Source organism: Streptococcus cameli (genome assembly GCF_053207365.1).
This window is the reverse complement of the sequence record NZ_JBRUIM010000001.1, coordinates 57,672-114,529: the sequence shown is the minus strand read 5'-3', so window position 1 is coordinate 114,529 and position 56,858 is coordinate 57,672. Positions and strand designations below refer to the sequence as shown.

At 41.5% G+C, this 56,858-nt stretch carries 62 protein-coding genes and 4 pseudogenes (1 of these 66 only partly in view); 16 read left to right on the top strand and 50 right to left on the bottom strand.

Annotation, left to right across the window (positions count from 1 at the left end; translation table 11 throughout):
- Positions 1-39: 39 nt before the first annotated feature.
- Together ACVR1I_RS00600 and brnQ are read right to left on the bottom strand one after the other, a co-directional pair.
- Positions 40-1,203 (bottom strand): SIS domain-containing protein, encoded by a 1,164-nt coding sequence (locus tag ACVR1I_RS00600; RefSeq protein WP_447442112.1) that lies wholly within the window; start codon positions 1,201-1,203, stop codon positions 40-42.
- Between the two features lie 143 nt (positions 1,204-1,346).
- Positions 1,347-2,675, bottom strand: a complete 1,329-nt coding sequence (brnQ, locus tag ACVR1I_RS00595) for a branched-chain amino acid transport system II carrier protein (RefSeq protein WP_447442111.1) — start codon at positions 2,673-2,675, stop codon at positions 1,347-1,349.
- A gap of 471 nt (positions 2,676-3,146) precedes the next feature.
- Between brnQ and ACVR1I_RS00590 the strand changes: the two genes are divergently transcribed.
- The 3 genes from ACVR1I_RS00590 (at position 3,147) to ACVR1I_RS00580 (ending at position 5,105) form a co-directional block, all read left to right on the top strand.
- On the top strand, positions 3,147-3,446 hold the full coding sequence (locus tag ACVR1I_RS00590) for a YbaB/EbfC family nucleoid-associated protein (protein WP_447442110.1): 300 nt from the start codon (positions 3,147-3,149) through the stop codon (positions 3,444-3,446).
- A gap of 104 nt (positions 3,447-3,550) precedes the next feature.
- Positions 3,551-4,336, top strand: coding sequence for an L-threonylcarbamoyladenylate synthase (locus tag ACVR1I_RS00585; protein WP_447442109.1), 786 nt, complete (start codon positions 3,551-3,553; stop codon positions 4,334-4,336).
- Positions 4,337-4,373: 37 nt separating this feature from the next.
- The gene (locus ACVR1I_RS00580) at positions 4,374-5,105 is read left to right on the top strand and encodes an alpha/beta fold hydrolase (protein ID WP_447442108.1); all 732 of its coding nucleotides are present in this window, start codon (positions 4,374-4,376) and stop codon (positions 5,103-5,105) included.
- Positions 5,106-5,154: 49 nt separating this feature from the next.
- Here ACVR1I_RS00580 and ACVR1I_RS00575 read toward each other — a convergent pair whose 3' ends face one another.
- Entirely contained in the window at positions 5,155-5,649 is a 495-nt protein-coding gene (locus ACVR1I_RS00575) for a DUF536 domain-containing protein (protein WP_447442987.1), read from the bottom strand.
- A 100-nt stretch (positions 5,650-5,749) separates the two neighbouring features.
- Here ACVR1I_RS00575 and aao point away from each other — a divergent pair, with 100 nt between their 5' ends.
- A complete protein-coding gene (gene aao / locus ACVR1I_RS00570; RefSeq protein WP_447442107.1) occupies positions 5,750-6,925 on the top strand; it encodes an aminoacetone oxidase in 1,176 nt (391 codons plus the stop codon).
- Between the two features lie 84 nt (positions 6,926-7,009).
- Entirely contained in the window at positions 7,010-7,570 is a 561-nt protein-coding gene (locus ACVR1I_RS00565) for a GNAT family N-acetyltransferase (RefSeq protein WP_447442106.1), read from the top strand.
- Here the strand turns inward: ACVR1I_RS00565 and ACVR1I_RS00560 are convergent.
- From ACVR1I_RS00560 to ACVR1I_RS00545, 4 genes and pseudogenes are all read right to left on the bottom strand, one after another.
- Positions 7,539-8,288, bottom strand: a complete 750-nt coding sequence (locus tag ACVR1I_RS00560) for an ABC transporter permease (RefSeq protein ID WP_447442105.1) — start codon at positions 8,286-8,288, stop codon at positions 7,539-7,541. The genes ACVR1I_RS00565 and ACVR1I_RS00560 overlap by 32 nt on opposite strands.
- The gene (locus ACVR1I_RS00555; protein WP_447442986.1) at positions 8,285-8,572 is read right to left on the bottom strand and encodes an AAA family ATPase; all 288 of its coding nucleotides are present in this window, start codon (positions 8,570-8,572) and stop codon (positions 8,285-8,287) included. Before ACVR1I_RS00555 ends, ACVR1I_RS00560 begins: the two co-directional genes overlap by 4 nt.
- A 12-nt stretch (positions 8,573-8,584) precedes the next feature.
- Positions 8,585-9,009: pseudogene (locus ACVR1I_RS00550) on the bottom strand (ATP-binding cassette domain-containing protein); the annotation flags it as partial.
- Positions 9,006-9,230 (bottom strand): AbrB/MazE/SpoVT family DNA-binding domain-containing protein, encoded by a 225-nt coding sequence (locus tag ACVR1I_RS00545; protein ID WP_307121572.1) that lies wholly within the window; start codon positions 9,228-9,230, stop codon positions 9,006-9,008. The pseudogene ACVR1I_RS00550 and the gene ACVR1I_RS00545, both read right to left, overlap by 4 nt.
- A gap of 94 nt (positions 9,231-9,324) precedes the next feature.
- Between ACVR1I_RS00545 and ACVR1I_RS00540 the strand changes: the two are divergent.
- The 8 genes and pseudogenes from ACVR1I_RS00540 to ACVR1I_RS00505 all read left to right on the top strand — a co-directional run.
- Positions 9,325-9,564: pseudogene (locus tag ACVR1I_RS00540) on the top strand (type IV secretory system conjugative DNA transfer family protein); the annotation flags it as partial.
- A gap of 54 nt (positions 9,565-9,618) precedes the next feature.
- Positions 9,619-10,503 (top strand): annotated as a pseudogene (locus ACVR1I_RS00535) (recombinase family protein); the annotation flags it as partial.
- 104 nt (positions 10,504-10,607) lie between these two features.
- The gene (locus ACVR1I_RS00530) at positions 10,608-11,141 is read left to right on the top strand and encodes a DUF7010 family protein (protein ID WP_447442104.1); all 534 of its coding nucleotides are present in this window, start codon (positions 10,608-10,610) and stop codon (positions 11,139-11,141) included.
- A gap of 50 nt (positions 11,142-11,191) precedes the next feature.
- Positions 11,192-11,533 carry a hypothetical protein gene (locus tag ACVR1I_RS00525; protein ID WP_447442103.1) on the top strand — a complete coding sequence of 114 codons (342 nt, stop codon included), beginning with the start codon at positions 11,192-11,194 and terminating at the stop codon, positions 11,531-11,533.
- The gene (locus ACVR1I_RS00520) at positions 11,493-11,657 is read left to right on the top strand and encodes a transposon-encoded TnpW family protein (RefSeq protein WP_018165299.1); all 165 of its coding nucleotides are present in this window, start codon (positions 11,493-11,495) and stop codon (positions 11,655-11,657) included. Before ACVR1I_RS00525 ends, ACVR1I_RS00520 begins: the two co-directional genes overlap by 41 nt.
- 43 nt (positions 11,658-11,700) lie before the next feature.
- Positions 11,701-11,937 (top strand): annotated as a pseudogene (locus ACVR1I_RS00515) (GNAT family N-acetyltransferase); the annotation flags it as partial.
- An 81-nt stretch (positions 11,938-12,018) separates the two neighbouring features.
- Positions 12,019-12,717 (top strand): ABC transporter ATP-binding protein, encoded by a 699-nt coding sequence (locus ACVR1I_RS00510; protein WP_447442102.1) that lies wholly within the window; start codon positions 12,019-12,021, stop codon positions 12,715-12,717.
- Between the two features lie 10 nt (positions 12,718-12,727).
- Entirely contained in the window at positions 12,728-14,338 is a 1,611-nt protein-coding gene (locus tag ACVR1I_RS00505) for a hypothetical protein (RefSeq protein ID WP_447442101.1), read from the top strand.
- A 43-nt stretch (positions 14,339-14,381) separates the two neighbouring features.
- On the opposite strand, the gene ACVR1I_RS00500 is transcribed toward ACVR1I_RS00505, so the two are convergent.
- The 12 genes from ACVR1I_RS00500 to tsaB all read right to left on the bottom strand — a co-directional run bounded on the left by ACVR1I_RS00500 (position 14,382) and on the right by tsaB (position 24,106).
- Positions 14,382-16,046, bottom strand: a complete 1,665-nt coding sequence (locus ACVR1I_RS00500) for an ATP-binding protein (protein ID WP_447442100.1) — start codon at positions 16,044-16,046, stop codon at positions 14,382-14,384.
- On the bottom strand, positions 16,039-16,716 hold the full coding sequence (locus ACVR1I_RS00495) for a winged helix-turn-helix domain-containing protein (RefSeq protein ID WP_447442099.1): 678 nt from the start codon (positions 16,714-16,716) through the stop codon (positions 16,039-16,041). Before ACVR1I_RS00495 ends, ACVR1I_RS00500 begins: the two co-directional genes overlap by 8 nt.
- A complete protein-coding gene (gene phoU, locus ACVR1I_RS00490) occupies positions 16,713-17,366 on the bottom strand; it encodes a phosphate signaling complex protein PhoU (protein WP_447442098.1) in 654 nt (217 codons plus the stop codon). Before phoU ends, ACVR1I_RS00495 begins: the two co-directional genes overlap by 4 nt.
- Positions 17,366-18,115 (bottom strand): phosphate ABC transporter ATP-binding protein PstB, encoded by a 750-nt coding sequence (gene pstB / locus ACVR1I_RS00485; protein WP_447442097.1) that lies wholly within the window; start codon positions 18,113-18,115, stop codon positions 17,366-17,368. The genes phoU and pstB overlap by 1 nt, the downstream gene beginning before the upstream one ends.
- Positions 18,108-18,986, bottom strand: coding sequence for a phosphate ABC transporter permease PstA (gene pstA, locus ACVR1I_RS00480; RefSeq protein ID WP_447442096.1), 879 nt, complete (start codon positions 18,984-18,986; stop codon positions 18,108-18,110). Before pstA ends, pstB begins: the two co-directional genes overlap by 8 nt.
- A 1-nt stretch (position 18,987) precedes the next feature.
- On the bottom strand, positions 18,988-19,833 hold the full coding sequence (gene pstC / locus ACVR1I_RS00475) for a phosphate ABC transporter permease subunit PstC (protein ID WP_447442095.1): 846 nt from the start codon (positions 19,831-19,833) through the stop codon (positions 18,988-18,990).
- 10 nt (positions 19,834-19,843) lie between these two features.
- Positions 19,844-20,722: a substrate-binding domain-containing protein gene (locus ACVR1I_RS00470; RefSeq protein WP_447442094.1), complete on the bottom strand. Its 879-nt coding sequence runs from the start codon at positions 20,720-20,722 to the stop codon at positions 19,844-19,846.
- Between the two features lie 178 nt (positions 20,723-20,900).
- On the bottom strand, positions 20,901-21,227 hold the full coding sequence (locus ACVR1I_RS00465) for a branched-chain amino acid transport AzlD family protein (protein WP_447442093.1): 327 nt from the start codon (positions 21,225-21,227) through the stop codon (positions 20,901-20,903).
- The gene (locus tag ACVR1I_RS00460) at positions 21,217-21,915 is read right to left on the bottom strand and encodes an AzlC family ABC transporter permease (protein ID WP_447442092.1); all 699 of its coding nucleotides are present in this window, start codon (positions 21,913-21,915) and stop codon (positions 21,217-21,219) included. Before ACVR1I_RS00460 ends, ACVR1I_RS00465 begins: the two co-directional genes overlap by 11 nt.
- A 97-nt stretch (positions 21,916-22,012) precedes the next feature.
- A complete protein-coding gene (gene tsaD, locus ACVR1I_RS00455; protein WP_447442091.1) occupies positions 22,013-23,023 on the bottom strand; it encodes a tRNA (adenosine(37)-N6)-threonylcarbamoyltransferase complex transferase subunit TsaD in 1,011 nt (336 codons plus the stop codon).
- Complete coding sequence (gene rimI, locus ACVR1I_RS00450) at positions 23,020-23,418, bottom strand: ribosomal protein S18-alanine N-acetyltransferase (RefSeq protein WP_447442090.1); 399 nt, start codon at positions 23,416-23,418, stop codon at positions 23,020-23,022. Before rimI ends, tsaD begins: the two co-directional genes overlap by 4 nt.
- Before the next feature lies 1 nt (position 23,419).
- Positions 23,420-24,106 carry a tRNA (adenosine(37)-N6)-threonylcarbamoyltransferase complex dimerization subunit type 1 TsaB gene (tsaB, locus tag ACVR1I_RS00445; RefSeq protein ID WP_447442089.1) on the bottom strand — a complete coding sequence of 229 codons (687 nt, stop codon included), beginning with the start codon at positions 24,104-24,106 and terminating at the stop codon, positions 23,420-23,422.
- Between the two features lie 296 nt (positions 24,107-24,402).
- On the opposite strand from tsaB, the gene rpoY reads away from it, so the two are divergent.
- Together rpoY and rnjA are read left to right on the top strand one after the other, a co-directional pair.
- A complete protein-coding gene (rpoY, locus tag ACVR1I_RS00440) occupies positions 24,403-24,633 on the top strand; it encodes a DNA-directed RNA polymerase subunit epsilon (protein WP_447442088.1) in 231 nt (76 codons plus the stop codon).
- 3 nt (positions 24,634-24,636) lie between these two features.
- Complete coding sequence (gene rnjA, locus ACVR1I_RS00435; protein WP_447442087.1) at positions 24,637-26,319, top strand: ribonuclease J1; 1,683 nt, start codon at positions 24,637-24,639, stop codon at positions 26,317-26,319.
- 32 nt (positions 26,320-26,351) lie between these two features.
- Here the strand turns inward: rnjA and ACVR1I_RS00430 are convergent, their stop codons facing one another.
- The 17 genes from ACVR1I_RS00430 to ACVR1I_RS00350 form a co-directional block, all read right to left on the bottom strand.
- Complete coding sequence (locus ACVR1I_RS00430) at positions 26,352-26,876, bottom strand: CHAP domain-containing protein (RefSeq protein WP_447442086.1); 525 nt, start codon at positions 26,874-26,876, stop codon at positions 26,352-26,354.
- A gap of 140 nt (positions 26,877-27,016) precedes the next feature.
- The gene (gene glnA, locus ACVR1I_RS00425; protein ID WP_447442085.1) at positions 27,017-28,360 is read right to left on the bottom strand and encodes a type I glutamate--ammonia ligase; all 1,344 of its coding nucleotides are present in this window, start codon (positions 28,358-28,360) and stop codon (positions 27,017-27,019) included.
- Positions 28,361-28,394: 34 nt separating this feature from the next.
- Positions 28,395-28,757, bottom strand: a complete 363-nt coding sequence (locus tag ACVR1I_RS00420) for a MerR family transcriptional regulator (RefSeq protein ID WP_447442084.1) — start codon at positions 28,755-28,757, stop codon at positions 28,395-28,397.
- An 86-nt stretch (positions 28,758-28,843) separates the two neighbouring features.
- On the bottom strand, positions 28,844-29,353 hold the full coding sequence (locus ACVR1I_RS00415; RefSeq protein ID WP_447442083.1) for an FUSC family protein: 510 nt from the start codon (positions 29,351-29,353) through the stop codon (positions 28,844-28,846).
- A 131-nt stretch (positions 29,354-29,484) separates the two neighbouring features.
- Positions 29,485-31,035 (bottom strand): glycosyltransferase-like membrane protein, encoded by a 1,551-nt coding sequence (locus ACVR1I_RS00410; RefSeq protein ID WP_447442082.1) that lies wholly within the window; start codon positions 31,033-31,035, stop codon positions 29,485-29,487.
- A 157-nt stretch (positions 31,036-31,192) separates the two neighbouring features.
- Positions 31,193-33,163: a transketolase gene (tkt, locus tag ACVR1I_RS00405; protein ID WP_447442081.1), complete on the bottom strand. Its 1,971-nt coding sequence runs from the start codon at positions 33,161-33,163 to the stop codon at positions 31,193-31,195.
- A gap of 133 nt (positions 33,164-33,296) precedes the next feature.
- Entirely contained in the window at positions 33,297-34,388 is a 1,092-nt protein-coding gene (gene ulaG / locus ACVR1I_RS00400; protein ID WP_447442080.1) for an L-ascorbate 6-phosphate lactonase, read from the bottom strand.
- A gap of 130 nt (positions 34,389-34,518) precedes the next feature.
- Complete coding sequence (locus tag ACVR1I_RS00395; protein WP_447442079.1) at positions 34,519-36,168, bottom strand: BglG family transcription antiterminator; 1,650 nt, start codon at positions 36,166-36,168, stop codon at positions 34,519-34,521.
- 138 nt (positions 36,169-36,306) lie between these two features.
- A complete protein-coding gene (locus ACVR1I_RS00390; RefSeq protein ID WP_447442078.1) occupies positions 36,307-37,023 on the bottom strand; it encodes an L-ribulose-5-phosphate 4-epimerase in 717 nt (238 codons plus the stop codon).
- A complete protein-coding gene (locus ACVR1I_RS00385) occupies positions 37,023-37,886 on the bottom strand; it encodes an L-ribulose-5-phosphate 3-epimerase (protein ID WP_447442077.1) in 864 nt (287 codons plus the stop codon). Before ACVR1I_RS00385 ends, ACVR1I_RS00390 begins: the two co-directional genes overlap by 1 nt.
- Positions 37,887-37,888: 2 nt before the next feature.
- Positions 37,889-38,554 (bottom strand): 3-keto-L-gulonate-6-phosphate decarboxylase UlaD, encoded by a 666-nt coding sequence (locus ACVR1I_RS00380; RefSeq protein ID WP_447442076.1) that lies wholly within the window; start codon positions 38,552-38,554, stop codon positions 37,889-37,891.
- A 35-nt stretch (positions 38,555-38,589) separates the two neighbouring features.
- Positions 38,590-39,075 (bottom strand): PTS sugar transporter subunit IIA, encoded by a 486-nt coding sequence (locus tag ACVR1I_RS00375; protein ID WP_447442075.1) that lies wholly within the window; start codon positions 39,073-39,075, stop codon positions 38,590-38,592.
- Between the two features lie 61 nt (positions 39,076-39,136).
- Entirely contained in the window at positions 39,137-39,418 is a 282-nt protein-coding gene (locus ACVR1I_RS00370; protein WP_447442074.1) for a PTS sugar transporter subunit IIB, read from the bottom strand.
- Positions 39,419-39,452: 34 nt separating this feature from the next.
- Positions 39,453-40,883, bottom strand: a complete 1,431-nt coding sequence (locus ACVR1I_RS00365; protein ID WP_447442073.1) for a PTS sugar transporter subunit IIC — start codon at positions 40,881-40,883, stop codon at positions 39,453-39,455.
- Between the two features lie 221 nt (positions 40,884-41,104).
- Positions 41,105-41,626, bottom strand: coding sequence for a YjbQ family protein (locus ACVR1I_RS00360; protein ID WP_447442072.1), 522 nt, complete (start codon positions 41,624-41,626; stop codon positions 41,105-41,107).
- An 11-nt stretch (positions 41,627-41,637) separates the two neighbouring features.
- Positions 41,638-42,330 carry a triose-phosphate isomerase gene (locus ACVR1I_RS00355; RefSeq protein WP_447442985.1) on the bottom strand — a complete coding sequence of 231 codons (693 nt, stop codon included), beginning with the start codon at positions 42,328-42,330 and terminating at the stop codon, positions 41,638-41,640.
- Positions 42,331-42,351: 21 nt separating this feature from the next.
- Positions 42,352-43,191 (bottom strand): class II fructose-bisphosphate aldolase, encoded by an 840-nt coding sequence (locus ACVR1I_RS00350; RefSeq protein ID WP_447442071.1) that lies wholly within the window; start codon positions 43,189-43,191, stop codon positions 42,352-42,354.
- Between the two features lie 144 nt (positions 43,192-43,335).
- Here ACVR1I_RS00350 and ACVR1I_RS00345 point away from each other — a divergent pair, with 144 nt between their 5' ends.
- On the top strand, positions 43,336-44,277 hold the full coding sequence (locus tag ACVR1I_RS00345) for a sugar-binding transcriptional regulator (protein ID WP_447442070.1): 942 nt from the start codon (positions 43,336-43,338) through the stop codon (positions 44,275-44,277).
- A 149-nt stretch (positions 44,278-44,426) separates the two neighbouring features.
- Here ACVR1I_RS00345 and ACVR1I_RS00340 read toward each other — a convergent pair whose 3' ends face one another.
- The 14 genes from ACVR1I_RS00340 to ACVR1I_RS00275 all read right to left on the bottom strand — a co-directional run.
- Positions 44,427-45,074, bottom strand: a complete 648-nt coding sequence (locus ACVR1I_RS00340; RefSeq protein WP_447442069.1) for a VanZ family protein — start codon at positions 45,072-45,074, stop codon at positions 44,427-44,429.
- 503 nt (positions 45,075-45,577) lie between these two features.
- Positions 45,578-46,588, bottom strand: coding sequence for a PTS glucitol/sorbitol transporter subunit IIB (srlE, locus tag ACVR1I_RS00335; RefSeq protein ID WP_447442068.1), 1,011 nt, complete (start codon positions 46,586-46,588; stop codon positions 45,578-45,580).
- A gap of 27 nt (positions 46,589-46,615) precedes the next feature.
- Positions 46,616-47,134 carry a PTS glucitol/sorbitol transporter subunit IIC gene (gene srlA / locus ACVR1I_RS00330; RefSeq protein ID WP_447442067.1) on the bottom strand — a complete coding sequence of 173 codons (519 nt, stop codon included), beginning with the start codon at positions 47,132-47,134 and terminating at the stop codon, positions 46,616-46,618.
- Positions 47,135-47,207: 73 nt separating this feature from the next.
- Complete coding sequence (locus ACVR1I_RS00325; RefSeq protein WP_447442066.1) at positions 47,208-48,170, bottom strand: sugar-binding transcriptional regulator; 963 nt, start codon at positions 48,168-48,170, stop codon at positions 47,208-47,210.
- A 57-nt stretch (positions 48,171-48,227) separates the two neighbouring features.
- A complete protein-coding gene (locus ACVR1I_RS00320; protein WP_447442065.1) occupies positions 48,228-48,593 on the bottom strand; it encodes a PTS glucitol/sorbitol transporter subunit IIA in 366 nt (121 codons plus the stop codon).
- A 12-nt stretch (positions 48,594-48,605) separates the two neighbouring features.
- The gene (locus ACVR1I_RS00315) at positions 48,606-48,977 is read right to left on the bottom strand and encodes a transcriptional regulator GutM (protein ID WP_447442064.1); all 372 of its coding nucleotides are present in this window, start codon (positions 48,975-48,977) and stop codon (positions 48,606-48,608) included.
- Between the two features lie 74 nt (positions 48,978-49,051).
- The gene (locus ACVR1I_RS00310) at positions 49,052-50,299 is read right to left on the bottom strand and encodes an NAD(P)H-dependent oxidoreductase (protein ID WP_447442063.1); all 1,248 of its coding nucleotides are present in this window, start codon (positions 50,297-50,299) and stop codon (positions 49,052-49,054) included.
- 211 nt (positions 50,300-50,510) lie between these two features.
- Positions 50,511-50,876 (bottom strand): PTS glucitol/sorbitol transporter subunit IIA, encoded by a 366-nt coding sequence (locus ACVR1I_RS00305; RefSeq protein WP_447442062.1) that lies wholly within the window; start codon positions 50,874-50,876, stop codon positions 50,511-50,513.
- Positions 50,877-50,915: 39 nt separating this feature from the next.
- Positions 50,916-51,908, bottom strand: coding sequence for a PTS glucitol/sorbitol transporter subunit IIB (srlE, locus tag ACVR1I_RS00300; RefSeq protein WP_447442061.1), 993 nt, complete (start codon positions 51,906-51,908; stop codon positions 50,916-50,918).
- 18 nt (positions 51,909-51,926) lie between these two features.
- Entirely contained in the window at positions 51,927-52,475 is a 549-nt protein-coding gene (gene srlA, locus ACVR1I_RS00295) for a PTS glucitol/sorbitol transporter subunit IIC (protein ID WP_447442060.1), read from the bottom strand.
- A gap of 36 nt (positions 52,476-52,511) precedes the next feature.
- Positions 52,512-52,991 (bottom strand): transcriptional regulator GutM, encoded by a 480-nt coding sequence (locus tag ACVR1I_RS00290; protein ID WP_447442059.1) that lies wholly within the window; start codon positions 52,989-52,991, stop codon positions 52,512-52,514.
- The gene (locus ACVR1I_RS00285; protein ID WP_447442058.1) at positions 52,992-54,857 is read right to left on the bottom strand and encodes a BglG family transcription antiterminator; all 1,866 of its coding nucleotides are present in this window, start codon (positions 54,855-54,857) and stop codon (positions 52,992-52,994) included.
- Positions 54,858-54,880: 23 nt separating this feature from the next.
- On the bottom strand, positions 54,881-55,681 hold the full coding sequence (locus tag ACVR1I_RS00280; protein ID WP_447442057.1) for an SDR family oxidoreductase: 801 nt from the start codon (positions 55,679-55,681) through the stop codon (positions 54,881-54,883).
- Between the two features lie 196 nt (positions 55,682-55,877).
- Positions 55,878-56,858, bottom strand: the 3' portion of a protein-coding gene (locus ACVR1I_RS00275) for a glucose-6-phosphate isomerase (RefSeq protein WP_447442056.1). 369 nt of this gene lie beyond the right edge of the window; only the last 981 of its 1,350 coding nucleotides appear in the window; the start codon falls outside the window, past its right edge; its stop codon occupies positions 55,878-55,880.

Below are 56,858 nucleotides of genomic sequence, written 5' to 3'. Positions count from 1 at the left end.
TTTGAGTAGGCTGGTTTTGATGTAAGAAGAGTCCTATTTTTATAAGGGATAGATGGTCACACCTTGGACAACACGGTTGACTGTTCCCGTTGGAGATGGTGTGTCTGGCAAGTTTTTGCATTTGAGCGCTGTCATGATGGCAAAGGTTTGCCCAAAGAGAATATACGGGAAGGTCAAGAAAACATCTGGTAAGTCTTTGCCACCTTCTGCCAAAACAAAAGTTGGTGCTTGGGTGTTCTCAATTTCTGTTGCACTGAGTGCCACAATGCGACGAGCAATGCCATCATTGTGTACTTCATTGAGCAAGTCAACATCATACTGTTTGGTGTAGGCATCGTTTGATGTGAATTCCACAACAATGGTGTCCTCGTTGATCAAGGATTTTGGCCCATGGCGGAAGCCAACTGGTGTTTCATACATGGTTGCAATTTGACCAGCTGTCAATTCTAAAATCTTGAGCTGGGCTTCGTGTGCCAAGCCATAGAAACCACCTGCTCCGAGATAAATCACCCGTTCAAAGTCCAAATCCACCAATTCTTGCACGTAGTCTTCTCGATCCAAAACATCTTGGCCAAGACGCACAATGGTTTCTACATGGCGTTTTTTATCTTCTTCTGAAAGTGTTGAAAAGACAAGGACAGCCGTTAAGGACATACAAGTGTAGCTACCAGTCATGGCAAAACCTTTGTCGTTTGACCCTGCTGGTTGCAAGAGAAGAAGATTGGTCTCATCATTTTCTGCTGCGACAGCCAATTTTCCTTCTGGTGCACAAGTAATGGTTACTTGGTACAAGTTGTTCACCAATTTTTTAGCATTTTCAACAGCTGCCAAGCTCTCAGGTGAGTTTCCACTACGGGCAAAGGATACCAAAATCGTTGGGATATCAGCCTGCAAATAGTCATGCGGACGCGCAACTAACTCAATAGTACCAACGGTTGAAAAACGAATTTTGTTCAAATCATTGACCTGATTCAAATGGTTGGCAATGCTTTGCCCCACAAAATCGGACGTTCCCGCTCCTGCAAAAATAACCTGAACTTGCTCATGTTTGTCCTGAATGTTGGCTAAAAATGCTTTTATTTCTTCGCGCTTTGCCACATACAAATCATAAGCTTCCTGCCATAGACCGGGTTGTTGGTAAATTTCTGGAGCTGTTATCGCCGCGCCCAATTTAGTGAGCTCTTCTTTTGGTAGATGGTACATCTGTTCCTCCTTGTCAAACTGGTTATAACCAGTTTTTTCTTTTATTATACCGCTTTCCATTTTAGAAGTCAACAGAAAATAGGTTAATATATTAAAGCTATAGACACAAAAAAGTCCCTCTATACTAAATAGAGGGAATCTGTTTAATTTGTTTTCTTTGAAAAGAGAATGCCAAGTACCAGACCTAGGAGTGCTGGCAAAATCCAGTCCATACCAATAGCTGAAAATGGCAAAATTTCTCGAGCAAAGGATACAAATTGCGCAATGGCTGGTGTTTTTGCCCAAGGCGAGTTCGCTAAACCATCCACAACAGCTGGAATCAGGGTCAAATAAAGGGTCCAGCGGTAAATCGTCACATTGCCCTTCACCCATTTTTCCAATAGCGCTAAAATAACAAGGGCAATCGCAAGAGGGTAGACAAACATCAAGACAGGAATGGAATAGCTAATGATATTGGTTAAGCCAACATTGGCAAAAATCATCGGGAAAATCGTTGAAATAGCCAAGAATGTTTGATATGAAACAGATGGGAACATCTCTGTGAAGGTTTCTGAAAAAGCTGTCAAGAGTCCAACGGTTGTCTTCAAACAGCCAAAGAAAACAATCAAGGCCAACAATCCAAAACCTACTGTTCCTAGATAATGGTTGGCAATCTGAGCAAGTGCAATGCCCCCATTTTCAGATAATGCAAAGTGACTGAGACTGGTCACACCAGCATAAGCCAAAAGTGCATAAATGACACCCATCAAGACCATACTGATAGAACCGGCTTTAATCATATCCGTCGCAGTTTGTCCAGGTTCTTTTACCCCAAGATTTTTTAAAGCAGTAATGACCACAATCGCAAAGGCAAGAGATGCTAACACATCAAGTGTATTGTAGCCCTCCAAAACACCTGTTGCAAAAGCATTTGACTGATAGGCTGTCTGAACGGTTGCACCAGTAGTCCCCCCCATCGGGCTTACCACAACTAAAGCGAGTAAGATGCCCAATACCAAGAGGAAAACTGGGTTTAAAAATTTACCAACATAATCTAGAATCTTAGTGGACTTACGAGACATCAACCAAGCTAGAGTAAAGAAAAATACAGAATAGAGTACTAAGGCCAGTTTGTTATCTGCTCCAACAAAAGGCGTCAAACCAATTTCAAAGGAGGTACTAGCCAAGCGCGGAATGGCAAAGAAGGGACCAATCACTAGGTACAAAAGAACTGTGAAAAAGAGGCCAAACCGATGCCCTACTCGTGAGGACAACTCATAGACACTCTTACTACGGGTAAAGGCCATCCCAACAATAGCTAGAAAAGGCAAACCAATCGCAGATACTAAAAAACCAAGGACAGCAAACCAAACATTTTCACCGGCTTTTTGTCCCATATTAACAGGGAAAATTAAGTTCCCAGCTCCAAACATCATCCCAAATAGCATAGAGCTGATATAAAGGTAATCTTTTTTCGTTAGTGTTTTTTTCATCATTTATCTCCTTTTTATTGTTGAACACTCACTATTTTATTTTCGCAGCAAATCCCTACTTTCCTATCTAGAAAAAAACACCTGTTCCCTATCAGAACAGGTGCCTGGATGAGTTCCCATTCTGTGATCAGACACGAATAGGACTTTATACAAATCTGTATAAGCCCTTATCTCTGAATGACCACAATTTCCACATATTGATATGCTCGCATGAAACTCAACCTTTTTTCCACTGATTTTCAATAAGTATAACGTAAAATAGCGTTTATAGCAATCGCTTTGTTTAACTTTCTAGTAACTTTCTTATTTTCCAAAAAAGCAAAAAATGGTACAATAAAAGAGGTTGTTCTTTTCAGTAACAAAACCATGCGCCTTTGCTTGTGAAAATTTTTAACAATCAGGCAAAATAAGGCAACGAAAATTTAACAAGAGGGTCTAACCCCTTGGTACGAAAGGAATCTAGAAAATCTTATGATGAATATGCAAAATATGATGCGCCAAGCCCAAAAACTGCAAAAACAAATGGAAAAAAGTCAAAAAGAATTAGCCGCAACATCCTTTACCGGCGTTTCAGCCCAAGACTTGGTGACGGTCACCTTTACCGGAGACAAGAAATTGACAGCTATTGATTTCAAACCTGAAGTGGTCGATGCAGATGATCTTGAAACCCTGCAAGACATGACCATTCAAGCTGTCAACGACGCCCTTGAAAAAATCGACGCAGAGACACAAAAATCACTCGGTGCCTTTGCTGGAAAATTGCCATTTTAACGAAAACGCCCTTGGCGTTTTTCTTTTTTCTTTCAACAAGGGTTGTTTTTTCTAAAAATTCTGATATAATCGAATTATCTGAAAATTCTACCAAGGAGACCCTTATGACAAAACACATTCAATGGACGGGTGAACTTTCCCAAGAAGGTTATAACATTATTAAAGGCGAGGGCGGCGTGATTGTCTGCCCAACCAAGGTTGGCTACATCATTATGACGGCTGATAAAAAAGGATTGGAACGTAAATTCGATGCCAAAGAACGCAAGCGCAACAAACCAGGCGTTGTCCTCTGTGGCAGCATGGAAGAATTGCGGGAATTGGCTCAAATGACACCGGAAATCGATGCCTTTTACCAAAAACACTGGGACGAAGATATCTTGTTGGGTTGCATTCTACCATGGAAACCAGAAGCCTTTGACAAACTAAAAGCCTATGGCGATGGTCGGGAAGAGTTGATGACAGATGTTCGTGGGACTTCATGTTTTGTCATCAAGTTTGGTGTGGCTGGTGAGCAAATTGCCAAGGAAATGTGGGAAAAAGAAGGCCGCATGGTTTACGCTTCTTCTGCCAACCCATCTGGCAAAGGCAACCGCGGAAGGGTCGAAGGAATTGGTGAACGCATCGAATCTAAGGTTGACTTGGTGATCGAAGCTGACGATTATGTGGCTTCTATCCAACCAGACAAAACCATCGAAACCCGCTACGAGCAAGGGGTTATGGTCTCAATGGTCGATGCTGATGGGAAACTCATTCCAGAACAAGGAACAGACAGCCGCTCTATCGAACCCTGCCCTGTTGTCATCCGCAAGGGCTTAGACATTGACAAGATCATGATGCACCTCTCAGACCATTTTAATTCTTGGAACTACCGCCAAGGAGAATACTATTAAAAAGACGCCAACAGGCGTTTTTTGCTATAATGAAGATATGATACCAACTTATTTTATCGGTGGTTTGGGAAGTAATCCCTACCACGCTATGGACTTAATCGAAAATCTCCCCTTTCCAGTAACGGTCCTGGACCTACCTGGACACGGCCAGGCATACCAGACCCATCTCTCGGACTTGGAGCAACTCCATTCTTGGTTTGAGAGCAAGGTTCCTACAAACGAACCCTTTGTCCTAATTGGGCATTCTTTAGGAGGTATGCTGGCATCTTATTTAACTGCTCATTACAAAACTGCCCGCCAGCTCGTTTTGCTCGATGGGGGCTACTTCCAGTTGGACCAGCTGGTCAGCCTCCAAGAGGAATGGGAGGGAACGAAAGCCTACTTGGAAGGGCAGGTTTTCCAAGACCCCGATCAGTTTCTTGCCCAAGAAAAAGCGGGAGCAAGCTATTGGTCTTCTCATCTGGAGATCGCTGCACTGAGCAACTACCAGCAAGAAGAAGACGGCCTCTGGCACTTGAGGCTCAATCCAACTGCCTTAAAAGACTTGCTACTCCTGCAGCGTCTTTGTCAAGGCTCCCTATCACAGGTCACTTGTCCCGTTCTCCTGCTACCTCAAACCTTGGATTGTCCAAGCTGGAAGGAAGAAATGCTGGACTCACTGCCCGACAGTATCTCTATCAAGAAGATTGCAGGTGTCGGCCACAGCCCACATACAGATAAGCCAACAGCTGTCGCTCAGGCCATCGTCGACTTTTTGGGCTGGATCTAAGACCTAACTGCACCTAGCCCAAGCAAAAAGCCCGAATCTCTTCGGGCTTTTATTTTCCAAATAAGCGGGCAAAGAAACCTTTGTTCTGTGTTTCTTCAACTTCTGCCTTGGCTTGGTCCAATTCCAATTTCAAGGTTTCCTTGTCGGCCATGGCTTTCAAGGTCAATTGTTGTTGCTGGTCCAGCTGCTTGTCTTTTTCGGAGATTTGCACATCCTTGACCCGCAACTGCTCATCCTTTTCAGCCAATTGCTTGTCTTTGGCCTTGAGTTGGTCATAGAGACGCAGGATTTCTGCATTTTTCTCATCGACCAAGATCTCCATGAGTTCACGTTGTTTGACTTCTTCACTGATTGGCTCGTCTTCAAAAATCGTTGTTTTGTAGATTTCTTCCAACTTCACCAAACCAGCACGATTGACAACGGTCACGCCTTTTTCATTCTTCTCAACAAACTCTTCAGGAAGCGACTTGACCCGATTGTTCATGGCCTGGCGGCTCACTCCTAAAATCTCAGCAAGTTCGCTGACTGTTTTTTCAATTCCCATAATGTCCTCAATTACCTGATTTCTCAATGTTTCTATCATTAAAATCTTACCACAACCCCCTATAACTGTCAAATTTGTGGTAATGTGGTAAAATGAAGCCATGAATAAATTCGATACAATTGTAATTGGAGCTGGTCCGGCTGGTATGATGGCAGCTATCTCCTCGGCTTTTTACGGAAACCAAACCCTTCTATTGGAAAAGAACAAACGATTGGGGAAAAAGTTGGCTGGAACTGGCGGAGGTCGTTGCAACGTGACCAACAATGGGACCTTGGACGATTTGATGGAAGGCATTCCTGGAAATGGACGCTTTTTGTACAGTGTTTTTTCCCAATTTGACAACCATGACATCATGAATTTTTTCCAAGAAAATGGGGTCAAACTAAAGGTCGAAGACCACGGACGTGTTTTTCCAACGACGGACCGTTCCCAGACTATTATCAAGGCCTTAGAAATGAAACTGCTGGAATTAAATGTGGACATTCGAACTGGAACAGAAGTGGTCTCTGTCAAAAAAAGTAACGGTCTCTTTCAGGTTAAAACAGCAGATGACACCTTTAGCTGTGACAAGCTGATTGTCACAACAGGTGGGAAGACCTATCCTTCCACAGGATCAACGGGCTTTGGGCACGATATTGCCCGGCATTTTAAAATGGAAGTCACCCCGATTGAGTCAGCAGAAAGTCCAATTTTAACGGACTTCCCTCACAAGTCCTTACAAGGGATTTCGCTGGATGATGTGACCCTTTCTTATGGCAAACACATCATTACCCACGATCTTATCTTTACTCACTTTGGCCTATCAGGCCCTGCAGCCCTGCGCCTATCTAGCTTTGTGTCTGGCGGAGAAACTGCAGAGCTGGACTTCTTGCCCCAGATGACCAAGGAAGACATCTTGGCTCATTTTGAGGAGCACCGCGACAAGTCTGTCAAGAATGCCCTCAAAATCCTTGTTCCTGAACGGGTCGCTGATTTCTTGGCTGGGGATTTGCCAGAGAAAGTCAAGCAGCTCCACCCATCTCAGACAACAGCTCTACTAGAAAAACTCAAGGCCCTACCCATCCCCATTACGGGAAAAATGTCCCTGGCCAAATCTTTTGTGACAAAGGGCGGCGTTGACCTTAAAGGCATCAATCCCAAAACCCTGGAAAGCAAAACCGTTCCAGGCCTGCACTTTGCTGGCGAAGTCTTGGATATCAACGCCCATACCGGTGGATTTAACATCACCTACTGCTTGGCAACCGGCTGGGTGGCAGGTAGCTTTCATTACGATTAGAATCACGTGATCAAGCCAAATCAGGCTTGATCTTTTTAGAATATATGGTACAGTAATATCAACCAAAAATAAGGAGAGTTCTTAATGGCTATCAATGAGTATATGCAAGAAATCGGCGAAAGCCTTCCTGATTACCAACCTGGTTTGCAACCAAATATAAATGAATTGGATGGAAAAACAGTTCGTATCGAAAAACTCTCTAAAAAGCATGTCGAAGATCTGTATCAAGCATATGGCCCAACTTCTCATCATAAAAATTGGACCTACCTTCCTCTCAATCGTTTTGAAGACGAAAACTCTTTTGCCACTTATATCGAAGGGATCAGTCACTCTACTGATCCCTATTACCTTGCCATTATCGATAAGACAAGTAATAAAGCTGTTGGTACATTTGCTTTATTACGGACACAACCACAGCATCGCGTCATTGAGATAGGGTGGGTAATATTTTCTGAAACCCTCCAAAAAACAAGACAAGGAACAGAGGCCCATTTCCTCATCATGCGCTACGTATTTGAAACCCTGTGTTATCGTCGTTACGAATGGATTAACCTTATAGGGACAGAGAAAATAATAAAAACTTGGAAAGGAGGTATGAATTTGGTATTTATTTTTATGCTTTTTCGCCATTCATTTTGCGGTTAAAAATTATAATAGCGAAAATAAAAATGACTATGGTATATCCTATTACGACAAGCAAATGAGGAAGAAGATTATTGAAATTACCGCTTAAACTTATCCTTATTGCTTCAACACTATGATAAAACGGTAAAATATTAGTTATTGTTTTGAAAGCACCGCCTATCAAATCAATTGGAATAAAAACTCCAGATAGCCATCCTGCAACATTAGTCAACAATGCACCACAAACTCCACTAACTGCTTTATCATTCAGAATACTACCGAAAAACAAACCTGTACCAACAAATAATAATGAAGTTAAAGCGGTCATAATAATCGCAAAAAGAATATTGATATTTATATCAAGTCCCAAAAATCCTGCTACTAATAGGGTTATTGTAGCTTGTACGATTGTCATAACTATCATAGGTAAAGTATAACCTAAAATGAAATCAGTCGCAGTCATAGGAGATGTAAATAAACGCATTAGGAAAGAAGAGGTACGGTCTTTTGATAACAACATACCTGCAAATAACGCCATAAATACACTACCGAACATTGTCAAGCCCGGTGCGAGATTATTTATTTGAAACATCGTGTTTTTTGCTTCGGGCGGAATAGCAGAATTGATAATAGATAACAAGGCTAACAAAACAAGTGGAAAGCCAAGACCAAAAAAAAGATTGATAGGGTCACGCAAAATCTCTTTTATATTACGCTTTGCAAATAGAAACATTCTCATAATATACCTCCTGAAAGCATAACAAAGGCATCTTCTAATTTAGAAGTACCCGTTTGTGTAGTTAATTCTGGTACTGTACCTACTGCTGTTAATTGTCCCTTTGCCATTATTCCCACTCGATCGGATAAATTTTCGACCTCATCCATATAATGAGTTGTAAGAATTATTGTAACTTTTCCTTTTAATGATTTGATGGAAGACCATAGTTCACGACGAGCCAAGACATCAAGTCCTAAAGTCGGTTCGTCTAAAAATAAAATTTGAGGTTCTGAAATCAGAGCCATAGCAATAGAAAGGCGGCGTTGCATTCCACCAGACAAATTTTTGGCTTTCTTACTCAATTCATTTTCCAAACCAAATTTTTGTGCCATTTCATGAGCTTTTTTTTCGCTGTTTTACTATTTTGTCCATATATTCCCGCGACAAATTCTAAATTCTCTAAAACAGATAGGTTTGCAGCTACTGCCGTTTCCTGTGGTGAAATATTGGTTTTTTCTTTTATCGCATTGGGATTTGAGATAATGCTGTCGTTAAGAAGCAAAGCATCACCACTTGTGGGTTCTATCAAACAAGATAACATTTTTATCGTTGTGGTTTTTCCTGCACCATTTACACCAAGTAATGCAAACAACTCGCCTTGTTCAATTGACAAATTAAGATTATTTACGGAAACTACACTTCCGTATTTTTTTGTAAGTTCTTTAATGATTATTGAATTCATTCTTTGTCCTCCTTTTCTGCATTTTGATTAAAAACTGTATCCATCAAATGTGAGAACATATTTTTAGGGGGAATGGCTATACCTTTATTTACATCTGCTAGAACAATTAAAGTATCGCCGGGCTTAATGTTGAAAACATCACGAGCCTCTTTAGGTATAACAAATTGCCCTTTTTCTCCTACCTTAACAGTCCAAGCGTATTTCCCTTCTGGGTGTTTCATATTACTACCTCCCACCATTAGTATGATTTGTATAACATAAACCACTTTTCATGTCAAATGGTTGCGTCAATAAATAAGAAAAGGTACTTGACAAAACGCTTCCTGGGGAAATAAGAAAGATATTGAGCCATACATGGATGAAAAGTTTCAAAACAATATCTTGCTTACCCAGACAGAACGCCTAACTATGAATGGTAGACCGGCTAATCCAAAGTATGCTCGTAACAAGAATGTACTTGTAATCGATGGATCAGGAAGTGGTAAGACAAGATTTTATGTCAAACCTAACCTTATGCAGATTCACTCGTCATATTGCGTAACTGATCCGAAAGGATTAACCTCTTAGGGACAGAGAAAATAATAAAAACTTGGAAAGGAGGTAATTCTCATGTCAAATACGAAAAGAATAGGACAAACAGCCCTTTATGAGCGTTTAAGTCGTGATGATGAAATGCAAGGAGAAAGCAATTCCATCACAAATCAAAAGCAATTACTTGAAAGCTATGCAAAAAGAAACGGCTTTGTAAATATCTATCACTATACAGATGATGGAGTAAGCGGAACAACCTTTGATAGAGAGGGATTTCAAAAGATGATAAAAGCAGTAGAAGAAAACAAAGTATCTACTGTGATAGTAAAAGATATGAGTAGATTTGGCAGAGATTACCTCAAAGTAGGCTTTTACACCGAAATACTCTTCAAAGAAAAGGGAGTAAGGTTTATTGCCATCAATAACGGAATAGACAGTGAGAAACAAGCAGAAAGCGACTTTACCCCATTTCTAAACATTATGAACGAATGGTATGCAAGAGATACCTCAAGGAAAATACAATCTATCTTTAGAGCAAGAATGGAAGAGGGTAAAAGAGTATCACCAAGCGTTCCATACGGCTATTTTAGAAACCCTAAGAATAAACAGGAGCTACTTGTCGATAAAGAGAGTGCAAAGGTCGTAAAACGCATTTATAGGCTTGTAATAGAGGGATATGGAGTAACACAGATAGCAGATATACTAACCAAAGATAAAGTCCTTATCCCATCAGCCTATGCAGAAATACATTACCCCGAAAATAACCATAGCTCCAAGAAAAGAGGAATAGAAGACCCGTATTTTTGGACACCAACCACAGTAAGCTATATCTTAGAAAAGCAAGAATATATGGGACATACTGTACTTGGTAAAACAATATGCCTTGATTATAAGACCAAGAAACGAAGAAAGGCGAAAGAAGATGAACTCATTATATTCAAAAATACCCATGAAGCAATCATGGTATAATATTGTTGATTATTGAGATAGAAAAATTTGAATTTGCGATTGTACTGTGAAAAATTTAATTATATAATAAATTATCATAACTTTATTGGAGGAAATATATGAATTTAGAAGAATTGAGAAATGATTGTGCAATAAAGCAGAAAAAAGGTTTACATATTATTCTTGCTTCAGTGGTAATATGGATTGCTGTTTTGTGTGTACATCTTACTAATTTACCAATACTTACAAAAAATTTATTGACATTTTGCTGTACGGCGCCATTGATGCCCTTATCATTTTTAATTTCAAAAATTATTAAAGTTGATTTTCAAAATAAAAGTAATCCATTAAATAAATTGGGATTATTGTTTTCAGCAAATCAAATGTTATACTTACTGATTGCAATGTGGGTATATCCAACTGTTCCAGAAAAAATGTTAATGGTGATTTCAATGATTTTTGGAGCACACCTTATGCCTTATAGCTGGTTATATAAATCAAAAAGTTATTTCATTCTTTCCATCATAATACCAATTGTTTCTCTAGTAATTGGATTAAAATTTGATACATATGTACTTGCAATTACTATGATTGTTTTCGAAGTTTTATTTAGCCTTTTGCTGATAAATGAAGTAAAAAGCTTAGGAAAATAAATATTTTGACAAGGGTTTCTTATTAAATATATTAAGTAAAGGAAAAACAAATGAACGATAAAGCCAAATCAAAGTATTTAATAAGGACTTTGGAATTATTTCTAGTGTTGTTGTTATTTAGAATTATAGAATATTTTGTTATTAAAACAGATAGAAGCTTTTTAGCGGAAAATTTCATACATAAAGTTATTGGAATAATAATACTTTTCTTGTTTTTAAGAAAAACAAATAAATCCCAGTTTGTCGAAGTAAAACAATTAAATACAAGCAATGATATAACAACTTACGAAACAGTAAATCAAAAAAGGTTTACTGTTTTTTCTTTGTCTAAGAAAGCGGAAAGGAGAACACATGGAAGAAGAAAAAAGAGAAATAAAAGCACCACCACATAAACAGTTAATAATGGATATTGGGAAGACAAAATATACTGTAAACCTACATTTCAAGCAAGGTACAGGCGAAACATACAAGGATAAAATACTAAGGCTAATCAAGAGAGAAACAGAGAAGATATAAATTTATCAAAAAAATTTTGTTTATGTCCTTAACAAATCTTCCCAAATGGAAATGTGACCATCTAAACTTAGCCTCTCGCCAAGCAGCTTTGCGCTTAGGGTTCCAATTCGAGGGAACCTTTAGACAAGCAATTGTCTATCATCAACGCAATAGAGATACAGATTGGTTCTCTATTCTTGATAAGGAGTGGCTTACTATAAAAGACAAATTGCAAAAATGGCTCCAGGATGATAATTTCTCACCAACTGGAATACAGAAAAGACCGCTTTCTTCTTTTTAAAATCAAGTCAAATCTGGCTTGATTTTTTTGGGTTTTTATTGTATGATAACACTAAGACAAAAAAACAAATAGGAGGGCTGTATGAAACTGAAAATCGACACCATTTCCAAAGCGTTTGATAAAAAAGTCATCTTTGACCAGGCTAGTTTTTCCTTTGAAAAAGGGAAGATTTATGGCCTACTTGGGCGAAATGGAGCGGGGAAAACCACTCTTTTCAACGCCATTGCCAAAAATCTCCAACTGGATGCTGGCCGTATTTCGCTTGTAGAAGAAGAGGTGGCAAGAGACTACCGCAATACTGAAATCGGCTTTACACAGACCTCGCCTCAACTGCCTGCTTTTATGACAGCCTTTGAGTTTATCCGTTTTTACATGGACGTCCACAAGGAGCAGATTGTCTCCCCACGAACACCTCAAGACTGGCTCACCTTAATTGGAATTGCCCCCGATGATCAGCACCGCCTGCTCAAGGACTATTCCCATGGCATGCAAAACAAGGTCCAGATGCTCCTATCCTTGATTGTGCAGCCACCTGTCCTGCTCTTAGATGAGCCCTTGACATCTTTTGATCCTGTTGCCGCCCACGAATTCAAGCAATTGATCCGCGAAGCCAAAAAAGATTCCATCATTATCTTTTCAACCCATATTTTACAATTGGCCCAGGACTTGTGTGATGAGATTGTTCTCTTGCACCACCACCAATTGCAGGGCATTTCGTCAGAACGCCTGCACGATGCTGATTTCGAGCAAGAAATTGTCAGCTTGCTAGCTGATAACTAAGAGGTGGCCTATGAAACAATGGTGGAACTACACACGAATTCAGGAATTTTACCAAGCCCATAAGCAGTTAAATGGCCTCTTTTATTACCTAAGACGGATTCCTTTGATCGGAAAAGCTATACCAGAGAGGATTTACAGTGCCTACGATGTCAAATCCATCTTCTTTATCCTCTATACCATCTTCTTTTTTCCGTTTAGATTTCTGATGAAGGGTCTATGGCTGGGACTCTATGTCGTCATTGCCAGGGTCGCAACCAATCTGCTGGCCAACAAAGAGCTCTTTGCTCCTTTTGCTCATCAGGAAGAATTGGGCCTACTTCTTTGGTTGATTATAGTGGCATGGTCTGTGCATTTTCTCTCTCATTTTGGCTACCATATTGACAAAGCAGAGCGGGACTTTATCCAGTACTTTACCCTGTCACGGACAGAATTTTTAGAGACCAAACTCTATGCTACTCCGATTGTCCAATCCCTTTATTACCTACCGCCCCTCCTTCTTCTTAGTTTTCTTTCCAAAAATCCTTGGATTCTAATAGTGGGAATTATCGCCCTGTTAGCCAGTCGTTTTACGGCTGCCAGTCTGACCCGCTACCTCTATGAGAAACAGTGGCCCAAGAAACGGGTGGAGGGACTCGTTTGGATCAACCTAATCGGAAGCATACTCCTTCTGCCAGCAGTCGTTTTTGTAAACCAGTGGGTCCGAACACCTCTTCTCATCGGGATTTGTCTCCTGCAGGGCGTGCTCCTAGTGATGAGCCTAATCTATCTAAGATCCTACAAAAACAAGGAAACATTTTATGCCTTTTCGATGGAAAAATCATCTGAGACCGACCAAGTCGTTGAAGGCATCAAATCTGGCAGTGAATACACTCGTCAGGGCGTGGATATGCAGAAAAAACTAACCTTGGACGACCAAAAAGACCTATCCCATCTGACTGGCATGGCCTATCTCAACGCCCTCTTGTTCCAACGTTACCGCAGTATCCTCTGGAAACGCCAACGCAATTGGTTGATTGGCTTTGCCGTAGCCAGTCTGGTTGGTCTTGGAGGTAGTTTCTATTACAAAGAATTTCTACCAGAAAAGCTATTGATGGACTTGCTGCCACTGACCTTTACGCTCATGTACTTTTGTTCCATGGGGCGTCCCATTGCACAGATGGTTTTTGTCAACTGTGACATCGCTATGCTGCACTATCCTTTTTATCGGGAGCCCAGAACCATCTTAGACGGCTTTCGTTTCCGCTTCTTTAAGACCTTCCAGTACAATCTGAGCTTGGCGGCCGCGATCTTTTTCATGTGCTGGATTTGGGGTGGATTTGCCTATTCTTGGCAGTTCCTACTCTTATTTGCCCTCTTACTGGTTAGTCTCACAGCCCTCTTTTCCTTCCATGACCTCTTTATCTACTACCTCTTGCAACCCTTTACCAAGGATATGGAAGTGGTCAATCCCATTTATAGGTTCCTTAGCGGAGCTCTCTACTGGGTAGCCTACCTCAATCTTCAAATGAATCTGAGCGGCCCCATCTATCTTCTGAGCGTTTCACTGGTGCTCCTTGCTTATGTTGCAATCGGTTATCTCATTCTCTTGAAAAAAGCTCCCAAAACCTTTGTCTTAAAGTAAAAAACAAATCCCTTAGAAACACTATTCTAAGGGATTTTTACGATTATGTATTTTCTACTACTGGGAACTGGACCGTCACGGTCGTTCCTTTTCCAAGCTCGCTATCTAAGGTCAGGCTAGCCTGATGGCGTTTAAGGGCGTGTTTGACAATGGACAAGCCAAGACCTGTTCCGCCAACTTTTTTAGAACGGCTCTTGTCAATCCTGTAAAAGCGCTCAAAAATTCGCTCTTCTTCCTCTTTTGGAATGCCGATTCCCGTATCGCTGACTTGGAGGGTTATGCCACTATCTGTTGGTTCAACCCGTACGATGACCTCGCCACCTTCCTTGTTGTAGGTAATGGCATTGTCACAGAGATTAAAAATCACAGAAGATAAGAGGGAGGGATTGCCAATATAAGGGGCAGATTGGCCTTCCAAATGCAAGCTTACCTGCTTATTGCTAGCTTTGCTGGCCAGGCTATCTAAACTCTCTTGGGCCAATTGATACAAGTCGATTTCTTGCTGATCCAGTTGTGGTTTTTCATCTAACTGAGAGAGGTTAATGACATCTTCGACCAATTTGACCATGCGCTTGGATTCTTGGTAAATCTTACCCGCAAATTGCCGCATATCACTCTCTGAAACCATGTCGCTCTGCATCATCTCAGAATAGCCCGAAATAATGTGAAGAGGCGTTTTGAGTTCGTGGGAGACATTGGCTGTAAACTCTCGACGAAGTTGTTCTGTTTGCAGCTGCTCTGTAATGTCAAATAAGAGCACCACCAAGCCTGTTACCCGCTCCTCGGCCAGAATCGGACGAATCAAGACCTTGTAATGCTGGCTTTCCACATGTAAGATGCCTTCACATTTCTCACCTTTTAAGCCTTGCTCCAGCAGTTCATGGAGTTGCACATCGCGAACGACTTCCAAGATGTCTTTCCCAAGTGGTGATTCGCTCACTTGAAAGAGTTGCTGGGCCGCATGGTTCATACTGATAATCTGCAGCTGGTCATCTAACAAGAGCATGCCTTCTTTGATTTTCGAAATGATGGTATCAAACTGATTTTTCTTCTCTGTCAGCAATTGTTCTTGGCTGGTCAATTCTCGTTGCTGTTTGTCAATCCGTCGCAACAAAGGTGAAATTTCTTCATAGGCGGCATTTTCAAGCGGCGCATCCAAATTGAGATGGTTGAGTGGAAGGACGATGCGTTTGGCTGTGTAACGGGCCACCCAAATCGAAATAAAGATGGCTACCAAGACAATGAAAACCACTGGGTAAATCATGCCCAACAAGAGAAGCAAAATACTTTCTTGGGTCACCGATAAGCGGACAACTGTCCCATTATTGAGGCGTTGCGCGACATAGAGAGAGGTTTGGGTCAAAGTAGACGAATACCGCCGACTCTCTCCATATCCTGTTTCAAGAGCTTGCTGAATCTCTTTTCGACCGCCATGGTTTTCCATCGTTGTTGGATCATTTTTTGTATCGTAAAGAACGACTCCCTCATTGTCCACCCATGTAATGCGGACATTATTGGTTTTGAGGCCGTCAAAGTAATCCTTCCCTTCAAAACCGACCCCTTGAGCAGCCAGGGCTGTTTGCGTCTGCAACTGCTCCAATTGGATGTCCGTAAAATACCGATACAAGGCGCCAATAATCAAAATCAATGTTGTCAAGAGGACAAGCAAATTGGCCAGAAGCGTTGAGTGAAAAATTTTTTTAATCACGATTGTCCTCCATTCGGTAGCCCACACCTCGAACGGTCTTGATGTAGCTACCGCAGTCTCCTATTTTGGTTCGTAAGGTCCCAATGTGGACATCAACCGTCCTGGTTTCCCCAAAGAATTGCTCACCCCAAACCCGATCCAAGAGTTCTTGTCTGGTAAAGACCCGATTCGGATTGAGCATCAAGAGGGACAAGAGTTCAAATTCTTTCAAGGTTAAGAGCACCTTTTCTTCGCGGTTGCGCACAATATGGCTCTGTGGCTCCAGCGTTAGGTCTCCAAAGCGAACCTTGTTTTTCTCATCATTGGAACGGGCCCGACGCAAAACGGCTTTGATCCGCGAAATCATTTCCATCATGCCAAAAGGCTTGACCAAATAATCATCTGCTCCCAAATCCAATCCTTTTACTTTATCGTATTCGGTCCCTTTGGCAGTGGCCATGATAATCGGAATAGAAGACGTTCGACTGTCCTCACGCAAACGCGTCAAGAGACTGACGCCGTCTTCACCTGGCAGCACCACATCTAAAATAATCAATTCAACTGGTGCATCAAAAACTACCTGCCAGAACCCTTCTGCATCCGCAAATCCTTTTGCTTCAAAACCCGTATTCCGTAAGGTATAGAGCATCAATTCTCTGATATCGTCGTCATCTTCTACACAATAAATCATGCTTGTTCTCCATCTAATTGACCTGTCATAGAATAAATAACCCACTTGGCAATATTAACCGTATGATCCCCGATTCGCTCCAAATATTTTGCAACCATCAAGAGATCAATGATGTGTTCCACATCTTCCATCTGGTGGCTGAAATAACGAATCAATTCTTCTTTTATTGTATCAAAATGTTGGTCAACAATGTCATCTTTTTTCACAACTTCATAGGCCAAAACTTCATTTTCCTGCACAAAGGCATCGATGCTCTCTGTTACCATTTTGATGACAACACCGGCCATTTCCCGAAGAAATTCCAAGGCAAAGCTATCCTGCAGGTTTTGATTGGCAATGATGTCTGCCACTTCTGCAGATTGAGCACCGATTCGCTTCATATCGTAGACCATTTTTAAGGCTGAAGAAATGCGGCGCAGGTCTTTGGCAACCGGTTGTTGCCGCAGGAGCAATTTCAAACACTGCTCTTCAATATCTCGCTCCATCTGCTCAATTTTCTGATGGGTTTCACTGACATTTTCGACAAAATCCACTGTCCCTGCATCCAAAGAACGCAAGGAGCTAGCAATAATGTCTTCGCACAAAGCGCCCATGATAATTAAGTTGTTGTTTAAAGACTGCAATTGTTGTTGAAAGGTGGTCCGTATCATTATCCAAATCTCCCTGTAATGTAGTTTTCTGTCCGTTCATCTTGGGGCATTGAGAAGAGCTGGCTGGTTTTGTTGTACTCCACGACCTCTCCCAGCAAGAAAAAGGCTGTCTTGTCTGAGATCCGCACCGCTTGTTGCATGTTGTGGGTGACAATGACAATGGTGTACTTGTCCTTTAATTCCATCACCAATTCTTCAATTTTTGCAGTTGAGATGGGGTCCAAGGCACTGGTGGGTTCATCCATCAAGAGGACATCCGGCTCAATAGCCAAGGCACGTGCAATACAAAGACGTTGTTGTTGCCCGCCCGACATGCCAAGAGCAGATTTGTGAAGACGGTCCTTGACCTCATCCCAAATCGCCGCTTGCTTAAGGGAACGTTCCACAATCTCATCCAACTGCGCCTTGTTGTGAATCCCATGGGTCCTCGGTCCAAAGGCAATGTTGTCATAAATGCTCATCGGAAAAGGATTGGGCTTTTGAAAGACCATTCCGACCTTCTTGCGTAAGAGGTTGATGTCCATATCCCGGTAAACATCTTCTGCATCCAATTCTACATCGCCTGTAATCCGGCAATTTTTGACCAGGTCATTCATCCGGTTTAAACTTTTTAAGAGGGTTGATTTCCCACAACCCGAAGGGCCAATAAAGGCGGTAATTTCTTTTTCTTTAATGTCTAAATTGATGTTCTTCAAGGCGTGGAAATCGCCATAATACAAATCTAAATCTTTAATGACTAATTTACTCATTGGTTGGTACACTTCCTAATCGTTTCGCAATCCATTCTGACAAAAGGTTAATGACAATCACCAAGACCAAGAGGACAACAGCTGTCGCATAGGTTTGGTTGATATAGAGCCCCTCTCCAGAAATAACATACATGTGAACAGCCAGCGTTCTAGAAGAACGAAAGACCGTTTTAGCAACTTCTGCAACTGTTCCTGCTGTGAAAATCAGAGCTGCGGATTCTCCGACAATCCGCCCAATGGCTAAAATCACCCCAGAAAAAATCCCAGGCATAGCACTTGGCAAAACAATCCGGCCAATTGTCCGTAATTTCCCAGCTCCAAGAGCAAAAGCGCCTTCTCGGTAACTATCTGGAACGGACAAGAGGGCTTCTTCTGTCGTCCGCATAATCAGAGGCAAAATCATAATACTCAAGGTAATGGCACCAGATAACAAGGACATGCCCAGACCCGCAAACTTCACAAAGAAGAGGGAGCCAAACAAACCGTAAATGATGGATGGAATCCCTGATAAGGTCTCTGTCGCAATACGAATGACCTTGACAAAAGGATTGTCTCGTCTCGCATATTCCGTCAAATAAATAGAAGCCCCAATTCCAATCGGTACCGCAATCGCCAAGGATAAGACGGTCATAAAAAGAGTGTTGATAAAGGCGGGCAGCAAGGACACATTTTCAGAGTTGTAAACCCAGGCAAATAAGTCTGGTTTCAAATGTGGTATTCCCTTGATTAAGATATAACCAATAATAAAGAGAATCCCAATAAAGGTTAAAAAGGCTGCGCCATTGCTAATCAGATATAAGAGCAAAGAAACGGTGTCTCGTTTTCGAGCCTGCCACTCCTGTTTAAAGGTGCGTTTGTTGATCTGTTCCATACTAATCCTCTTTGTTTAACAGTGAGAAACTCAAATTGATAATCAGGATAAAGACAAATAATACAACTGCCGTCCCAATCAAGGCTGCCCGGTGCAGGCCACTAGAGTAACCCATTTCCATTACGATATTGGTCGTCAAGGTCCGTACACCCGAAGTCAAGGAATCTGGAAGAACCGCTTGGTTCCCAGCCACCATCATAACCGCCATGGTTTCTCCAATGGCCCGGCCAATCCCTAAGATGACACCGGCTAAGATGCCTCGTTTGGCTGCCGGAACTACCGCAAAAAAGACACTGCGTTCATGCGAAGCTCCTAAGGCCAACCCCCCTTCATAATAAGAAGAAGGAACGGCACGCAATGAACTTTCAGAGACACTGATAATCGTTGGTAAAATCATCAAGCCCAAGAGAATAGAAGCTGTCAAAACACCCATTCCAAACCCACCAAAATGACTCCTTACAAAGGGAACCAAGACCACCAAACCAAAGAAACCAAAGACAACAGATGGGATGCCCGCCATCAAATTAATGGTCGCTTTTAGCGGTCCATAGATTTTCTCAGGGCAAAAATGGGTCATAAAAATAGCTGTTAGAATCCCTGTTGGTACGCCGACAATCAAGGCTCCAATCGTAACATAGATGGAGCCTACAATCATGGGCAAAATTCCAAAGAGTTTATTGTCTGGCCTCCACACTGTTCCAAATAAAAAATTGATTAATCCAATCTCTTGGATGGCTGGTAAGCCATAGGAAAAGAGGAAAATACAGATCAATAAGACCGACATAATAGAAATGCAGGCAGTAAGGAAAAATACTGCTTGCATGACTTTTTCTTTCAACTGATTCATCTAAGACTCCTTAGTCTGAAAGGCCATCCCAACTGGTTGTTTCACCAGTGTAGATTGCCTTGACTTGGTCGCTGGACAATTCTTCAACCTTATTTTCTTTGTTGGCAATGACAGCGATACCGTCGATGGCAATCACTGTTGGCGATACACCTTGTTGGATTTCTTCATCTTCCAATTCACGGGAAGCCATACCGATGTCAGCCGTTCCGTCAATGGCATTTGTGATACCCGTTGACGAATCACTTTGTTGGATTTCCACTTCCACTTTTGAGTTAATTTTGCTGTAGCTCTCTTTTAATTTTTCCATAACCGGTGTCACAGAACTGGAGCCCGAAATCACGACTTTACCCGAATCAGCTGTTGCAGTATAAGCACCCTTGGTTTCAACAGCGATATAGCCTGTTTCTTCAACGACAGCCTGCCCTTCATCACTTAGGACAAAGTTCATGAAATCTTGCGCTGCATCACTTAATTTCTCTTTGGTCACAATGTTAAAAGGACGTGAAATTTTGTAACTACCATCTTTAATGCCATCGACACTTGCCTCAGCACCATCAATTTTCATGGCTTTTACGCTCTCATCCAAGGATCCCATGGATACATAACCAATGGCATTGGCATCACCCGCTACCGTTGTCAGCATGACAGCTGTTGAGTTGGTAATCATCGCCTTGTCACTTGTCATATCGACTTTTTCGCCGGCATCATTTTTCTCTAAAACGCCAAACAACTCGACAAAGGCACCGCGTGTCCCTGAGCCATCTTCACGAGAGACCACATTGATGGTTTGGGAGGATGAGCCGCCTCCAGCCTGCCCACAAGCCGTAAGGAAAGTAATGCTCGCAAGACCAACTAGAGATAGCTTGGTTAAGATTGATTGTTTTTTCATGATGAACTCCTAAATTCTTAATTACTTTACGAACACCATTCTACACACCAAACATCAAATCCACTCCCTTAGTTTTGTAAAGTTTTTGTAAAATCCCCATGAGGCAATGGAAAGAATTGTGTAAAATCACCCCTCTATCCTTTAACAATAAAAAAACCAGGAAAGATCCTGGTTTCTCTTAAAAAGCAAGTCTAATAACAGCCATACAGATTATCCCTGTCAAAACAGCATATAAGAGATTTTTAGACTTATAGGCGATGTAAAGAGTGGGAATCGCTGCCAAAAATTCCAAAGTCTGTAAACGTGGTACTCTTCCCACTTCTTCCTGAAAAAGACTCGAAACGGTCAAGGCAAATAAAATCGACAATGGCAGGTAGCGTAAAAATTGAACGACTTTTGATGGTAGCCCCTTGTACTTGACCAGTATAAAAGGAGCCACGCGTGGAATCCAAGACACCAAAAAGCCCAACAAAATCACTGTTACCACAAAATGACTAGTGTTCATCAATCCATACCCCCGTTGCACACCCCATCAAGGTCGCTAATAAAACTGCCAATGACTCCGATACTATTATAGACAAGGCTAGGAAACTGATGCCTACCACTAGCAAAATCCAAACAATTTTTTTGACTTTTTCCGTCAATAACATGGCATCCAATTGGCTCACCAAGAGACCGATAAACATGGCCACCAAGGCAAAATCCAAACCAAAGGTCTCCGGATTTGGAATGGCATTTCCCAATAGACAACCCACAACCGTCGAAGAAACCCAAGCTGCATAACTCAACACATTATTCCCATGCATCCAGGAAGCCGAAATACGGTCATTGTGCACCTGTTCTCCCAACAAGACCCCATAACTTTCGTCCGTCATCAAGCTAGCAATCCCCATATTATGCCAAAAACTTGTTTCTGTAAAAATAGTTGTTGCATGCAAGGTCATGAGCATGTTGCGTAAATTGACTAAAAAAATCGTTACGAGAATGGTCACCATATCTGCACCTGCTACAAGCAGTGCACACATAGCAAATTGAGCAGATCCACCATACACCAAAAGGGACAAGAGCAAGACTTCTACAGCTGACAGACCCGCATTGGCCGCAACCACCCCAAAGGCTAGACCAATCGATATATAGCCTAAAGCCGTAGGCATGGCATCTCTCATACCATCTATAAATCCTTTTTCTTTCATGCTTTCTCCTAAATTCTGAATATTCTAACAGTATAACATAAAAAATGTTTTTGAACAATTTCAAAAACATTTTCCTTCTATTTAATACTATCAAAGACTAATTAATACTATCAAAGACTAAACTTGGCTTGGCATTGAGATCCAAAGGGGCTACATGGCCTTTTTCAAACTCGACAGCTGCAGCTAAGGCAATCATACCTGCATTGTCTCCGCACAAGCGAAACGGCGGAATCAATACATCCACATCCAATAGCTCTTCAGCCAGCCGTTCTTTCAAGCCCTGGTTGGCAGCAACTCCTCCCGCTACCACAAGGGTCTCGACAGGGTAGCGTTCCAAGGCTTTCTTCGTCTTGGCCATCAAGATATCCATAACCGCTGCCTGAAAGGAAGCACATAGGTCCTCGACCACCAATTCCTCGCCCTTTTGTTGGGCATTGTGATAGAGATTGATAAAGGCAGACTTGAGCCCAGAAAACGAAAATTCCAGATGATCTTCCTTGATCATGGCGCGTGGGAAATAGTAAACATCTTGTCCCTTGTGGGCCAGTTCGTCAATTTCTCTGCCAGCTGGATAGGTCAAACCCATGACCCGTCCAACCTTATCATAGGCTTCTCCCACAGCATCGTCACGGGTTTCCCCAACGATTTGATACACTCCTGGCTCTGGAACATAAACCAATTCCGTATGCCCACCTGAGACCAAGAGGGCCAGCAGTGGATAGGTTAGCTCCTTGACCTGACGGGCAGCCATCAAGTGACCAGCCATGTGGTTTACAGGTATTAAGGGCAAGCCATGTGCCCATGCAAAGGCTTTAGCAGCCGACATGCCAACCAAGAGGGCTCCGACCAAACCAGGACCATAGGTGACAGCAACTGCCGATAAATCTGCGGCCTCCACTCCCGCTTCCTGCAAGGCATCCTCAATGCACAAGGTTACAACTTCTACATGGTGGCGACTGGCTACTTCTGGCACCACCCCGCCAAATCGTTTGTGACTTTCTACCTGACTGGCGATGATATTGCTCAACAACTCTGTGTCATTTTTTAAAACAGCCACACTGGTTTCGTCACAGGACGATTCAATGGCTAAAATATATCGATCTGTCATCCTTCTCTCCTCATCATGACGGCATCTTCCACAGGATCGTGGTAATAGTTTTTTCGTACGGCCAAGTCCACAAAGCCATATTCTTGGTAGAGTTTACGGGCTACAACATTGCTCTCTCGAACTTCCAAAAACAAGTCACCCTGAAATTGGGTGGCCTTGTCCACCAATTCATGCCCAAGCCCTTGTCCCCGATAAGCTGGAAGAACCGCAATATTGGTAATCTCTGCTTCTTCTCCTAAGTCTAACAGAGACAGAAAGCCAACTGATTCTTCTTTCCCCACAAAATAATAGTGGGTATCGGGCTGGGCCATATCTGCTTCAATTTGCTCCAAACTCCAGGGAGAGCTTCCGTAACAAGCTGCCATAATGGCCTCTACCTCTTTTGCTGTCCCCATATCAGACCCTCTTGATGTAGTCCGTTTGGGATTCTGTATTGGATTTCAACCAATTTTCTTCGGCTTCAACCCGTTTGAGGTAATCCGGTTCAAAGGCATGGATGTTTTGTGGTTCCAGACCCAGACCATATTTTCCGATTTCGTAAGCTGATGGCCAGCTGGACTGAATTTTGGCCTCTGGTAATTGCTCCTGAATCTGCTCGATGAAAGGTGTCACTTCACCAACGAACGTGACCTGGCCCCATTCTTTGGCACGCTGCAAGACCGTTTCAAATGAAAAATGCCCATCTGCCATAACTGCTTTGCCTTTTTCATAAAAGCCGGCATAAACATTGTTTCGTCTCGCATCCATGAGGGGAATCACTAGACCCACCTCAGATACCATAGCTGCCAAGCTATAAAGACTGGACACGCCGACCAAGTCTGCTTTCAAGGCATAAGCCAGAGTTTTGGCTGTCGCAACCGCTACCCGCAATCCCGTATAGGAGCCAGGCCCTTTGGCTACCACAATCCGTTCAATATCGGTTGGTTTCCAGCCTGCGGATGCCACTAAAAAATCAATCGTTGGCATCAAACTAATGCTGTGGTTCTTTTTAATGGTTAAGAGTTGTTCAGCAACCAAGCTCTCTTCGTCCAAAAGAGCCACAGACAAGGCTTGGTTCGAGGTATCCAGGGCTAAAACTTTCATCGTTACTTCCTTTTACTTTCTTCCTACCTATTGTAAGCTATATCCTGCTTTTTTTCAAATCTTGCCACTTTCTTATCTTTTTCTCACCTGAACTATTTTTGAAAAAACAATGAAAACCATTTCTTTTTCATTTATGCATCATCTCCTAACAATCCGAAGTTATTTTGTGGTATAATGGTACTAATTGTAAAGCACAACACAAAACCAACAACTCCAAAAAATTGAATAGAAAACAACAGTAAGACTTCCCTTCCTGTCAATTTTTGATAGTTGTTTGATACAAAGAAAGGATATACATGATTTACAAAGTATTTTACCAAGAAACCAAAGAACGTAGTCCAAGACGCGAGCAAACTCTTTCCTTATATTTGGAAATAGATGCTGCCAACGAATTAGAAGGACGCATCGCAGCCCGCCAATTGGTCGAGAAAAACACAACATACAACATTGAGTTTATCGAACTCTTATCCGACAACCACCTTGAGTATGAAAAAACTCATGCAGATTTTCAGATTACGGAGTTTTAATCCATGTCCTCAGTAAATTTAAAACCAGAAGAAGTTGGCGTATTTGCCATCGGTGGTTTGGGGGAAATTGGTAAAAACACCTATGGTATTGAATACCAAGATGAAATTTTGATTGTCGATGCCGGGATCAAATTCCCAGAAGATGAATTATTGGGTATCGACTACGTTATCCCAGACTACTCTTACATTGTCGAAAACCTGGATCGAGTCAAAGGGGTGGTGATCACCCACGGTCACGAAGACCACATCGGTGGAATTCCCTTCCTCTTAAAACAGGCCAATGTCCCAATCTATGCCGGACCACTAGCCCTTGCTTTGATTCGAGGAAAATTAGAAGAACACGGTCTCCTGAGAGACGCTACCCTTCACGAAATTAACCACAATACCGAGTTGACCTTTAAAAATCTCAAAGTCACTTTCTTCCGTACCACTCACTCGATTCCAGAACCCTTGGGCGTTGTCATTGATACACCACAAGGAAAAATCGTCTGTACCGGTGACTTTAAGTTTGACTTCACCCCAGTTGGGGAACCTGCGGACTTGCACCGGATGGCTGCTCTTGGAGAAGAAGGCGTCCTTTGCTTACTGTCTGACTCTACCAACGCCGAAGTTCCAACCTTTACCAATTCAGAAAAAGTGGTTGGCCAATCCATCACCAAATTGATTGAAGGCATTCACGGACGAATTATCTTTGCCTCCTTCGCCTCCAATATTTTCCGTCTGCAACAAGCGGCCGATGCGGCTGTCAAAACCGGTCGAAAAATCGCTGTCTTTGGCCGTTCTATGGAAAAAGCCATTGTGAACGGGATTGAATTGGGCTATATCAAGGTACCAAAAGATACCTTTATCGAGCCTAACGCGATCAAAGAATACCCTGCTGGCGAAATTATGATTCTCTGTACAGGAAGCCAAGGAGAGCCGATGGCAGCCCTCTCTCGGATTGCCCATGGTACTCACCGCCAAGTGCAACTCCAACCAGGGGACACGGTCATCTTCTCATCCAGTCCCATTCCAGGAAACACAACAGGAGTCAACAAGCTGATCAACATCTTGATTGAGGCTGGTGTCGAAGTCATCCACGGTAAGATTAACAATATCCATACCTCTGGACATGGTGGCCAGCAAGAGCAAAAACTTATGCTCCGCCTGATCAAACCAAAATACTTCATGCCTGTCCACGGTGAATACCGCATGCAAAAAATCCATGCTGGCCTAGCCGTTGATACCGGGGTGGATAAGAACAATATTTTCATCATGGAAAACGGTGATGTCCTGGCTCTTACCAAAGACAGCGCCCGCATTTCTGGCCATTTCAACGCCCAAGACATTTATGTCGACGGTAACCGAATCGGTGAAATCGGCGCAGCAGTCTTGAAAGACCGCCGTGATCTTTCTGAAGATGGAGTTGTCCTAGCAGTAGCCACTGTTGATTTCAAGACACAGATGATTTTAGCTGGACCAGATCTCCTCAGTCGTGGATTTATCTACATGAGAGAATCCGGTCAACTGATCCGAGAGTGCCAACAAATCCTCTTCAACGCCATTCGCATCGCCTTGAAGAACAAGGACGCCAATGTCCAATCCGTTAACGGTGCTATCGTTAACGCCCTTCGTCCTTTCCTTTATGAAAAGACAGAGCGTGAACCTATCATTATTCCAATGATTTTGACACCAGATAACGACTAAATAAAAAACCTTTGAGTTTCCTCAAAGGTTTTTTATTTTGGATAAATGAAAGATACCTGAGCATAGGCTGTTTCCATAACAGGATCAAAGACACCGCGGTAATTACCGATGGTCATGTTTCCTGCATAGTTTGATTCTTCCACTTGAATCAAACCATCGTTTCTCACTTCTGTGACAACCGCCACGTGTCCATAACCACCATCTGTCCAAACCATGACAGCACCGACTTTTGGAACGGTGGAAACAGTGTAGCCTTCTGATGCAGCCACACTAGCCCATTCTCCGGCATTACCCCAATTGTTCCCAATCCAAGGAGCCAACTCTTTTGCTCCCCAAGTACACTGACCAATTGGATAGGTATTGGGAGTATAAACTATAACTTGAATATCTTTTTGATGAAGACTAGCTTCGGATACTATTTTAGAAATCCCTTTTCCGAGCCCTAATGAAGATGTTTTCGAATCTGCCGAAACAGACGGCGTCCACATCACAACAATAACACTAATGAATGCTACACTAATTGCAGCCAGATATTTTTTTTTGACTGATAAAAACACACTATTCTCCTTTAAAACGACCAGTCTCTATCATATCCTTTCCATATGTCATTTCAATTAGAGTTTTGTTAAAAATGTTACAAGGAGATTAGGTTTTCGTTTCTCAGTCCAAGAAAAAAATTCTCCAATTGGAGAATTTTTTAATACAAGTCGAGGTAATTTTCAATTTCCCACTGGGAAACAAATGTTGCATAACTAGCCCATTCAATACGCTTTGCTTCAACAAAGTTCGTATAGATATGATCGCCAAGTGCCGCTCGAACAACCTCATCTTTTTTCAAGGCCTTCAGGGCATTGTGTAAGGTCGATGGCAGATCAATGATACCAGCTTCCCGACGCTCTTCTGAGCTCATGGCATAGATATTGGTTTCCACTGGCAATGGTGCATCAATCTTATTAACAATCCCATCCAAACCAGATTCCAAGAGAACAGCCATTGCAAGATACGGATTTGCCATGGGGTCTACCGAGCGCAATTCCAAACGAGTCCCCATCCCACGAGATGCTGGAACGCGAATGAGTGGCGAACGGTTCCGACCTGCCCAAGCAATATAGACTGGTGCTTCATAACCTGGTACCAAACGCTTGTAGGAATTGACAGTCGGATTGGTAATCGCCGTGTAGCTATAAGCATGCTTCATCAGACCACCAAGGAAATAATAAGCGTCTTGCGACAACTGCATACCACGTGGATCCTTCTCATCAAAGAAGGCATTTCCTTTTTCATTAAAGAGGGACATATTGCAGTGCATCCCACTTCCTGCGATACCGTATTTTGGCTTAGCCATAAAGGTTGCGTACAGGCCGTGTTTGCGGGCAATGGTTTTAACCACTAATTTAAAGATTTGGATATTATCGCAAGCTTTTAAGACATCTGCATATTTGAAGTCAATTTCATGCTGACCAACCGCACACTCATGGTGGCTAGCTTCTACTTCAAAGCCCATACGTGTCAAGACATTTACGATTTCGCGACGCGTATTGTCTGCCAAATCTGTCGGCGCCAAATCAAAATAACCACCCTTATCGTTGACCTCAAGTGTCGGATTGCCTTGCTCGTCTAGCTTGAACAAGAAAAACTCTGGCTCTGGCCCTAAATTAAAGGAACTAAAACCAATTTCTTCCATGTGGCGCAAGGATTTTTTCAAGTTCCCACGTGGGTCACCAGCAAAAGGCTCACCATCAGGTGTGTAGATATCACAAATTAGCCCTGCAACCGCGCCATTTTCATCTCCCCAAGGAAATACTGTCCAAGTGTTTAAATCTGGATATAAGTACATATCTGATTCGTTAATGCGGACAAATCCCTCAATAGAGGATCCATCAAACATCGCCTTGTTGGCCAAAACTTTTTCGACTTGTTCATCAGTCGCTGGAATTTCAACATTTTTCAATGTTCCCAAAATATCCGTAAACATCAAGCGTAAAAAAGTAACATTTTTTTCTTTGATCTCGCGACGGATATCAGCAGCTGTGATTGGCATTTTTTTCTCCTTTTTTCAAACAAACGGCATCTCTTTAAATGCGAAATGAATTAAAACCAGTTGGATTGGGATTAAACCCCCCAACCTTGGTCAGCTCATCGTGGAGAATCCGTCTTACTTGACTGTCTGTTAAGGTTTTATTTTTGGCCAAGGCTTTCGCCTGATACTCTCTCTTAATCGCAGCGATATTGTATCCATCCGCGATGTAATCCTTAATCTCCAACAAACGATCCATATCATTTAGAGAATACATCCGTCGATTTCCTTCGTTTCTTTCTGGGGAAATCAAGCCCTGCTCTTCATAATACCGAATCTGCCTTGCTGTCAAATCAGTCAATTTCATGACACTACCGATCGGAAAAACCGATAATGTTCTTCGTAATTCTTTTTCTCTCACGAGAAGCTCCCTTCTGCATCTTATTATATGAGAAATCTATCCCATCGTCAACAGTATATGTTAGATTTTCTGACATCGTTCGTCTTTTATTCTTTTTTCTCAATCAACTTAATATCTGCATTAACTAAAATCGCCACAAAAACACCGATAAAAGTTTGGAAAACCCTTGTCAAGGCATATAGAATCGAATCCCCCGCTGGGATGGATAGGGCAATGATTAACATGGTTGCTACACCGCTAATGACCCCCGCCGTATTATTGATGGCAACATTCGTCATAATGGTTAACATGGCAAAAATCGGGATAAAGATCAAGGTAATCCAAAACCGTTCCTGCAACCAGTCCTGTAAAATAAAATACAATAAGGCATAGAAACCACCGATGGAATTGCTCAAAATCCGTGAAGTCCCAAAATCGATACTTTTGTCAAAATCTTCCCGCAAACTAAAGACCGCCGCAAGAGCAGCGATTTGAACACCGTCTGAGATACCAAAGGCGTTAAACAGTAAAATAACGATGAAGACAGCCAAGCCTGATTTAAAGGTGCGCATCCCAATCTTAAATTTTCCAGGATCAAATTTAAATTTTTTTAACATACCCTTATTTTAACATGAATTCTTATTTTTAGCAGTTTCAGCACTGCCTAATATTGTAAGAAAAACTCACAATGTAGCTTGGTTGTTCTAAAAAAGAGCTTATAGATATAAGCTCTTTAAAAACATGTCCATCAGCCATTTTCTTGCGCCTGATCATTGCATGCATCTCGATAGGCACAGAAAGATAAGAACTGCTCCCAACCAAGACTGGATAAGAGGACAATACATGGCAAGAATTGAATCAAATACCGTGTCCGCCCTCCTTCAAAAATCATAAGGAAGAGAAAACCACCAAATAATGTAATTTGCAGCCAAAGGGCAACATTGAGTTGGCTACTACGAAACAGATAAGAATAGACCACAATTCCAAACACTGTCAATATCCATATTAGTTGGAAAAACATTCCTTCTAATTTAAAGTTGGCTCCACTTGCATATACAACTGAACGAATCGTTTTGGCAAATGTAGAATTGATGATTGGCTGGATCCAAGGCATCTGCATCTTATTTTCTTCTACCATTACTTGTTCTTGGTACCAACCAAACATCCCCTCACCAGTTATCCAATAATATTTATAGTAAAGATGGCCAATAAAGGAAGCCGTGTCATATTCTGTCATTCGTCTCTGAATATCTTTCATAACTAGTTCGTCTAGCTCATCTTCAGTAGCAGAAACAACTTCAGGCGGAAGCTCATGATGGTAATTTCCACCATAGGTTAATCCTAAGTTCACATAGTAGAGCATACTACGACTATAATTATCATCATAATGAACAAAATCTTGTTTTTCTAAGACTGTATTTAAAGTGATGCTGGAGATGCCAAAAAAACAAGAAGCAATCAATACTGCAGTGGCTATTTTCCTAAATAGAAATTGCTTGTTTCGCTTTGTAATCGATACAACAATCAATAGTGCAATGATATAAATAAAAGTTGGTGGACGCAAGTTATAACAGATATTAACCAATATTCCTAAAATCCCGCTCGTCAGTACAAAATGCTTTAGCGACATCCAGTGTTGAATTAAAAATTCTAAAGCGATACAAAATAGGACAATAAAGAATAAAGTAATTGGATCTGTATAGGTATAGATATACTGCGGCTGTAAGGCAAACAGAACCAAATACAAGACGAAATAGATATTGGAAACCCGCTCTGTAAAATACCGTTTCACTAATCGGTAGGTCAGCACCAACGAAGTGTTAATAAAGAAAATATTTAAAAGAGAAAGGATAAACAGGAAATTCCCAGGAGATAAGAGACGCACCAATTTTAAATAAATCAGAAATAGAAAATTATTTGGATTATTGGAAATATAGAGTGTATCCTTGGCAAAATTAGGATCTGTTGCAATTTGGTATAATATTGTGGTATCTGCTCTTGCCAATCCCCCAGTCATCATGAGAAGAAACAATTGAAAAACAGTTAAAACTGCTAACGTCCAACCCTTGTGTGAAATCACCAACTGATAGAGGCCTATCCACCATTTCCAGATTGTGTTTTTAAAGAAATAGAGTATAAAAATAAAGACCGATAAAAAACATACGAATAGGGCTGTATTCTTTGAGAAAGTAAGCAAATTAATCGAAACAAATTCAAATGCATATCGAAAAGCAAAGTAGAGCCAGTGAATTGCCATTGTAAAAAATATGGCATTCCCAAAGTTTAATAATTTTTTCAATTTTTCATCTCCTTATTGATTTACTTTACAGTATATCATGTTTTACCAAAAATAAAAATAGCTCTCAGTATAACTTATTACAAGATAAGGGAGCATAAAACAATAAACAGTAGCACTCTAGAAAGAGCACTACTGTTTATTTATTGCTTATTCCAAACTATAAACCATTGACTACATTTACCACGTTTTCAACGGTAAAGCCATAGTTATCAATCACGGTTTGGGCTGGAGCAGACGCACCAAAGGTGTCAATACCGATAACTGCACCATCTAAGCCAACGTATTTGTACCAGCTTTGGCTAGCTGCCATCTCGATGGCTACACGACGACGAATATTTGTAGGTAAGATTTCTTCTTTGTAAGCCGCATCTTGTGCATCAAAGAGTTCAGTTGATGGAACAGATACCACGCGCACTTTTGTACCAGTCGCTTCCAATTCTTTCGCCGCTTTAACCGCCAAGTTCACTTCTGAACCCGACGCAAGCAAGATGGTATCAAACCCTTCTGTTTCATGTACAACATAGGCACCTTTTGCCACTTTAGCAAAATCAGTTCCTTCTTCAACTGTCAAGTTTTGACGCGTCAAAACAAGTGCTGTTGGAGTGGATGGGCTTGTTACTGCCAAGTGCCAAGCTGCTTGTGTTTCACGCGCATCTGCTGGGCGAATAACGTTCAAGTTTGGCATCGCACGAAGACCGGCCAAGTGCTCGATTGGTTCATGAGTCGGACCATCTTCACCAACCGCAATGGAATCATGAGTAAAGACATAGGTCACTGGTAGTCCTTGGAGGGCAGACAAACGGATCGCAGCCTTCACGTAGTCAGAGAAGACAAAGAAAGTACCACCGAACACACGTAAGCCACCATGAGCTGACATACCATTTAAGACAGTGCCCATTGCAAATTCACGTACACCAAATTGGATGTTGCGTTCCAAACGATTGGCATCATCTTGGAGACCATCACCCTTAATCACTGTCATGTTGGAGTGCGCCAAGTCTGCTGATCCACCAAGGAAGTTTGGCATTTTTTCTGCAATGACATTGAGGGCATCTTGTGATGAATTACGAGTAGCTTGTGAGAATCCTGCTTCAATGGCTGGGAAATCTTCTGGTGTTACAACAACTGGATCTTTTCCTTCCAAGATAGCTGTTACTTCATCAGCCAATTCTGGATGGGCTTGTTTGTAATCTGCAACCAAGTTCGTCCAAGCATCATAAGCAGCTGTTCCACGATCCGCTACATTTGCTTTGAAATCCGCATATACTTCTTCTGGAACTTCAAATGGTGCATAGTCCCAGCCAAGGTTTTCACGAGTAGCTTGTGTTTCCTCTGGCCCAAGCGGAGCACCGTGAGAAGAGTTTGATCCAGCTTTTCCTGGAGAACCATGTCCGATAACGGTTTTGATTTCAAGCAAGGATGGCTTACCAGACGCTTTTGCAGCTTCAATAGCAAGGTCAATCGCCTCAACATCTGTTCCATCTTCAATCAGTGCTGTATGCCAACCATAAGCATCGTAACGTGCACGTACATCTTCTGTGAAAGCATCCTTGGTTTCCCCATCCAAACAGATATTGTTTGAATCATAAAGAACAACCAATTTATCCAATTTTTGAAGACCAGCGTAAGAGGCAGCCTCAGCAGATACACCCTCCATCAAATCACCATCTCCACACAAAACATAGGTATAGTGATCAAACAAGTTGTAGCCTTCTTTGTTGTATTTAGCAGCTAGAAAACGCTCTGCTTGTGCAAAACCAACCGCTGTCGCAATCCCTTGTCCAAGAGGACCTGTGGTAATGTCCACACCTGCTGTGTGACCATATTCTGGGTGACCTGGAGTTTTTGAACCCCATTGACGGAAGTTTTTAATCTCATCCATAGACACATCTTCAAAGCCAGAAAGGTGAAGAAGTCCATACAACAACATGGAACCATGACCAGCTGACAACACAAAACGGTCACGGTTAATCCAGTTTGGTTGAGCTGGATTGACACGCAAATGTTTGGTAAAGAGGCTATAAGCCATCGGTGCAGCACCCATAACAATACCTGGGTGTCCTGATTTTGATTTTTCAATCGCATCTACGCCTAAAAAACGGATGGCGTTAACTGATGTAAGTGACATAATTTCCTCCTATTAAATCGATACGTTTATTATATCATAAAACGCTTTCTCGTGTTTGAATTTTTTGACATTTGTAAAAAAGCTCCCTGGTTCAAAAGAGAAGAGGGAGCTGGGTTTTCTGCCATGCCTAATATTAGAGCAAGGCCTTGAACTGAATGTTGGAATCTTCTAAGAAGCAATCATCAAACCCACGTGGGTGGTGGTACTCGATACGGTCCTTGTCAAGCGGATAAGTATACTTGCCTCCAACTTCCCAAATAAACGGATGGAAATCGTACTGAAGACGTTCTTTACGCATCTTCCAAAGTTCAATAATTTCATCGGTTGAGGCCATAAAGTTTGACCAAATGTCATAGTGCACGGGAATAATAACTTTGGCACGGAGATTTTCAGCCATACGCAGGAGATCAATTGATGTCATCTTGTCCTGGATACCAATTGGGTTGTCCCCATAGTTGTTGATGGCAACATCAATCTTAAAATCACGTCCATGTTTGGCAAAATAGTTTGAGAAATGAGAATCCGCACCATGATAGATGGTCCCACCAGGAGTCTCAAAAATATAGTTAACAGCCTTGCGTGCCATTAATTCATCCGTTACAGGCAAGCCTGCCAGGCTACCACCATTTTCCTCATAGCCATCAATTGGAAGGGTGACAAGACACGTGCGGTCAAAGGATTCCACCGCATGAATTTTAATATCTTTAAATTCAAAGCTATCTCCTGGAGCAATGCGGATAATGCGATCTGCTGGAACGCCCCATTTTTCCCAAATATCACCAGACTCAACTGGTCCAACGAATTTCACATGGTCTAAATTGGGATTGTTCAAAATCGCTGCAGCAGTATTGATGTCCATATGATCACTATGCACATGCGATACCAAATAGTAGTCCAATTCATTGATGGCAAAAGGATCGATGACCATTGGTTGTACCCGCAAGTTTGGTTGCAATTTGCGAACACCCGCCATATTGGCCATTTGGTGCCCCCAAACCATGTCTTTTACTTTTTTAGTCGATTTTCCACGAGAAGACCAAAGATCCATAACAACGTTGGCACCGCCTGGTGTTTTAATCCACACACCACAGTTGCCTAACCACCACATAGCAAAGTTGCCTTCTGGTACAACTTCTCCTTCAATCTCTTCATTGAGCCAAGTTCCCCACTCTGGGAAAGTGCTAAGAATCCAAGATTCTCTGGTAATATCTTTTACATTGGCCATTTTTTGCCTCCTTTTATGATTCACAATGTTTTTTACATCTCTATGATAACGCCTTCATGACACTAAAAAAAGCCCAAATGAAACACAAGATTGTGTTCATTCTTGGACTGTTATCTTGTTCTCAAGACATCTACATTGATCGGCTGTTCTGTAAGGCCTGTTGTAACTTCGTTTTAAAAGCAGCTTGCTCTGCGGTATCCGAAATGTACTCTGCTATCAAGGCTTCCAGCGTTTGATCTTGCTCCAAACCAAATGAAATGCTCGGAAAACGCAAGATTCCAGCGATGGACTGCAGATCATCTTGACTCAAGATTGGACAAACTTGAATCGTAGGAAAAGCAGTTTCAAGACTATCGCTAGTCTGAATCAAGGCATCAACATGTAAAATGTCCTCTACACTTTTGAATTGTTCCGTCGTGAATACAGCTGCCACTGTGATATTTGGAAAGTGATACTCGATTTGTTTGACGAGTAATTTTTGAACGGCAACTCCTTCATCGCAAACCAAACAAACTAAGGTATTAGGATTTTCAATCTCAACACTGCGCAATACGCCACCAATATGAATCACGATATGCGCAATATCGTCGTCTGTCAATTTGACCAACCAGGCTTTCTCCAATATAGATACACAGGTAGCTGTTACCTCAAACAGGGCCTTATATTTGGATTTTACTTGCTGAGTTAAGGGGTTGGTGGATAAAATACCGTAGGTTTTCCGAAAGAGCAAGGCCTTACAATGAATTAAGAGACGCTGGGCCAGCTCTGAACGCTGGACAAGTTGGTAATTCGTTTGACGCTCAAAAGCCTGCAAGAAGACTTCGATAGCTTCTTCGATATCCCTAAAATCTAAGGTGTTGACGTGTTTGTCATAATTTTTCCTAGAAGATAGTAGCAAAATGGCTACCAAGGCTTCTTCGATATCGTCTAGTGTCAAGGTATGTCTTTCACATAAAAAGGAACTAATTTGACGGGCAACCTTGTATTCTATTCTAGTTCGAACAAGAGCCAGTTCTTTAATGACATCTTCGCGTTCTTCTGTTGATAACTCACTATTTCGGTAGCTAAGAAGTAGATAGGGAATAACCTCAACCATTAACTCCATCTCGGAGTCATACATCTCTTTTCCCCAAACCTGTCGAACATCTTTTAAGCGTTGCATTAGATCTGCTGCAAAATCCCTATCAAACAATGGATTATCACCTACAATTTGTTGGATTTTTTTCTCAAAAATGGACAAAAAGCTACTATTACTGGATGTCAATACGGTAAATAGGAGCGAATAGAGAAATTGAATTTTATCAAGTAAGTGGCAGTTCAGAAAATACCCCCGTCTCTTAGTCACAGCCAACGGTAAGTAGCGATAATCCTGACTCAAACGCTCCCGAATTTCATTTAGGTCGTTCAAGATGGTGTTACGAGAAACATCTGCCAAATCCATCATGCGCTCAATGGTGACCCGATTGGGAGAAATTAAAATATAAATCAGCAACAATTGTATGCGCTCTTCCATATTCAGAACATAGCTTGAAGCATCCAATTCTTCTAGTAGCTCTCTGCAAGCCTGTTTTTGCTTGTCTGTCAAACACAAACCAACCCGAGGAATACTGACAATCGGATCAACCTCTGAGGAAAAAGCTTCATTTACTTTTTCCAAATTATAATAAATCTTTCTTCTCGATTGGTACAATTTCTTTGATATGGCCATGATTGTCTGAGGACTCTCCAATTCCAATAAATAGTTCAAGAGAGCATGTAGGTCTTTATCCAAAAACAACATACATTTTCCAACCTTTCATAATAAACCAATTCAATAAAACGCATTCATAACTATATCATAATTTTATCTATTTGCATAGAATAGATAAATAAGCAAAGAGAAGCAGGCCCTGTAAAAGCGACCTGCTTACATTTGCTCTTAGTGAGCCTCTCCTTTTTGGCCATAATAGGCATTAGGCCCGTGTTTGCGGAGATAGTGTTTGTCTAAAATGTATTGGGGTGCTGGCTCCACACGTGGATTAATCTCCTCCGTATAGCGGTTCATCCGCGCCACTTCTTCTAAAACAACAGAGTGATACACCGCTTGAGCGGGATCCTTGCCCCAAGTAAATGGTCCGTGGTTACGAACGACGATCCCTGGAATGGCAACGGGATTGATTCCCCGACGCTCAAACTCTTCAATGATGACGGTTCCTGTTTCTTTTTCATAAGCAGAATCGACCTCATCCTTGGTCAAGGAACGTGCACATGGCACTGGCCCATAGAAATAATCTGCATGGGTTGTTCCGTAAAAAGGGATATCCCGCCCAGCCTGTGCCCAGCCAACAGCCTCTGTCGAATGGGTGTGAACCACCGCTCCAACTTCTGGCCAAGCCTTGTAGAGTTCCACATGGGTCTTGAGGTCTGATGATGGATTGAGGTCTCCTTCAACCACATTGCCATCAAGATCTGTCACCACCATGTTTTCAGGGCTTAATTTGTCATAATCCACTCCAGAAGGTTTGATAACGATACGGCCAAGCTCACGGCAGACTTCTGAGACATTGCCCCAGGTAAACTTGACGAGTCCGTGCGCTGGTAAGGCTACATTTGCCTCATAGACACGCTGACGCATTTCCTGTAAATCTTTTGGCATTAGGCTAACCCCGCTTTCTCAATTAGAGGGTAGAGAAAATCCTGCGCCTCCTTGATAGCTGCGCGCGTTTCTTCTACCGTTTCACAATTTTCAGACCACATTTCAATCAAAAATGGTCCTTGGTAGTTGGTCTTTTTCAAAACCGCAAATATCTCTTCCCATTCCACACAGCCTTGTCCAAACGGCACATCGCGGAACTGTCCTTTAGAAGTCTCCGTAACCTCATAGGTATCTTTAAGATGAAGAGCTGCAATCGAACGATGCCCTAGATAAAATTCACTCCATAAGTCATTGTGCCAGGCAGAGACATTGCCTGTATCTGGGTAGACAAAGAGATAGGGAGAGTCGATTTCTTTTTCAACCGCCAAATACTTCTCGATAGAATTGATAAACGGGTCATCCATAATTTCAATCGCCAACATCACTTGAGCTTGCTCAGCCCAGTCACAGGATTGGCGCAAATTTTTGATAAAACGCTCACGCGTCTCTGGAGACTTGTCTTCATAATAAACATCGTAACCAGCTAGCTGAATCACACGAACACCCAAATCTTGTGCTAACTCAATGCATTTTTTCATGGCAGAAAGAGCTTCTGCTTCCAGTTCTGGATTAGCAGAGCCAAGAGGGTACCTACGATGACCAGAGAAGCAAATGGTCGGAATCCGCACACCTGTTTCATAAATGGCTTTCACAATATCGAGACGCTCTTCCTTAGTCCAGTCTAACCTTGCCCAGCGCTCGTCTGATTCGTCCACAGACATTTCGACAAAGTCAAATCCAAGCTCTTTAGCAAATTGCAGACGCTCTAGCCAAGTAAAGTGCTTCGGAGTTGCTTTTTCATATATTCCAATCGGTCTTGCCATTGTTACCCCCAGATGCGACGGATTTCATTTTTGAAATCACGTGCTGCTTGTGCTGGATCAGGAGCTTCTGTAATCCCACGCCCTGCGATAAAGGTGAAGACATCCAAGCCTTCAAAGAGTTTCAAGGTATCCACATCTAGACCACCTGTAACGGATACACGGAAGCCCATATCAATCAATTTTTTGACCTTGGTCAAGTCTTTTTCGCCCCATGTTTCACCCGCTAATAGAGCATCGCGAGATTGGTGGTAAATGGCTTGGGAAATACCTGCATCCAACCATTGTTGAGCATGCTCATAAGTCCAATCTCCATAAAGCTCAACTTGAATTTCACCCTTGTCGCCACGTTCTTCTTGAATGGCTTTGAGAGCCGCTTTCATAGTAGGAATGGTTGCTGAGCAGATACAGGTCATCCAGTCTGCCCCACGAACGGCATTGTTTTTAGCAACTGTTCCACCAGCATCGGCACATTTGGTATCAGCCACAATGATTTTCTCAGGGAAGAGACTACGAAGTACTTCAACTAATTCACTGCCCACTTGGAGCAAGCAAACCGTCCCTGCTTCAATGACATCGACTTCGTGACCAACTGAAACAGCTGCTTTAACAGCACCTTGTAAGTCAGAATGATCTAGCGCTACTTGTAAATTTGGAATGTGTTTTGTCATCTTATTGTTCCTTTCACTATCTTCATCAATCGTTTTTAATCTTCTAAATCCAATCCTTCTAAGTACGGACTATTTTTGGATTCTTCTACCATGGCCAAGACTTCCTCTGGACTTTGACAGGCCACCAAACGCTCAATCGAATTTTCCAATTCAAAAAGGGCTATGATTTGCGGAATGGCAACAGAAGTATGAATCGCAGCAGATGTCGCTGCCAAGACTAAGAGGACCGATACTTCTTTTCCATCTGAGAAAGTAACCGGCTCTGTCAAGGTAATCAAAGAAAATGCATCTCGATTGACCCCGACGCCAGCCTGAGCATGCGGCATGGCCATGCCTGGCATCAAAATATAGTATGGACCATATTCTTCTGTTGAGGCAATGATTGCATCATAATATTCACGTGTAACTGCACCGCTTTCAATCAGGGGAGCAACCGATAGTTCTACGGCTTCTTGCCAGCTCGTCGCAGAAAGTCCCAAGCGAATGGATTGATTTTCTGTAAAGGCTTTTTTCAAGTTCATATTCTGTTTCCTTTCCAACTAATAGAGAAGAGGTTGAGCAATGCTCCGACCTCTTTTTCTCCTATTCTAAGACTGCTTGTAATTTTGTTTTGATTTCGTTATCATCCATTAGGTTATCAAGACCAACCAATTTTCCATTGGTGCGTCCTTCCAACTCCGAAATAAGGTGGTTTGAGGCAACAACGATATCATAACCAGCCGCAAGTCCTTTTGCTTCACCGACAGAGCAAGAAGCTGATTGAATGTCCGTAACACCTAGTTGGCGAAGGGCGTTTTCAACCTTCATCTTAATGACCATTGATGAGCCCATACCATTTCCACAGGCTGTTAATACTTTAACCATAATTATCCTCCAATATTTCTTTTTTTAAATACGATTATTGTGCTTCACCACGATAATAAGCTTCTTTGTCTTTGGCTTTCATAAATTGCAATTGCGGAATCGCCAAGAAGAAGAGGCAGACCAAAACATATCCTGCGATACCTAAGTATTTGAAGATATAACCAAATCCTACCCATGGAATAGCTAAGTCAATGTTTCCGTGGTACCCACCTGTCAAACCAAGAAGGGCTACTGCTACTGCACCAACAGCTACTTGAATAATCCCTGAGATGAAGGAAAGCGCCACCGCAGCCTTCCAACCACCACGCTTATCTGCATATACTGCAATAGCAGCATTGTCAAAGAATACAGGAACAAATCCAGTGATAATCAAAATCGGATTTTTAAAGATAACCAAGAGTGCAATCGTAATCAATTGACCAATCAATCCAAAAGCAAAACCTGATAGAACGGCATTTGAGGAACCAAATCCATAAGATGCTGCAACGTCAACCGCAGGGAACGAACCTGGAAGCAATTTGCTAGAAATACCTTGGAAGGCATTGGTCAATTCCGCAACAAACATCCGGACACCTTGCATCAAGATAAAGAGATAAACAGAGAAGGTCAAGGACGTTTGAAGCACGTACATAAAGAATGATTTAACTGGAACATAAGCTCCTGGCCCGATCAACTCTGCATTTGACATCAATTCAGGACCAAGAACCGTTAAAATACCACCAAAGAAAACCAACATTAGAGTTGCAGATGCAACAACTGTATCATGGAAAATATTCAAGAAGGTTGGCAATTTCAAGTTGTCCAAGTTTTCTTCTTTTTTACCAAAGAATGGAGCAATCTTATCCACAAACCAAATCGCAAATTGTTGTTGGTGACCGATGGCAAATCCGCCACCACCTGTCAAGCGTTGCGTTGGCTCAACTGTCATGTTTGAGCTGACTGCCCAATACAAACCACAGATAATCCCAACTGCCCATGCCCCATAAGCATTTTGCAATTGTGGAATCAAGAGAAGAACAAAAACAGAGATAGTCGCTGCTTGTTGAACCATGATATGCCCTGTGATAAACAAGGTCCGAACTTTTGTGACTTTACGAAGAGCAACCAAAAGAATATTGACCCCAAAACCAATCAAGAGAGCTGTTGTTGCGACACTTATGAAGCCCATCTCTTCTAACTTAGCATTGGCAGCTGCCAAACCAAAGTAAGGATCAATAACCGCGGCTTCTAAGTTGAATTTTTTAGCAAGGGCAACCAAGATTGGACGGAACGTGCTAACCAAACCACCCGCACCAACGTTTAGAATCAAGTATCCAACTGTCGCTTTTACAAAACCAGCAAATACTTCATGAGCTGGCTTTTTCAAGAGAAGGTAACCAATTAAAACCAAGAGACCAACAAAGAATGCTGGATTTTGTAAGATATTGGTCGAGAACCAATTTAGGGGACTTAATAGTGTATCCATTATTTCCGCTCCTTTTTTAAAATGTTTTCTATATGCTCATTATAATTTTTGTAAGCGCAAACAAAAAGACCAAAGAGCACACATAAAACTGTCCAAAATTGGACTGATAGTTCCACAAACATATAAAAAGAGGAATTAATGTCTGATTCCTCTTCTTTTTTAATCGATTCATTTTTATATTAATTAGTATAAAAAGGCCATTCTCAAGAATGGCCTTCTCTTTATTCACCAAATACAGTTACTTGACACTTGCGGGTCCGTTCCCGTGTTTTATCGTAATCAACAAAGTAGAAATAGCCTGTTGGACCTACACCTAAGTCTCCATTGCTGACATCGACCATCTGACTCGATCCGATCATTGTAGCACTCAAATGACCATCACCATTCCACAAGGCTTTTCGATCTCCTCCTGGTAGGTAGCTTTCTGCATCTGGCCAAGATTCTACTGCTTGGTAGTGGGCCTCTCCTGGATAGATATAGGTATCAGCACTAGTATGATCCGGAATGATTTTTTTCAAGACATTATTTAAATCTGCTTGTAAAGACTCATCTCCATCTTTAGTAAAGTCGTGAGCAAATTCTTCAAAGAAAACTGCGCATGTTGTATGAGGAGAAATCATGGCTAACAGCCCGTTTTGAATCCCACTATCTTTCACAATTTCACGAAGATTATCTGTAATATTCACGTAAGTCGCTTTACCAGCTTCTGTTTCGACTGTAAAAGTTTTCTTGTACATTTTCATTGTATGGTCTCCTATTTCTGATATGCTTTTACCGCTGCTTCAACCATGTCTTTTAGCATTTGTTTTGGATCAGCAGCCTCTGTAATACCACTGGTACACCCTGTTCCGTCTGCCCCCAGTTGAATAACCTGGAAGACATCATCTGCTGTCGAGATTCCCGCAGCTTGCATGACCAAGGTATTCGGTGAGACTTCTTTAATCGCTTCATTGGTGCTTGTCACATAGGAAGCGTCACTGGTTTTTCCGGTTCCAATCAACTCTGTTGGCTCACATAAGATAATATCCGGTTGCAAGGTCGCAATAGCTCGTGCTTCTTTTAGAGAATTGGCACAAACCACAGTTACGATTCCTAATTCATCTGCCCGTTCAACAGATTTAATAATTTCTTCGAAGGTCAAGGGTTGTTCAGCATGGTTAATAAAACTTGCTCGTGCACCCGCCGCATACACAGATTCAGGAAGAACATGCCCCATACCTCGACCAGGTTTAATCCCATCGATATGCTGGGCAGATACAATCGCCTTATCTGTTACAGCAGCCACCCGACTAATATCTGCAAATGGACTAGTAATAAAGACTGAAACGTCTGGGTATTGCACCGCCATCTCTTCTGCTACTTTGGCCATTTCTACCAACTCTTCTCCAAAAAGGTACGATTTTGGATTGAACATAAAGAATGGTGCCTTTACAGTTAGTTTTTGCATCATAATTTTCTCCTATTTCTGTTACAGATCAATTTTTTCAGTACCAAACACATCAAAGTAATGGTCTAATACATTTTCCATCGCTGTTTCTGCTGTTTTAGTTAAGGCCACGTAATCTTGTGGCGATTCCTCCTGAATCGCCTTGTAAGCTCCTACTAGGAAATCGGTATAGATATTGATTTTGGTGATGCCTTCACGCGCACAGCGCCCGAGGTTTTCATCTCCAGATGACGAACCACCATGTAAGACAAGTGGTACATCCGTTAAAGAGGCAATCTCATGCAGACGTTCAAAATTAATCTTCGGAATCCCTTTGTAAACCCCATGAGCTGTACCAATCGAAATGGCCAATGAATCCACATTAGTCGCTGCCACAAAATCCTTAACAGAATCAACCTCTGTGTAGACAGATTCAGTCAACTCTGCTGATTCAGATGTATCATTGGCTCCCACATGTCCAAGTTCTGCTTCCACGACCACATCATGTTGGTGGGCATATTCAATCACTTTTTGGGTAATCGCAACGTTATCTTCAAAGGATTGTTGGGAAGCATCGATCATAACGGATGTAAATCCTAAATCAATGGCTTTTTTGATAAAATCGAAATCCTCACCGTGATCCAAGTGAAGGACAACTGGTGTTGAAACTGATTCCGCATAGTGATTGCCAATGGCTGCCGCTTCTTCCAAAGATAAAATGGAACTATGGGACTGGGCATAGGCCAATAAGAGAGGCAAGCCTCGGCGTTCTGCCACCGTTACATAAGCACGCGCTGAATTTGAATCGATAAAGTTGGCATGCGGAATGGCAAAGTTTCCTTTTTTAGCTACTTCGTACAATTTTATTGAACTAACTTTCATGTAAAACTCCTTTTTTGCAAGCGTTTTTATATCTGTTTTTATTATATCATCCCAATATGATAGTGTAAAATATTTTCGGGTTTGTATTTTACAATTGTAAAATTTTTGTTTAAAATAGAATTAAAAAATAAGGATTTTTATAAAATGAAAAATCGAAATCAACTAATCTACCAAACAGCTCTGCTTTATTATGAAGAAAATAAAAGCCAAACTGAAATCGCTAAACAACTTGGTATCAGCCGACCAACGGTTGCCCAATTTCTAAAAGAAAGCAAAGACAAGGGAATTGTCCAAATCCGGATTTCACCGCCTCTCTCTTCAGGAGCCGACCTCAGCAAGCAACTCATTGATAAATTTAATCTTCAAACAGCCATCATCACCAAATCCGAGGTGGCAGATAACCAAACAAAAGTCCATATCGGAAAAGCCCTAGCTGAATTTATTGAACACCGTGCTTATAGCTTGCAATCCATTGGGATTGGTTGGGGCTCCACACTGTATGAATATGTTCAAGCAGCCAATCATCATTCCTATAAACACCTAACGATTGTCCCCATGATGGGAGGAGCCAGTATGGAATTGCAACACCTACACTCCAACCACCTTTGCTTTCGACTAGCTGAAAAATACCAGGCCTCTGTTAGCTATTACTACGCCCCTGCTATTGCTGATCATGAACTCCTTAAAGAAGAATTGATGAAATCAACCTTTATCCGTGATGCCCATAAACGAGCACTTGGAGTGGATTTAGCCATTGTCAGTATTGGAAACCCTGCCCAATCATCGACCTACAAACAATTAGGGGTTGTCTCCAAAGAAGATGAGGCGGAAATTCTAGACAAAGAAGTTATCGGAGATGCCTTAGCCACCTTTTATGACAAAGAAGGAGTACCCGTCCCCATTGCCTTAGCCAAGCGTATGGTAGGCCTTAGTTTGGACGAGTTGGAAATGATGAATGAGGTTGCAGTTGTGGCTTCCGGTAAATCTAAAGCTCCCAGCTTATTTGCCCTATTGCAAAAAGGCTGTGTGGACCACATTATTGTAGACCAAACCATCGCTGAATATTTGCTTGCAAAAGAGTACTAAGCAACAGATTCGAAGGAACATTCTGTGACGGTAGACACGGTCTGAGCCTAATGAAGAGCATCTTGTAGCTACCGTTCGACTATGATGACAAACAAAACCAGAGCCCCAAAATGGAAGCTCTGGTTTTTTAGTATAGAGACATACTTGTCCTACATTATCTTATTGTCTCTTACAACAAGATAATAATTCCCCTTTTTTTGTAGAATCCATCCACTTGAAAATACTAAATCAAGCAATAAATATCCAAGTAAAAATCCACAAGTATTTAAAAGAATATCAACAATATCAAATATACCTAGGTGCAAGAAGTATTGACTAAGTTCTAGCAAAATGATAAAGAATAATCCATAAAAAATAGAACGGCGGAAAGCGAGGTGTTTTATAAAAAATAAACTGCCTAAAGGGATAAAGAAAAAAATATTACTAAGGAATTCAAATGGACTTTCTAAAAAAAGCGAAATAAGATTTAAAGGATTGAGATTAATCCCTTGTATCCCCCTACTTTTTAATAAAACAACCACAAGAAGAAGAACAATGTAAAGAGATGTTTGCAGCTTCCAAAATGGAATAAAAAAGCGTAGATGCAGAAGTTGCCAAATGTTAATTGCAAAAAATAATGTTAGAATAAAATGTCCAACAATAACAAGTGCAGTATTACCAAGAATCTGTGTACCTCTGCCCCCTAACAACATTGCTATGTAAGGGTAGGCAACAAATGAGTAAAAATGAGCCCATGCAAAAAAGAAGAAAATTGCAGAAATAATGGTAAGAATCAAAAAAAGAAGTTTTTTCTTCAAAAGAGTTCTCCTAATCTAAAATTTATGGTATACTATATTAGTATTTATTAATACATTCTATCATATTTTTAGCTTCTTTTACAGCTACTATCGTTCATGCAGCGGTTGCTTTTAGTTACGAAGGTTGGAATATTAAAGGTAAAAATTCTTTGAGTTCAACCTATCTCTCAAAACGTCAAAAAGTAACCATTAAGCATTACCAAAGAAGAGATTATAATCGTAGTGGAGTGGGACTGCGAGTAGAAATTCAGCGCCATAATGGCTGGACTTGGTCTACTGTTGACTCACGAGTATTTTATGAAACAAGATCAGCAACCTATTCTAAAACACTTAATTCCGGTACATACCGCATGTACTTTGGAACGACTCAATCAGGACAATCTTACTACATAAAAGGCACTTTTAATAAATGATTTAGTGGACAATCAAAACAAAACCAGAGCCCCAAAATGGAAGCTCTGGTTTTTTAGTATAAAGGTATGCTTGTCCTACGGACTTGATGTCTAATACATACCGATACTGAAAACCCAACCAATCACAACAGCAAGAGCTCCTGTCACAATACGGCTATATAGGATAGCTGGAACTCCGATTGACACTGTTTCCGGTTTAGCTTCACCAAGTGAGAGTCCAACTGGGATAAAGTCACAACCTACTTGTGCATTGATGGCAAACAAGGCTGGTAGAGCATAAGTTACCGGGATTGTTCCTTGAGCGATTTGAGTACCAATTAGAACCCCGATAACTTGGGCGATAACTGCCCCTGGTCCAATAACTGGGGAAATGAAAGGGATACTACAAATAAAGGCAATCACGATGAATCCTAGAATAGATCCAGACAATGGTTCCAAGAGGTTCGCAATCACATTTCCCACACCCGTATAGTTGATAATACCGATAATGGTACTCATGAAGGCCATGAATGGGATGATGTTTTTGAAGAGCATCTCTACAGTATCGCGACCTGCTTGGTAGAAAATCCCCATAACATTACCGATACCACGTGAGAAGCGAACAATAAAGCTATCACTAGATTCTTGATTTGCTTTGTGCTCTGCTTTGATTTCCGCATACTTTTCTTTGAACTGCTCTTTTTCATCTGCAAGAGTAGTAGCTTCAACAATAGGAGTGTCTGCAGGGGCATCGGCTAGACTCACACAATCTGCTTTCACACCAGAAACAAAGTTCTTTTCATTGATGTGTTTAGCAAGCGGGCCTGACGGAGAGGATGGCAATACATCCAAGGTTAAAATTCCCTTCATTGGGTAGACACCAATACGGGCTGTTCCACCACAATCGATGACGGCTGCAGCGATTTCAGCATCTGGAACAGCATTTTTGAATCCATCTACTGCTTCTGCTCCTGTTAATTCGGCAACACGTTGTGCTACTGGATGGATTCCCCCACCTGTAACCGATACAATCTTATTTTTTTCTGCTGTTGGGTGAACAAGAAGCCCATCTCCCCAACCATTGTCTCCACGACGTACAAATACTGCTTTAAATTCTGACATTTCTCTAAACCTCTCTATTTCTTTCTACTAGGCAACTCGTTTCATCAAGTATTTTGTAATCCGTTCGGTTACTACACCACGGATTAAAATAACAACGAGACCAGCTAAGAAATAACGTACAGCCAAGCTACCTTGTGAATAGCCTGCTTCAACAACACCATTTGCAATTCCTAAGAACACAAAGAGCTCACCAGCATTGGCATAAGGAAAGAGGCCTGTTACAGGGTGAATCATACTCACTGCTGCATCATAAAAGGCTGGCTTTTCTTCTTCTTTCAAGAATTGACCAAAGGTATAGGCCATTGGGTTTGTTAAAATCAAACAAGCCAGTGTTGGCATTACCGTATAGCGTAAGATTGTGTATTTCGCACTTAGTTTCATAAAGCGATCCACACGTTCTCGACCAATCAAAGCAATAACCGCATTCGTAAATGTTAGAAGAGCAACCAGGAGGGGAACAATCCCGGTAATATACCCAACAAACTGTTCACCACCTGCTTGGAACATTCCAATAAAGTTTTCTCCAAACCATTCAATAAATTTCATTTATTTCTCCTTTTACGCTCGTTCGTAAGCGTTTCCATTTTATTTTTTTTAATAAACCAACCAACAATGTTGATTAGTTTATTGTTGTAACTTCTTTTAAAATTGCTTGTGCTGTCTCATCGGTTGTAATGAGAATGTTAACCATTTTGTATTCCATAGCCACTTGAATTGCATGTGCTTTGGAAGTCCCATAAGCAATTAACATTTTTTCAGAAATCTGTTTTAAATCCTCTAAGGATACTCCCATAACTCGATCATTGATTTTAGAAAGAGATTTTCCCTGATTATCAAAAAACTGTGAGTTAATATCTCCAACACCACCCATTTCATGGAAATGATGGACATCTTCAACACTAATATAACCAGTTTTAACCATCGTACTTTCTTCTTCCAGTGCAGCCAATCCAAAAATCCCTAAATCAACTTGTTTTCCTTGATTTAAAACACAAGATATGGTCGGATCCTGTTCCAATTCTTTCTTCAGAGAAAGATTAGAAATCATTGCTGGAACATATAAATAATGAGCTTGCGCTCTGAATTTTTGAGCAACAGTTTGAACCAATTGATTAGCATGAAGGTAAAAGTGCTCATTTCCCATCCCACCAATGAGAGGATAGATATGATAGTCTGATTGGTGCAAATAAGGCAGGTAATGAACAACATGGTGCAGGGTATTTCCCCATGAAACACCAATCCGTTTAATGTCGGAGTGTCGACGCAGATATGATTCAATATAGTTTGCCGCCACTCGACTGACTTTTCGTTCAATCTCTGATTTTGTTAAACCAATGGTATCAACGACTACAGCATCTGATAGAGAAAAAACTTCTTCCAATTCTCTCTCTAATTTTGTTGTGTAGACAGATTGACTATTAATAAAGATTTCGACGATTTTAGCTTCACGTGCTTCTATCAGCATTTTTGAAATCAAGGAGCGAGAAACTCCCATCTTTTTTGCAATTTCAGCTTGTGTCATGCCCTCGTCATAATACATGATAGCAACTTTAACGTAATCTTTTTCAGTATAATTATCCATATTTAAACCCTACTGTCTTTGTTTTGATACAGAAATTATACCATGTATTGCATCAATTTAATTATTGATAATTTTCATTGTATCGCCAGGATTCAACTGAGGGAATACAGATGGTTCTACAATAATAGATCCTGGTAATAATTCCTCATCACCTTTTTTCATGTAAATAGCAACATGACCCAGTTCTTGGAAATTAGCATTCGCAGCACTTCCAGCCTCAACTACAGTATATTCATAGCTGCCAAACTGAAGTTTTGTCCCTACTTTAAGTACGACTTCATCTGGATTAGAGGCCTTATAGTCATGTACAACCGAAATAGCCCGTAATTCTGGTGGAGCCGTTTCACCAAAGAGAATGACAATTAATTCTTCCTCAAAGGCTGGAACCATTTCCCCAATTTCAACAACAGTAAATTCTTGCATTTCGTTCTCCGATTATTTGTATTTTTCGATTAAAGCTTGGACAGCTTTGACCCTACCATCTTTCTTGTTTGATTCGACAAGAGGAATCAGTTTCTCATCTAAACGGTGTCCTATCAATTGCTCATAGGGTTGAAACTTAGAGAAAATCGTCATCCCTTTCAAAGAATACGCTTCTTTGATGATTTTTGATTTATCCATGATTACCACTACAACATTTGATGATAGAAGTGTTTTATTCACTTCGGAAATCAACTGGTAATCTTGCGTATCCTGGTATTTTTTTACCAAAGTCCCCATGAAGTTTTGGTAGTACTGCACTTGATAAATACTCAAAATTAATTGAAAGAGCATGACAACCGTTAAAACAATTGCTAATTCCCCCACTGCGAATCCTCCTCAGAAATAAGATAAAGCATTTTCTATTTTATCTTATTTTCAATTCATTTTCAATTTCTTTTCTATCCAAAAGTTTCATCCTGCAACTTACGCAATTTGTAAACTGTTGTAGACTCATCTAATTGGATATCATCCAAGGTCAAGAATGTTCCGTTTGGAATATCACGTTTCGCATATGAGTTTCCACCAACAAGACCGATTGGTACATTGTTATTTTTACGCATATCTTCATGTGTTTCAATCACACCACGTACACAATATCCACCAATTCCATCAATTGGTTCACCTGCTTTAATATCACGTTTTGCGACTGCAACAGTCTCAGCAACAGGTGCTCCCATCGGGACAATTGCGTGGTCATGTTCAAGAACTGCACGTGCTACTGTCAAAGGTGTTTCTAAACTGCACAGATGATATGGGCGATAAAGAATATGGTGGTCGCGATCTCCTACTTTCATCAAGTAATTCATCTCATGTTTCACACCCTCGTTTTGTCCTTCTACGATAACAAAAACTCCTGGTGCAATTCCATCAATATATTCAACAACTCCGAATTTGTCAAGAACACCACCGTTTTCTTTCAAGTCTAATTTGGCAACAGTTTCCTGTAAATCAGCAGACTCTCCATGCATTCCTGGAACATCTGGTACAAACCCAATAGCATTTGCCAAAAGGTTCATCTCTGCCATTGTCTTGGTTCCATCTTGAAAGGCAGCTAGCATATGCGCGTTCATTTTCTTAGCTGCTGCTTCTTCCGCTGCTGTGTCTGGATTGGCCTCAATTTTAAGTGCGTTATTTTTTCCTTTACCTGCAACAAGCACTTTCATTCCCATGCTTTTTGCAAATTCATATAACTGAGTTGTTGCTGCTGGCTCATCACCATCAGATCCTGTATAAATCAAGCCAGCTGAATCATACATTTTTTTCATCAACGGGCCAATTGTGATGTCTACTTCTACGTTCAACAAGACTAGGTGTTTTTTTGCAATCAATGTTTCAAGAGAGATTTTTGCTCCAACCTCTGGAACACCTGTTGCATCTACAATAACTTCAACATTTTCAGAATTAATCACTTCTTTAAAATCAGTTGTAATTTGAATATCTACTTTATTTTTAGCAGAAGCATTATAGGCAGCCGCAGCTCGTTGGGCATTTTCAATATTGATATCGCTAATACCACGAACTTCCATACCTGGAATCGTTGAGATTTGAGCAATCATCCCAGTTCCCATTTGACCTGCACCAATAACACCAACTTTAATTGGGTTATTCGCTGCTTCACGTTCCAACAATTTACCATATAAAGTCATGATAGACCTCCCTTTTTGTCATGTGACACTATTTGTGTCATTTGTTTTACATGTCCATTGTAAACCCTTTCTTGTCATATGTCAATAAATATATCAAATGTTTTTTAAATTATTTTTTTCACAAACTTATCGACGGAAGATTGATTTGATAGGTCTTATCCTAATTTTTCACAAAAACACCCCCAACCAATCACCTGGTCAGGGGCTTATTTTATGCTTCAATTGTGATCAAACTGCCTTCAGATACTGTTGGCAAGGTATCCGCTTGGACATGGAGTGTTCCTGGGAGAGAACCTTCTGCTGAACCATCAAAATTGATAGTGATGTGGCCTAGATTACTGAGGTTTTTCTCAACGACGTCACCGACTGCAGTAATCGGATAGCTTGCTCCATCAATCCTTAGAGTAGAACCAACTGATATGGTACCTGTTAGCTCTTTGTTATCGATGGTGAAGCAAAACTCTGCCAAATCAACAGGCGCTCCTTCTCCAAACAAGATTAGCATATTGGTTGCTTCAATCATACCAGCTGCTTCTGGCCCAATTGCAACAACTTGTGTGTTAAAAATAGTTGACATGTGGAAGTTCTCTTTTCTATTTTAAAATAATGGGGATGCTTATTGGTACAAGCCGATGCTGGCTACCCAAGCAACGATAACACGTGGTACACCGCTCAAGAAGCGAGAGTACAATACAGATGGCACACCGACTTCGACCGTTTCAGATTCCGCTTCAGAAAGACCAAGGGCTACTGGGATGAAGTCACAACCATTTTGTGTATTGATGGCAAAGAGGGCAGGAAGTGCCATTTGTGGTGGGATGTTTCCTTTGCCAATTTCCACACCAATCAAGGTACCGATGATTTGTGAAATAACTGCACCAGGACCCAAGAGTGGAGAAAGGAATGGCAAGGAACAGATAAATCCGATTAAAATCAAGCCCCAAACATTACCAGCAAGTGGCACCATCAACTTGGCAATCCAGTTTCCGACACCAGAACCGTTGATAATTCCGATCAAAAGGGATACGAAGGCCATAAACGGCAAGATGGTGTTGAGCATGGTCTGGATGGCTTCACGGGCCGCTTGGTTAAAGACCGCCACGACCTTACCAGCTCCCATACCGATACGGGCGATGAAACTAGATTCTGCTCGTTGTTCAGTAATTTTCTTAGAAGTATCATAGGTGACTGTTTTTGGAGTCTCTTTCACAGGTGTTGCAGCAACTACTACTGCATCATCTGTTGCAGAAATTTGGTCTAAGCCAACAGCTGAAACATAGATGTCTTCTGTGATGTATTGAGCCAACGGACCTGATTTACCAGTTGCGACAATATTGATCGTTGGAATTCCTTTTTTCGGATAAATACCACAGCGAAGGGTACCACCACAGTCTACGATGGCCAAGGCGATTTCTTCATCCGGAATCGATGTTTTAAAGCCATTCACAGCTTCCATTCCTGTTAGTTCAACAATTTTATCAACGATAGCAGGTTTTTCACCACCACCAGTGATGTAGATAAATTTGTGTTTTTCAGCAGTGGGTGTTATGACCAACGGTCCACCAAATCCGCCATTTCCTTTTACAACTTTAATGCTATTATATGTCATGATTATTTGCTCCTCGTTCTAGTTCAAATCCAATGTTTTGCTAAGGGTTACACCTTGTTGCTTACATACCCAAGCTGTTGTAAAGTCTGTGATCCAACCTGCAAAGAAGTTCATGACCAAACCGATCAACATATAGCGAATCGCAAGATCCATGGTGTTCAAGCCAAGGGCTTCCACACCAGATGCAATCCCCAACCAAACAAACAATTCACCTGGATTGATATGCGGGAACACACCATTTGAAGTATGACAGAACTGCATTTGTGATGCTACGAAACTTGGCTTGTAGTATTCTGGCAAGAAACGTCCCATGGAAATAGCCATTGGATTACCTAGCATGAAGGCTGAAATAAAAGGTAAAATCATGTAACGGCTGATTGGATTTTTAGCTGAAACTTGTGCCAACTTATTGACTTTGTCTTCTCCTAAGAGGGCAATCAAGGCATTCATAGCCACTAAGAGCATCAAAACGACTGGGACGATACCTGTCATCCATGAGATGAAGGTCTCGCCACCGAGTTGGAAGAGCTTCATAAAGCCTTCAGCAAATTGAATAATGTATTTCATAATGAACTCCTTTTCCGATTGTATCGGTTATTTTATTTACGATTTTTTAAATTGTTGCTTCATTCGAGCAAACAACAGTTTACTATGCAGGGCCACGTCAACGACTGGTGCATATTTTGGAACATCCTTGTAGACTCCTGCTTCCACACGAAGGAAGACTTCTCTCGCATCCTCAATAGCAATCTGCAAGAGTTTATTTTCTTTACGAACCAAGGGATTGTAAGTATCTAAATAATGGATATCTTGTCCAACATAAGCCGGCATATCTTTGAAACTGGCCAAAACGGTTACACCTTGCATTTTCTTGGCTGCTAGTACCTTTGCGTCTTTGTCAATAGCAAAGAGAACAATGGTCCCCGATTTGATTTTCCCAGCCCGGCGGCCAATTGCAACCCGTCCCAAGCGACGCATTTGGGAATAGGTCTCATTGAAATGCTTGAGCTGACGCATACCAAATACGATTTGTAAGAGATAGGCTCCCACACAGAATAAACCAAATACTATGACAAAACTCATCTAAAATACTCCTTTTTCTTTTGTAAAAGCCATCCATTCACTTTCTGTCTGAATCTGTCTGATGTCCGACTTTAAAGTCTCATCACTAGCAATCCGGAAAATATCGTCATACAGCTCTAGCAATTCCGTCTCCATCTTGCTTTCTACTTGATGAGGAATGGCGACGAGGAAGATTAATTCAAGTGGTTGACCTTGGGATTGGTCTACTTCCTCCAATACCCCCAACATCAAGACGGTTTTTTGGTCCATTTTGTTGATGGTGTGGGGAAAACCAATGCCATTTCCAAAGACGGTGGATTGCTTGGCTTCTCTATCTATCATCCGTTGGCTAAACCCTTGGTCTACCAAACCTTCTTTTTCCAAAGAAGAAGCCATTTCAATTAGGTAATCCTCGTATCCATCCATTTTTGGAAGCCACATAAACCGTAACTCAATGGTTTCCAAATTTTTCTGATGGTAGCGGTGCACCTTTTGCCACTCCGTTTGCAACCACTGATCATCAAAGAGATTGGTCAAATGAATGACCGGTGACTTGAGGTGCCCTAGCTTCAAGGGAATAGTTGTAAAGATAGCAAAGTAATCATCATCTTTTTCAGGATTGAATTGCTCCTCTGAATATTGGGTAATCTCAATATCCTGTCCCAAGACACGTGACAATTGCCGACAAATCATATTGGCAGTCCCACGTCCTGTTGTACACACGACTGCAATTTTGCGTTGTTGCAATTCCGTTTCTTGTTCGCTTTCCCGCAAGATCATCTCAAAATAGAGAGCTAAATAACTGATTTCTGACAGTTCCAGTTGGTAATTGAAATAGGATTCCAATTTTCGACTGGCTACTTTGGCCATTTCAAAGGCTAGAGGGTATTTTTGCTTGATTTCTCCGTGGAAAATATCATTGGTCTGCACATGGAAAATCAACCGGTTAACCAAAAACTTCAAGTGATTGTGCATCTCAACATAGAGACGTTCCTCGTCAAAATGAACATTAAGTGTCTCTTTCACACGGTGAACCATGTCCATAAAGATGGTATGCAAATCGCCCTTTTGTTGGCTGACGTAGGTCAAGCCATCCACATATTGTGTATTGAGAGGGAAGCTGAGGAAATCCTGCTCATATTGACTAAGAGAGAGCTGGTAATGGATTTCAATATGGTAGATCAACTGATGAAGGAGGTCAGCTGACTGCAACTCATTGGCAAAATAAGCAATGGGTTCCGTCAACTGGCAATCTCTTTTCAATCGTGCGACCGTAATGGCTACTACCTTAATCCACAAATCTTGAATCTTCTTTGGAATCTTATATTTGTAGCATAAGTCCTCTAAAAATTCTTGAGTTGCTTCCGACAAGGTATCAGACTCAAAATAGGCATAGACTGTGTGAAGATAGAGGAGACGAAGGTGAATTTCTTGCCCCTTCACTTCCAAACCACGATTGGGTCTGCCGATGATGTGAACCTGGTACTTGTCAGCCAACTCCTTCACATGCTTTAAATCCTTGTTAATAGTCGTTCGACTGACCCCAACTTCTTCTGCTAAGTCATCAATCAAGAGAGGGTCTTGACTTTGTAAGAGCCGACGGATCAGATAGGCCGATCGTTTGCTGGCTGAATTGAAATCAGTTTCTTTTCGCAGGCTTCCAGACAGAATCTCTTCCAACCGAGCATAATCATAAACTGCCATCGTCACTTGATTGTCGATCACTCTGATGTCGATGTCTGAATCCAACATCTCATTTAACTGTTCGAGGCTTTTGTGCAAGGTAGACAAACTCACGTTCAGGTCCGCTCGCATCTCGTCCAAAGACACACTTCCTTGTGCGACCAACATTTCCAAAATGCGATACCAACGAATAACTATTGCCACTTTTTTACCTCTTTAGTCTTTTTTTATCCGCGCGTCTTCCCACCTGCCACGTTGGTTGTGATCCCTGTGATGTAGCTTGCACGGTCAGAGATGTAATAGGCAACAAGGTCCGCTACTTCTCTTAACTGACCACTGCGTCCCAGTGGTGTAGTAGATGTAGATGCATAACCTGCACGAATTTCATCAACTGTTTTTCCCCTAGTATATCCGAGTGCTTCTTCATAGGCAAGTGTTCGAAGTCCAGTAGCTTCCATAATTCCTGGTGCAATTCCGACAACACGAACATTGTATTTGCCCAATTCCTTGGCCCATGAGCGCGTATAGCTGTATACAGCAGCTTTAGTAGCTGCGTAGGCACTTTGTCCCTCAGAACCTTCCAATCCAGCTTCAGAGGCCATGTTGATGATCACACCTTTTTTCTTGTCAACCAAGATACGGCCAACTGCTTGACTCACCAAGTAAAGACCTTTCTGGTTGATCATGGTAATCTTATCAAAGGTTGCATCATCAAGTTCATATTGACCATGCGGATCTTTTGGATCAATCAAGAGACGTGGGATATTGATCCCAGCATTATTGACAACAGCATCAATAGTGTCAAAACGTTCAACTGTTGCTGCAACCGCTGCTTCAACTTCTGCACGAGATGTAACATCTACTTTTTGGAACAAAAGATTTTCGTGGCTTTCGCCATTGTCTGCAATATCAAAATTTGCAACATTGACGCCCAATTCCAATAGTTCATCCACAATTGCTTTCCCAATTCCAGACGATGCGCCAGTGACAACCACTGTTTTCCCAGCAATATTTAACCAATCTGCCATGTGATACTCCTTTTTGATTCGGGCACAGCCCAACTCTTATGTTTTACAAGTTTTATTATAAACCGCTTCCATTAACAAATTAAGACACACTTTTTTTGAAACTTAAAAAATTTAGTGACCTAATCCAAAAATAACTTTTTCAACACAAAAAAAGATGAGACTACGTCTCATCTCTCATCTTTTCGTTTCTATAAGATTACAAACGGGCGTTCAACTCAGCTGCCAAGTCTTCGAAACCTGGTTTGCCGAGGAGGGCAAACATATTTTTCTTGTATGCTTCTACACCTGGTTGGTCAAATGGATTAACCCCATTGAGGTAACCAGAAGCCGCAATCGCCAATTCGAAGAAGTAGATAACATAACCAAGAGTAAACTCGTCTTGCTCTGGCAAGGTAATGTACATGTTTGGCACGCCACCATCTGTATGGGCTAGAAGCACACCATCTGTCGCTTTCTTGTTGACAAAATCAACATCTTTTCCTTCCAAATAACCAAGACCATCTAAGTCTTCTGCCATTTCTGGAATCAAAACATTCTTAGTCGGCTTGTCTACACGGAGAACGGTCTCAAAGAGGTCACGACGACCTTCTTGAATAATCTGACCGATAGAGTGGAGGTCGGTTGAGAAGTTAGCAGACGATGGGTAAATCCCCTTGTTGTCTTTTCCTTCTGACTCACCAGCCAATTGTTTCCACCACTCTGAGAAGTATTGAAGAGATGGCTCATAGTTGGCAAGGATTTCAGTTGTATAGCCCTTGCGATAAAGGATATTTCGAAGAGCTGCATACTGGTAAGACTCGTTGGTCTTTAAATCAGCTGAAGCATAGGCTTCACGAGCCGCAGCTGCACCAGCCATCAATTGGTCCACATCTGCTCCAGATGCTGCAATCGGAAGCAATCCAACTGCAGTTAAGACAGTGAAGCGTCCACCGACACTATCTGGAACAACAAAGGTTTCCCATCCGCTGGCATCCGCTTCTACTTTTACTGCACCACGGACCTTGTCAGTCGTAGCGTAAATCCGTTTGTTAGCTCCTTCTTGACCATATTTCTTGATCAAGAGTTCCTTGAAGACACGGAAAGCAATGGCAGGCTCTGTCGTTGTCCCAGATTTAGAAATCACATTAACAGAGAAATCCTTGTCGCCAACATATTCCACCAAATCTGCCAAATAGGT

Coding starts and splice junctions, on each gene's coding strand:
- ACVR1I_RS00600 (WP_447442112.1), bottom strand. CDS start 1,203: ATGTACCATCTACCAAAAGAAGAGCTCACTAAATTGGGCGCGGCGATA.
- brnQ (WP_447442111.1), bottom strand. CDS start 2,675: ATGAAAAAAACACTAACGAAAAAAGATTACCTTTATATCAGCTCTATG.
- ACVR1I_RS00590 (WP_447442110.1), top strand. CDS start 3,147: ATGATGAATATGCAAAATATGATGCGCCAAGCCCAAAAACTGCAAAAA.
- ACVR1I_RS00585 (WP_447442109.1), top strand. CDS start 3,551: ATGACAAAACACATTCAATGGACGGGTGAACTTTCCCAAGAAGGTTAT.
- ACVR1I_RS00580 (WP_447442108.1), top strand. CDS start 4,374: ATGATACCAACTTATTTTATCGGTGGTTTGGGAAGTAATCCCTACCAC.
- ACVR1I_RS00575 (WP_447442987.1), bottom strand. CDS start 5,649: ATGGGAATTGAAAAAACAGTCAGCGAACTTGCTGAGATTTTAGGAGTG.
- aao (WP_447442107.1), top strand. CDS start 5,750: ATGAATAAATTCGATACAATTGTAATTGGAGCTGGTCCGGCTGGTATG.
- ACVR1I_RS00565 (WP_447442106.1), top strand. CDS start 7,010: ATGGCTATCAATGAGTATATGCAAGAAATCGGCGAAAGCCTTCCTGAT.
- ACVR1I_RS00560 (WP_447442105.1), bottom strand. CDS start 8,288: ATGAGAATGTTTCTATTTGCAAAGCGTAATATAAAAGAGATTTTGCGT.
- ACVR1I_RS00555 (WP_447442986.1), bottom strand. CDS start 8,572: ATGGCTCTGATTTCAGAACCTCAAATTTTATTTTTAGACGAACCGACT.
- ACVR1I_RS00545 (WP_307121572.1), bottom strand. CDS start 9,230: ATGAAACACCCAGAAGGGAAATACGCTTGGACTGTTAAGGTAGGAGAA.
- ACVR1I_RS00530 (WP_447442104.1), top strand. CDS start 10,608: ATGAATTTAGAAGAATTGAGAAATGATTGTGCAATAAAGCAGAAAAAA.
- ACVR1I_RS00525 (WP_447442103.1), top strand. CDS start 11,192: ATGAACGATAAAGCCAAATCAAAGTATTTAATAAGGACTTTGGAATTA.
- ACVR1I_RS00520 (WP_018165299.1), top strand. CDS start 11,493: ATGGAAGAAGAAAAAAGAGAAATAAAAGCACCACCACATAAACAGTTA.
- ACVR1I_RS00510 (WP_447442102.1), top strand. CDS start 12,019: ATGAAACTGAAAATCGACACCATTTCCAAAGCGTTTGATAAAAAAGTC.
- ACVR1I_RS00505 (WP_447442101.1), top strand. CDS start 12,728: ATGAAACAATGGTGGAACTACACACGAATTCAGGAATTTTACCAAGCC.
- ACVR1I_RS00495 (WP_447442099.1), bottom strand. CDS start 16,716: ATGATTTATTGTGTAGAAGATGACGACGATATCAGAGAATTGATGCTC.
- phoU (WP_447442098.1), bottom strand. CDS start 17,366: ATGATACGGACCACCTTTCAACAACAATTGCAGTCTTTAAACAACAAC.
- pstB (WP_447442097.1), bottom strand. CDS start 18,115: ATGAGTAAATTAGTCATTAAAGATTTAGATTTGTATTATGGCGATTTC.
- pstA (WP_447442096.1), bottom strand. CDS start 18,986: ATGGAACAGATCAACAAACGCACCTTTAAACAGGAGTGGCAGGCTCGA.
- pstC (WP_447442095.1), bottom strand. CDS start 19,833: ATGAATCAGTTGAAAGAAAAAGTCATGCAAGCAGTATTTTTCCTTACT.
- ACVR1I_RS00470 (WP_447442094.1), bottom strand. CDS start 20,722: ATGAAAAAACAATCAATCTTAACCAAGCTATCTCTAGTTGGTCTTGCG.
- ACVR1I_RS00465 (WP_447442093.1), bottom strand. CDS start 21,227: ATGAACACTAGTCATTTTGTGGTAACAGTGATTTTGTTGGGCTTTTTG.
- ACVR1I_RS00460 (WP_447442092.1), bottom strand. CDS start 21,915: ATGAAAGAAAAAGGATTTATAGATGGTATGAGAGATGCCATGCCTACG.
- tsaD (WP_447442091.1), bottom strand. CDS start 23,023: ATGACAGATCGATATATTTTAGCCATTGAATCGTCCTGTGACGAAACC.
- rimI (WP_447442090.1), bottom strand. CDS start 23,418: ATGGGGACAGCAAAAGAGGTAGAGGCCATTATGGCAGCTTGTTACGGA.
- tsaB (WP_447442089.1), bottom strand. CDS start 24,106: ATGAAAGTTTTAGCCCTGGATACCTCGAACCAAGCCTTGTCTGTGGCT.
- rpoY (WP_447442088.1), top strand. CDS start 24,403: ATGATTTACAAAGTATTTTACCAAGAAACCAAAGAACGTAGTCCAAGA.
- rnjA (WP_447442087.1), top strand. CDS start 24,637: ATGTCCTCAGTAAATTTAAAACCAGAAGAAGTTGGCGTATTTGCCATC.
- glnA (WP_447442085.1), bottom strand. CDS start 28,360: ATGCCAATCACAGCTGCTGATATCCGTCGCGAGATCAAAGAAAAAAAT.
- ACVR1I_RS00415 (WP_447442083.1), bottom strand. CDS start 29,353: ATGTTAAAAAAATTTAAATTTGATCCTGGAAAATTTAAGATTGGGATG.
- tkt (WP_447442081.1), bottom strand. CDS start 33,163: ATGTCACTTACATCAGTTAACGCCATCCGTTTTTTAGGCGTAGATGCG.
- ulaG (WP_447442080.1), bottom strand. CDS start 34,388: ATGGCCAATGTAAAAGATATTACCAGAGAATCTTGGATTCTTAGCACT.
- ACVR1I_RS00395 (WP_447442079.1), bottom strand. CDS start 36,168: ATGTTGTTTTTGGATAAAGACCTACATGCTCTCTTGAACTATTTATTG.
- ACVR1I_RS00390 (WP_447442078.1), bottom strand. CDS start 37,023: ATGCCAAAAGATTTACAGGAAATGCGTCAGCGTGTCTATGAGGCAAAT.
- ACVR1I_RS00385 (WP_447442077.1), bottom strand. CDS start 37,886: ATGGCAAGACCGATTGGAATATATGAAAAAGCAACTCCGAAGCACTTT.
- ACVR1I_RS00380 (WP_447442076.1), bottom strand. CDS start 38,554: ATGACAAAACACATTCCAAATTTACAAGTAGCGCTAGATCATTCTGAC.
- ACVR1I_RS00375 (WP_447442075.1), bottom strand. CDS start 39,075: ATGAACTTGAAAAAAGCCTTTACAGAAAATCAATCCATTCGCTTGGGA.
- ACVR1I_RS00370 (WP_447442074.1), bottom strand. CDS start 39,418: ATGGTTAAAGTATTAACAGCCTGTGGAAATGGTATGGGCTCATCAATG.
- ACVR1I_RS00365 (WP_447442073.1), bottom strand. CDS start 40,883: ATGGATACACTATTAAGTCCCCTAAATTGGTTCTCGACCAATATCTTA.
- ACVR1I_RS00360 (WP_447442072.1), bottom strand. CDS start 41,626: ATGAAAATGTACAAGAAAACTTTTACAGTCGAAACAGAAGCTGGTAAA.
- ACVR1I_RS00355 (WP_447442985.1), bottom strand. CDS start 42,330: ATGCAAAAACTAACTGTAAAGGCACCATTCTTTATGTTCAATCCAAAA.
- ACVR1I_RS00350 (WP_447442071.1), bottom strand. CDS start 43,191: ATGAAAGTTAGTTCAATAAAATTGTACGAAGTAGCTAAAAAAGGAAAC.
- ACVR1I_RS00345 (WP_447442070.1), top strand. CDS start 43,336: ATGAAAAATCGAAATCAACTAATCTACCAAACAGCTCTGCTTTATTAT.
- srlE (WP_447442068.1), bottom strand. CDS start 46,588: ATGTCAGAATTTAAAGCAGTATTTGTACGTCGTGGAGACAATGGTTGG.
- srlA (WP_447442067.1), bottom strand. CDS start 47,134: ATGAAATTTATTGAATGGTTTGGAGAAAACTTTATTGGAATGTTCCAA.
- ACVR1I_RS00325 (WP_447442066.1), bottom strand. CDS start 48,170: ATGGATAATTATACTGAAAAAGATTACGTTAAAGTTGCTATCATGTAT.
- ACVR1I_RS00320 (WP_447442065.1), bottom strand. CDS start 48,593: ATGCAAGAATTTACTGTTGTTGAAATTGGGGAAATGGTTCCAGCCTTT.
- ACVR1I_RS00310 (WP_447442063.1), bottom strand. CDS start 50,299: ATGACTTTATATGGTAAATTGTTGGAACGTGAAGCAGCGAATAACCCA.
- ACVR1I_RS00305 (WP_447442062.1), bottom strand. CDS start 50,876: ATGTCAACTATTTTTAACACACAAGTTGTTGCAATTGGGCCAGAAGCA.
- srlE (WP_447442061.1), bottom strand. CDS start 51,908: ATGACATATAATAGCATTAAAGTTGTAAAAGGAAATGGCGGATTTGGT.
- srlA (WP_447442060.1), bottom strand. CDS start 52,475: ATGAAATACATTATTCAATTTGCTGAAGGCTTTATGAAGCTCTTCCAA.
- ACVR1I_RS00290 (WP_447442059.1), bottom strand. CDS start 52,991: ATGAGTTTTGTCATAGTATTTGGTTTATTCTGTGTGGGAGCCTATCTC.
- ACVR1I_RS00280 (WP_447442057.1), bottom strand. CDS start 55,681: ATGGCAGATTGGTTAAATATTGCTGGGAAAACAGTGGTTGTCACTGGC.